45 protein-coding genes and 2 pseudogenes are annotated in these 52,721 nt (G+C 66.1%); 16 read left to right on the top strand and 31 right to left on the bottom strand.

Annotated elements, in window-relative coordinates; genetic code table 11:
* The 11 genes from DPM12_RS19455 to DPM12_RS19405 all read right to left on the bottom strand — a co-directional run.
* Positions 1-611: KS-MAT linker domain-containing protein (locus DPM12_RS19455; protein WP_211659163.1), on the bottom strand; the 611-nt coding region annotated here is incomplete at its 3' end.
* A gap of 134 nt (positions 612-745) precedes the next feature.
* Positions 746-12,646 carry an SDR family NAD(P)-dependent oxidoreductase gene (locus DPM12_RS19450; protein WP_158542960.1) on the bottom strand — a complete coding sequence of 3,967 codons (11,901 nt, stop codon included), beginning with the start codon at positions 12,644-12,646 and terminating at the stop codon, positions 746-748.
* A 96-nt stretch (positions 12,647-12,742) separates the two neighbouring features.
* Positions 12,743-13,507 carry a polyketide synthase gene (locus DPM12_RS19445; protein ID WP_112260019.1) on the bottom strand — a complete coding sequence of 255 codons (765 nt, stop codon included), beginning with the start codon at positions 13,505-13,507 and terminating at the stop codon, positions 12,743-12,745.
* Complete coding sequence (locus DPM12_RS19440) at positions 13,500-14,285, bottom strand: enoyl-CoA hydratase/isomerase (protein WP_112260018.1); 786 nt, start codon at positions 14,283-14,285, stop codon at positions 13,500-13,502. The genes DPM12_RS19445 and DPM12_RS19440 overlap by 8 nt, the downstream gene beginning before the upstream one ends.
* Positions 14,276-15,535: a hydroxymethylglutaryl-CoA synthase family protein gene (locus DPM12_RS19435; protein ID WP_112260017.1), complete on the bottom strand. Its 1,260-nt coding sequence runs from the start codon at positions 15,533-15,535 to the stop codon at positions 14,276-14,278. The genes DPM12_RS19440 and DPM12_RS19435 overlap by 10 nt, the downstream gene beginning before the upstream one ends.
* Positions 15,532-16,836, bottom strand: a complete 1,305-nt coding sequence (locus DPM12_RS19430) for a beta-ketoacyl synthase N-terminal-like domain-containing protein (protein WP_112260016.1) — start codon at positions 16,834-16,836, stop codon at positions 15,532-15,534. The genes DPM12_RS19435 and DPM12_RS19430 overlap by 4 nt, the downstream gene beginning before the upstream one ends.
* Positions 16,833-17,087, bottom strand: a complete 255-nt coding sequence (locus DPM12_RS19425) for a phosphopantetheine-binding protein (RefSeq protein WP_112260015.1) — start codon at positions 17,085-17,087, stop codon at positions 16,833-16,835. The genes DPM12_RS19430 and DPM12_RS19425 overlap by 4 nt, the downstream gene beginning before the upstream one ends.
* 98 nt (positions 17,088-17,185) lie before the next feature.
* Positions 17,186-18,049: an ACP S-malonyltransferase gene (gene fabD, locus DPM12_RS19420; protein ID WP_112260014.1), complete on the bottom strand. Its 864-nt coding sequence runs from the start codon at positions 18,047-18,049 to the stop codon at positions 17,186-17,188.
* 13 nt (positions 18,050-18,062) lie between these two features.
* Positions 18,063-19,034, bottom strand: coding sequence for an acyltransferase domain-containing protein (locus tag DPM12_RS19415; RefSeq protein WP_281269679.1), 972 nt, complete (start codon positions 19,032-19,034; stop codon positions 18,063-18,065).
* 605 nt (positions 19,035-19,639) lie between these two features.
* The gene (locus tag DPM12_RS19410) at positions 19,640-20,425 is read right to left on the bottom strand and encodes a 4'-phosphopantetheinyl transferase family protein (protein WP_158542959.1); all 786 of its coding nucleotides are present in this window, start codon (positions 20,423-20,425) and stop codon (positions 19,640-19,642) included.
* Positions 20,425-21,249 carry a metallophosphoesterase family protein gene (locus DPM12_RS19405; protein ID WP_211659162.1) on the bottom strand — a complete coding sequence of 275 codons (825 nt, stop codon included), beginning with the start codon at positions 21,247-21,249 and terminating at the stop codon, positions 20,425-20,427. The genes DPM12_RS19410 and DPM12_RS19405 overlap by 1 nt, the downstream gene beginning before the upstream one ends.
* A gap of 236 nt (positions 21,250-21,485) precedes the next feature.
* On the opposite strand from DPM12_RS19405, the gene DPM12_RS19400 reads away from it, so the two are divergent.
* The 3 genes from DPM12_RS19400 (at position 21,486) to DPM12_RS19395 (ending at position 23,236) form a co-directional block, all read left to right on the top strand.
* Entirely contained in the window at positions 21,486-22,154 is a 669-nt protein-coding gene (locus DPM12_RS19400; protein ID WP_211659161.1) for a response regulator transcription factor, read from the top strand.
* 381 nt (positions 22,155-22,535) lie between these two features.
* Positions 22,536-22,709 carry a hypothetical protein gene (locus DPM12_RS23285; RefSeq protein ID WP_158542958.1) on the top strand — a complete coding sequence of 58 codons (174 nt, stop codon included), beginning with the start codon at positions 22,536-22,538 and terminating at the stop codon, positions 22,707-22,709.
* Positions 22,710-22,711: 2 nt separating this feature from the next.
* On the top strand, positions 22,712-23,236 hold the full coding sequence (locus DPM12_RS19395) for a chorismate pyruvate-lyase family protein (RefSeq protein WP_112260010.1): 525 nt from the start codon (positions 22,712-22,714) through the stop codon (positions 23,234-23,236).
* Positions 23,237-23,245: 9 nt separating this feature from the next.
* On the opposite strand, the gene DPM12_RS19390 is transcribed toward DPM12_RS19395, so the two are convergent.
* Entirely contained in the window at positions 23,246-24,073 is an 828-nt protein-coding gene (locus tag DPM12_RS19390; RefSeq protein ID WP_112260009.1) for an exodeoxyribonuclease III, read from the bottom strand.
* 164 nt (positions 24,074-24,237) lie between these two features.
* Between DPM12_RS19390 and DPM12_RS19385 the strand changes: the two genes are divergently transcribed.
* From DPM12_RS19385 to DPM12_RS19370, 4 genes are all read left to right on the top strand, one after another.
* Positions 24,238-24,675, top strand: coding sequence for a nitroreductase family deazaflavin-dependent oxidoreductase (locus tag DPM12_RS19385; RefSeq protein WP_112260008.1), 438 nt, complete (start codon positions 24,238-24,240; stop codon positions 24,673-24,675).
* 1 nt (position 24,676) lies between these two features.
* Complete coding sequence (locus DPM12_RS19380) at positions 24,677-25,576, top strand: class I SAM-dependent methyltransferase (RefSeq protein ID WP_112260007.1); 900 nt, start codon at positions 24,677-24,679, stop codon at positions 25,574-25,576.
* Between the two features lie 133 nt (positions 25,577-25,709).
* Entirely contained in the window at positions 25,710-26,066 is a 357-nt protein-coding gene (locus DPM12_RS19375; RefSeq protein WP_112260024.1) for a YciI family protein, read from the top strand.
* The gene (locus DPM12_RS19370) at positions 26,063-27,313 is read left to right on the top strand and encodes an RNA polymerase sigma factor (protein ID WP_211659160.1); all 1,251 of its coding nucleotides are present in this window, start codon (positions 26,063-26,065) and stop codon (positions 27,311-27,313) included. Before DPM12_RS19375 ends, DPM12_RS19370 begins: the two co-directional genes overlap by 4 nt.
* Positions 27,314-27,346: 33 nt before the next feature.
* Here the strand turns inward: DPM12_RS19370 and DPM12_RS23280 are convergent, their stop codons facing one another.
* From DPM12_RS23280 to DPM12_RS19350, 5 genes are all read right to left on the bottom strand, one after another.
* Positions 27,347-27,496 carry a hypothetical protein gene (locus tag DPM12_RS23280; RefSeq protein ID WP_158542957.1) on the bottom strand — a complete coding sequence of 50 codons (150 nt, stop codon included), beginning with the start codon at positions 27,494-27,496 and terminating at the stop codon, positions 27,347-27,349.
* A complete protein-coding gene (locus DPM12_RS19365; protein WP_112260006.1) occupies positions 27,490-28,419 on the bottom strand; it encodes an NAD(P)/FAD-dependent oxidoreductase in 930 nt (309 codons plus the stop codon). The genes DPM12_RS23280 and DPM12_RS19365 overlap by 7 nt, the downstream gene beginning before the upstream one ends.
* 232 nt (positions 28,420-28,651) lie before the next feature.
* Complete coding sequence (locus DPM12_RS19360; protein ID WP_112260005.1) at positions 28,652-29,035, bottom strand: VOC family protein; 384 nt, start codon at positions 29,033-29,035, stop codon at positions 28,652-28,654.
* 13 nt (positions 29,036-29,048) lie between these two features.
* On the bottom strand, positions 29,049-29,321 hold the full coding sequence (locus DPM12_RS19355) for an ArsR/SmtB family transcription factor (protein WP_112260004.1): 273 nt from the start codon (positions 29,319-29,321) through the stop codon (positions 29,049-29,051).
* A gap of 49 nt (positions 29,322-29,370) precedes the next feature.
* Complete coding sequence (locus DPM12_RS19350) at positions 29,371-29,778, bottom strand: VOC family protein (RefSeq protein WP_112260003.1); 408 nt, start codon at positions 29,776-29,778, stop codon at positions 29,371-29,373.
* A 148-nt stretch (positions 29,779-29,926) separates the two neighbouring features.
* Between DPM12_RS19350 and DPM12_RS19345 the strand changes: the two genes are divergently transcribed.
* Positions 29,927-30,220, top strand: coding sequence for a hypothetical protein (locus DPM12_RS19345; RefSeq protein WP_112260002.1), 294 nt, complete (start codon positions 29,927-29,929; stop codon positions 30,218-30,220).
* A gap of 37 nt (positions 30,221-30,257) precedes the next feature.
* On the opposite strand, the gene DPM12_RS19340 is transcribed toward DPM12_RS19345, so the two are convergent.
* Positions 30,258-31,070 carry a cytochrome P450 family protein gene (locus DPM12_RS19340; protein ID WP_112260001.1) on the bottom strand — a complete coding sequence of 271 codons (813 nt, stop codon included), beginning with the start codon at positions 31,068-31,070 and terminating at the stop codon, positions 30,258-30,260.
* A 64-nt stretch (positions 31,071-31,134) separates the two neighbouring features.
* On the opposite strand from DPM12_RS19340, the gene DPM12_RS19335 reads away from it, so the two are divergent.
* Together DPM12_RS19335 and DPM12_RS19330 are read left to right on the top strand one after the other, a co-directional pair.
* The gene (locus DPM12_RS19335; protein ID WP_112260000.1) at positions 31,135-31,887 is read left to right on the top strand and encodes a helix-turn-helix domain-containing protein; all 753 of its coding nucleotides are present in this window, start codon (positions 31,135-31,137) and stop codon (positions 31,885-31,887) included.
* A gap of 75 nt (positions 31,888-31,962) precedes the next feature.
* A complete protein-coding gene (locus DPM12_RS19330; protein ID WP_112259999.1) occupies positions 31,963-32,754 on the top strand; it encodes an SDR family NAD(P)-dependent oxidoreductase in 792 nt (263 codons plus the stop codon).
* A gap of 26 nt (positions 32,755-32,780) precedes the next feature.
* On the opposite strand, the gene DPM12_RS19325 is transcribed toward DPM12_RS19330, so the two are convergent.
* The gene (locus DPM12_RS19325; RefSeq protein WP_112259998.1) at positions 32,781-33,941 is read right to left on the bottom strand and encodes a pyridoxal phosphate-dependent aminotransferase; all 1,161 of its coding nucleotides are present in this window, start codon (positions 33,939-33,941) and stop codon (positions 32,781-32,783) included.
* Positions 33,942-33,995: 54 nt separating this feature from the next.
* Between DPM12_RS19325 and DPM12_RS19320 the strand changes: the two genes are divergently transcribed.
* On the top strand, positions 33,996-34,586 hold the full coding sequence (locus tag DPM12_RS19320; protein WP_211659158.1) for a helix-turn-helix domain-containing protein: 591 nt from the start codon (positions 33,996-33,998) through the stop codon (positions 34,584-34,586).
* Positions 34,587-34,592: 6 nt separating this feature from the next.
* Here DPM12_RS19320 and DPM12_RS19315 read toward each other — a convergent pair whose 3' ends face one another.
* The 3 genes from DPM12_RS19315 to DPM12_RS19305 form a co-directional block, all read right to left on the bottom strand.
* Positions 34,593-35,627 carry a methyltransferase gene (locus DPM12_RS19315; protein ID WP_112259997.1) on the bottom strand — a complete coding sequence of 345 codons (1,035 nt, stop codon included), beginning with the start codon at positions 35,625-35,627 and terminating at the stop codon, positions 34,593-34,595.
* A gap of 264 nt (positions 35,628-35,891) precedes the next feature.
* Entirely contained in the window at positions 35,892-37,547 is a 1,656-nt protein-coding gene (locus tag DPM12_RS19310; RefSeq protein ID WP_112259996.1) for an ABC transporter permease, read from the bottom strand.
* Complete coding sequence (locus DPM12_RS19305) at positions 37,544-38,464, bottom strand: ABC transporter ATP-binding protein (RefSeq protein WP_112259995.1); 921 nt, start codon at positions 38,462-38,464, stop codon at positions 37,544-37,546. Before DPM12_RS19305 ends, DPM12_RS19310 begins: the two co-directional genes overlap by 4 nt.
* Before the next feature lie 186 nt (positions 38,465-38,650).
* On the opposite strand from DPM12_RS19305, the gene DPM12_RS19300 reads away from it, so the two are divergent.
* Positions 38,651-39,277 (top strand): TetR/AcrR family transcriptional regulator, encoded by a 627-nt coding sequence (locus DPM12_RS19300; protein ID WP_112259994.1) that lies wholly within the window; start codon positions 38,651-38,653, stop codon positions 39,275-39,277.
* Between the two features lie 65 nt (positions 39,278-39,342).
* On the opposite strand, the gene DPM12_RS19295 is transcribed toward DPM12_RS19300, so the two are convergent.
* The 4 genes from DPM12_RS19295 to DPM12_RS19280 all read right to left on the bottom strand — a co-directional run bounded on the left by DPM12_RS19295 (position 39,343) and on the right by DPM12_RS19280 (position 43,613).
* Positions 39,343-40,491: a mandelate racemase/muconate lactonizing enzyme family protein gene (locus DPM12_RS19295; protein WP_112259993.1), complete on the bottom strand. Its 1,149-nt coding sequence runs from the start codon at positions 40,489-40,491 to the stop codon at positions 39,343-39,345.
* 76 nt (positions 40,492-40,567) lie between these two features.
* On the bottom strand, positions 40,568-41,017 hold the full coding sequence (locus DPM12_RS19290; protein ID WP_158542956.1) for a tripartite tricarboxylate transporter TctB family protein: 450 nt from the start codon (positions 41,015-41,017) through the stop codon (positions 40,568-40,570).
* Between the two features lie 23 nt (positions 41,018-41,040).
* Positions 41,041-42,525, bottom strand: a complete 1,485-nt coding sequence (locus tag DPM12_RS19285; RefSeq protein WP_112259991.1) for a tripartite tricarboxylate transporter permease — start codon at positions 42,523-42,525, stop codon at positions 41,041-41,043.
* 110 nt (positions 42,526-42,635) lie between these two features.
* The gene (locus tag DPM12_RS19280) at positions 42,636-43,613 is read right to left on the bottom strand and encodes a Bug family tripartite tricarboxylate transporter substrate binding protein (protein WP_112259990.1); all 978 of its coding nucleotides are present in this window, start codon (positions 43,611-43,613) and stop codon (positions 42,636-42,638) included.
* 468 nt (positions 43,614-44,081) lie between these two features.
* Here DPM12_RS19280 and DPM12_RS19275 point away from each other — a divergent pair, with 468 nt between their 5' ends.
* Positions 44,082-44,747 carry a GntR family transcriptional regulator gene (locus DPM12_RS19275; RefSeq protein ID WP_112259989.1) on the top strand — a complete coding sequence of 222 codons (666 nt, stop codon included), beginning with the start codon at positions 44,082-44,084 and terminating at the stop codon, positions 44,745-44,747.
* Positions 44,748-44,792: 45 nt separating this feature from the next.
* On the opposite strand, the gene DPM12_RS19270 is transcribed toward DPM12_RS19275, so the two are convergent.
* A complete protein-coding gene (locus tag DPM12_RS19270) occupies positions 44,793-45,398 on the bottom strand; it encodes a TetR/AcrR family transcriptional regulator (protein WP_112259988.1) in 606 nt (201 codons plus the stop codon).
* A gap of 209 nt (positions 45,399-45,607) precedes the next feature.
* Between DPM12_RS19270 and DPM12_RS19265 the strand changes: the two genes are divergently transcribed.
* On the top strand, positions 45,608-47,812 hold the full coding sequence (locus DPM12_RS19265) for an MMPL family transporter (RefSeq protein ID WP_211659157.1): 2,205 nt from the start codon (positions 45,608-45,610) through the stop codon (positions 47,810-47,812).
* 291 nt (positions 47,813-48,103) lie between these two features.
* On the opposite strand, the gene DPM12_RS19260 is transcribed toward DPM12_RS19265, so the two are convergent.
* Positions 48,104-48,982 (bottom strand): LysR family transcriptional regulator, encoded by an 879-nt coding sequence (locus tag DPM12_RS19260; protein ID WP_112259987.1) that lies wholly within the window; start codon positions 48,980-48,982, stop codon positions 48,104-48,106.
* Between the two features lie 84 nt (positions 48,983-49,066).
* Between DPM12_RS19260 and DPM12_RS19255 the strand changes: the two genes are divergently transcribed.
* Entirely contained in the window at positions 49,067-49,792 is a 726-nt protein-coding gene (locus DPM12_RS19255; RefSeq protein ID WP_112259986.1) for an SDR family oxidoreductase, read from the top strand.
* Between the two features lie 473 nt (positions 49,793-50,265).
* Here the strand turns inward: DPM12_RS19255 and DPM12_RS19250 are convergent, their stop codons facing one another.
* The 3 genes and pseudogenes from DPM12_RS19250 to DPM12_RS19240 all read right to left on the bottom strand — a co-directional run bounded on the left by DPM12_RS19250 (position 50,266) and on the right by DPM12_RS19240 (position 51,873).
* The gene (locus DPM12_RS19250; RefSeq protein ID WP_112259985.1) at positions 50,266-50,730 is read right to left on the bottom strand and encodes a DUF1772 domain-containing protein; all 465 of its coding nucleotides are present in this window, start codon (positions 50,728-50,730) and stop codon (positions 50,266-50,268) included.
* A 70-nt stretch (positions 50,731-50,800) separates the two neighbouring features.
* Positions 50,801-51,451: pseudogene (locus DPM12_RS24540) on the bottom strand (TetR/AcrR family transcriptional regulator); the annotation flags it as partial.
* Positions 51,448-51,873: an ester cyclase gene (locus tag DPM12_RS19240; RefSeq protein ID WP_112259984.1), complete on the bottom strand. Its 426-nt coding sequence runs from the start codon at positions 51,871-51,873 to the stop codon at positions 51,448-51,450. The gene DPM12_RS19240 and the pseudogene DPM12_RS24540, both read right to left, overlap by 4 nt.
* Before the next feature lie 283 nt (positions 51,874-52,156).
* Between DPM12_RS19240 and DPM12_RS19235 the strand changes: the two are divergent.
* Positions 52,157-52,721: pseudogene (locus DPM12_RS19235) on the top strand (hypothetical protein); the annotation flags it as partial.

The following is a 52,721-nucleotide window of genomic DNA, read 5'->3' as shown; positions in this document are numbered from 1 at the left end:
CCAGAAACACCCACACCAGAAACCCCCTCAGAAACCCCCACACCACCAGACACCGACACACCATCCCCGCCGGAAACCAATCCGGCCTCGTCCGGTGCCCAGTACCGCTCGCCCGAGAACGGATACGCGGGCAGGCTGACGGTGCCCGGCTTCGGGCTGCTGTACAGGGCGTGCCAGTCGATCCGCATGCCCTTCGTCCACAGCTCCAGCACCCGGCCGTAGTCGCGCGACGCGACGAGCTGGGTCACCAGTCCCATCTGGTCGGACACACTCGTGCCGTCGAGCTCGGCCTCGACTCCACGGCCATGCCCCAGATACACCTCCGGTGCCCGAGCGCCGTCGTCGAAGGCGTGCGCGAGCTTGTCTTTCAGCTCGTCGACGGAGCCGGCGAGTACACCCAGCCGGTATTCCATCTCCTCCCGGCCGATTTGCAGGGTGTAGGCGATGTCGGCCAGGTGTTCGTCCGTGACGCCGCGCCTGTCAAGCGCTTCGCGCAGCTCACGTGCCTGGGCCTCGAGCCGGTCGTGATCGTGCGCGGACAAGACGATCATGACCGGACGATCGTCGGCGTGGATGCTGGCCGGGTATCCGTCGTGCTGGTGCCGTGTCATATCTGTCTATTTCCTTGCTTGACGAAACGTGCAGAGACAAACATCCGGAGCGTCCACCGGGACGATCACCCGTCCGTAAGGGCGGGCGACCCGTATGGCGTGCTGCCGGCTCGGCGCCGGCTCCGGGACCGTGTTCATGCGGGGTCGTACTCCTCGATCACGACGTGGGCGTTCGCCCCACCTGCTCCGAACGACGAAACGCCGGCGATCCTGGGAAGCGTCGACACGCTTGCATGACGTCTCATCACCGGCCGGGACCAGTCGGCCAGTTGCCGCTGGACATAGAACGGGCTGTTGTCGAAGTCGATATTCGGGTTGAGTTCCTTCGCGTGCAGGGATGGCGCCAGTTGCCCGTGCCTGAGCTGCAAGATGATCTTCACTACTCCCGCGATACCGGCCGCTCCCTCGAGATGGCCGATGTTCGACTTCGCCGAACCGATGGCGCAGAATTGCCGGTCGGTGGTGTCGTGCCGGAACGCGTGCGTGAGACCGGCGATCTCTATCGGGTCGCCCAGCTCGGTCCCGGTGCCGTGCGCCTCGATGTAGCTCACCGTCCGCGCCTCGACACCGGCCCGATCGAGGGCCTGCCGGATCACGTCACGTTGCGCCGTCGGGTTGGGGACCGTGTACCCGTTCGTCTTTCCGTCGTGGTTGATGCTGCTGCCCCGGATGGTCGCGTAGATGTGGTCGCCGTCGGCCACGGCCCTCGACAGGGGCTTCAACAGGAGGCCGACCACGCCCTCGCCGGGCACGATTCCGTTCGCGTTCGCGCCGAAACTCCGGCATTCCCCGTCGGGCGACAGCATCCGCATCTTGCAGAAATCGACGTAGGTCGCGGGATGGGTGTAGATGTTGACGCCACCCGCCAGCGCCATCTCACAGTCGCCCCTGCGCAGGTGCTCACACGCCTCGTGGACGGCAGACAGTGACGAGGAGCACATGGTGTCGATAGGCAGGCTCGGCCCGTTCAGGTCGAACACGTAGGACAGGCGGTTGGCGACCGAACTGAAGTTCGTACTGAGATGACTCGCACGTCCCTGGCGCCACAGGTCGGGGCCGTAAAGCTCGAAGCCCGTCCGCGTGATCCCGGCGAAGACGCCCACCTTGCCCTGGTGCTGACGCGCGATGCGCGTTCTGGTGTAGGCCGCGTCCTCGAACGTCTTCCAGCACTCCTCGAGGAAGAGCCGTTCCTGCGGGTCCATCTCGAGCGCCTCGCGCGGCGACATCTTGAAGAAGAACGGGTCGAAGTCGGCGAAGTCGTCCAGGAAGCCGCCCCACTTCGAATAGCTCCGGCGCGACTCGATGGCTTCCTCCACGTCTTCGGTGTAGAAATCATCCAGCGGCCAGCGATCACCGGGAATCTCGGTGACGCAGTCATTTCCTGCTCTGAGGTTGTCCCAGAACTCGTCGACGGTGCGCGCTCGCGGGAACCGTCCGCTCATGCCGATGATCGCGATGGGCTCGTCGACCTGGCGATCCCGCGCCACATCACCGGACCGGCGATCGATCGTGCGGCGCAGGGACGTGAGCGCCGGTGCCCCGCGCGCAGCCACGGGCGAATCGTCCGCAGTCTCCGGCACGGCAGGCCGTTCGGGTTCCACCCAGCGCTGACTCTCCTCGGGGAACTCCTCGGCCACATATGCCGACAACGACGCCAGGGTGCGGTGCTCGAAGAAGACCGTTTTCGGTAGCGAGCTGAACGGGCCGGACAGCATGTGATTGAGCTTGGCGATCAGGTACGAGTCGATGCCGTAGCTCTCCAGCGGTTCGTCCGGGTCGATCTGGCCCTCGCTCATCCCGGTGGCCTCGGCGAACAACCCCACCAGGCGCTGCCGCAGCGCGTCCTCCAGCCCGGGCGAATTCGCCGGCTGCCGGCGTGCACCGTCCGCGGATGCGGGCCTACCTGTCCCGGCCTCCCGCCCGGACAGGTAGGCCCGCATCCGCGCCACGTCGCCTTCCATCACCATGACCTGTGCCCGGCCCGAAGCCAGCGCCTGGCGCAGCGCGCGGATCGCTGTCGACGTCCGCATCGGGATCATGCCGGTGTCGTCCCTCATGCTCTGCTCGGACGCGGAATCGATCCGCATCCCTCCGGCTCGCCACAACGGCCAGTTGACGGACAGCGTTCGCCCGTGCCGGCGACCCGCCCGAACCAGCTCGTCGCGGTACGAGGCGTACGCGTCCAGGAATGCGTTCGCCGCCGCATAGTCGAGCTGGCCGACGTTCCCGAACGCCCCCGCGATCGACGAGCACAAGACGAACAGATCCAGCTCGAGCTCGCTGGTGGCTTCGTCGAGCAGCGTGAGGCCGGTGACCTTGGGCGCCAGCACCTCCCCGACCGACTCCGCCGACTTGCGGATCGCGAAGCCGTCCCGGATCACACCAGCGGTGTGCACGATGCCGTCCAGCGTCCCGAAGTCTCGAAGGATTCCGTCGACGAGAGCGCGGACGTCGTCAGCACGGGTGATGTCGGCCTGCCGGTATTCCACCTTCGTGTCCGGGCCGCCCACGTTCCGATACACGGCCAGGCGCTCGTCGTCGGCCGGGGAACGCCCGGCGAAGACCAGTGTCACCCGCCCGGCTCGCTCCGCGATCTCCGCGCCGACGGCCGGGGCGATCCCGACCCCGCCCGTCAAGAGGTAGATACCGCCGTCCTTCCACGGTGTGCCGGCCGGATCGTCCAGCTCGGGAACCGTCTCCCACCGGCCGGCGTAGCGCCGCCCTTCCACGTATCGGACCCGGCGCTCGTGCGCCTGCGTGGCCTCACGCTCCAGGATGTCGACGGTTCGGGAGGCGGCCTCGCGCGGATCGACCTCGATGAGCTGGGCCCGGACCTTCGGATTCTCCAACCGGACCGATTCGAGCATGGCAGCCAGTCCGGAAAGCACCCGATTCTCGCCGCCACTCGGAACGACCAGCTGTATCAGCACGTCCGTCCGCGGGCTGTCGCGAAGTATTTCCTGTACGGTGCCGAACACGCCCAGCGCCGCACGTTCGAAACGATCACCGATGGACCCGTCCCCGCCGGCGAGGACGATGCTCCGCGCCGGAAGCTCGCTCCGGACGGCTTCGGTCAGCGCCTCATCCAGCCCACCCAGCAACACCAGGCGGTCGCCGCGCTCGAAGGCTCCGTTCGTCGCCGCCGAGCCCGGCTCGTTCACCGGCTGCTCCACGAACACCGGCCGGGCCATGAGGAGGCCGGTATCGTCGGAGGCGCCATCCACGCCGGGTTCGGCCTCCCGCCAGGTGATACCCCGCAGCTGCAGGCAGGCTCGCCCCTGGGCGTCCACCAGATCCACGTCCGCGCATCCCTGCCCGGCATCACGCGCCACGGCCCACGCCGGCCGCCCGAATGGTCGAGATGGCTGCGGTGGCTCGGACGGCCCGGCCGGATCGGGGGAATGAGACGGCTCGGAGGAACCAGACGGCTCGGATGCCGGCGGGATCACCACCTCGCGTACGCCGGCCGGCACCAGCCGGGCGGCCGCGGCGGGGTCCTCCGTCACGAGCAGCGCCGCGGCGCGCAGTCCCGCCTCCGCGTGCAGCGGCGAGATCACGCATGCCGGCCCCGGCTCTGCCTCGTCCGCAAGCCGCACCTCGGCGAGCAGCTGCGCTTCGCCGACGTGCACCTCGCCGATCCCCCACGGGCCAAGCTCGCGACCGTCCGGGCGATCCGCACCGATGCTCCGCACCCCACACGCCGCCCGAACCTGCTCCAGATCGACCGTGCCGTGCCGGCTGGCGTGAGTCTCGGCAACGCCCTGGCCAAGCACGTCTCGTCCGGCCTCGGCATCCCCGGATTCGCGGTAGATCTCGAACTCGATCGCCTCGTTCGAAGCCGGGTACAGGGCGATGTTCACCGGTGTGGGTGGCTCGCCCACCCGGACCGGGCCGCTCCACACCACGTCACGCAACCGCCGGCCGGTCCGTTCATCGCCCGCGGCCGAGAGCGTCACGGCGGCCCGGGCCATTTCCAGCTGCACTGCCCAGGGCACCACGCCAGCGCCCCACGCGTCGTGATCCTGAACGAAGGCCGTCTCGGGGGAGAACGTCGAGGTGAACCGCTGCTCGGTCAGATCCGAGGTGTTCTCGTGCAGCAGCGGGTGCACGATTCCGGCACGTGCGGCCGGCTCGCCGTCCGCGCCGCCACGGCTGGCCGGACCCGATGCCCAGTGGTGTTCCCGGGCAAAGGGATAGGTTGGCAGGCTGACCGGGACGGGTGATGGCTCGCCGAACAGGGACGCCCAGGGAAGGTCGTAGCCCTGGCAGTACAGGTCGGCCAGCGCCAGCAAGACCTGCTGGGCACCGTCACCATGCCGCTCGCGAGCCCGAGACAGGAGGCCGACGGCATAGTCCTGCAACATCTCCTGCGGCTGGAACTCGCGCGGCACGGTCCCGGTGAACATCTGGTCCGGACGAGCTGCCCGTCCAGACTGGGACCACACGTCCAGCGCTTCGTCCACGTCCCGGACGACGATGGCACAGCGGTGCCGGTGATGGTGCCGGCCAGTGAGCAGGGTGTAGCTGACCCGCGTCAAGTCCACGCCAGCGCTCGCTTCGGAACGCAGATGATCACTTATCTGCGTTCTCAGCTGGTCCAGCTCTTCGGGCGTACGGGCCGACAGCACCAGCAGGTGAGATGCCGGGTGCCCGACGGGTGGCGCCGCGGGTTCTGCCGCGTACTCCTCGACGATCATGTGGGCGTTGGTGCCGCTGATGCCGAACGCGCTCACCGCACCGATCCGGCCCCGCGACGACGTCCGTGGCCAGGTGTTCCTGGAGGTGTTCACGTAGAACGGGCTGGTATCCCAGTCGACGTAGTCGCTGGGATGCTCGCAGTAGAGGCTGGCCGGAATGGTCTGGTGGCGCAGCGCCTGAACGAGGCCGATCAAACTCACGAGGCCCGAGGCGGCCAGCGCGTGTCCCACGTTCGGTTTGGTGGTGACGAGCGCGCAGCTTCCCCTCTCTGCGGTGCGCCCGTCGAAGGCCCGCCAGAGTGCGTTGATCTCGATCGGGTCGCCGAGCCGCGTGCCCGTGCCGTGGGTGAACACGCAGTCGATCGCGGCGGGATCGATACGATACCGATCGTGGATACCGCGTATCAGGTCGGTCTGTGACTGGCTGCTCGGCGCGGTGATGCCGTTGGTCTTGCCGTCGTAATTCAGGCCGCTTCCCCGGATCACCCCCAGGATCCGGTCCCGGTCCGCTTCGGCGTCGGAGAGGCGTTTGAGCGCGACGACGGCGACGGCCTCACCGGGCACCATCCCGTTGGCCCGCTGGTCGAAGGCGTAGCACCGGCCGTCCGGCGAGAGCATCCCCGCCTCGTCGGCCGCGACGAAGCTGTCCGAGGTGGTCATCAGGTTGACGCCCGCGGCGAGTGCGGTGTCGCATTCGCCGTTGCGCAAGCTCCAGCATGCCTCGTGCGCGGCTACCAGGCCCGACGAGCAGGCCGTGTTGATCGCCATGGCCGGCCCGCCGAGATTCAGGAAGTACGCCAGGCGCGCAGCCAGGACACCTTCGTGATTCGAGGTAACCTTCCCGGGCTCGTCCAGCAAGGTCGCGTAGTTCCCGGATTCGACACCGACGAACATTCCGACGGTCTGGCTTTCGATCTTGTCCGCGCCATATCCGGCGTCTTCCAGCGCGTTCCACGATTCCTGCAGGAGTAATCGCTGCCGGGGATCCATCGCGCGCGCGTCGGCCGGGGTGATCTCGAAGAAGAGCGGATCGAACTCGCTCACGCCGGGCACCAGGCCGCAGCGCCAGGCGCCGCCGTAGCCGGGGAAGCGATCCTCGGGGATGTCCCGGACGGCCTCGCGCCCGTCGCGCAGGATGGCCCACAGCTCGTCGACGGTGCGCGCGTCCGGAAACCGCCCGCTCATACCGATGATGGCGATGGGTTCTGGCACGTCATCGGACCGGCCCGCAGCACGGACGGGCGAGCGTGCCGCCACGGGAGCGGGATCTGCCGCCACGGGAGCGGGATCTCCCACCACAGGAGCGGGATCTGCCGCCTCGTGTGGAGATACGGCCACCGCACGCTGCTCGTCGTCGATGCCCGGATCCGGCCCGCCCACGTAGAAGGTGGCGAGCACGTCCGCGTGCTCCGTCGCGTAGTGCCGGCTCAGCGTCTCCAGGGTCGGGCAGTCGAAGAACAGTGCCGGGGTGATCGCAATGCCGAAGTGCGACGACAGTTCGCCCGCCAGGTCCGTAAGGCTGACGGAGTCGAACCCGAAGTCGGCCAGGTTCTCGCCGGGGTCGATGCGCTCGCGTGGGATCCGCAGCAAGGCACTGACCTTCTCCTTCAGGTCGGCGCGCACGCGCGCCTGAAGGCTCCCGGTGTCCAGCTCCGGCTCGACAGCCCGCCCCGGCTGGACGGCCCGCACCGGCTCAGCCGTGGGCCCTATCCGCTCCGGGGCCGAGCCCGGCGAGTGCACCGGGTGCCGCGTCGCGTCGCCGGCGGGACCCGTTCGCAAGAACCGGCGGATACGCTCCGGATCACCGCTCATCACCAGACACTGGCGCGGGCCACCAGGCAGGAGACGGTCGAAGACGTCGACACCTTCGGTGCTCTCCAGTGCCCGCTGACCGCTGGACTTCAGGTACAGCTTGGTGCTGTCCTCGCTGGCGAGGTTCATGCCGCCGGACGCCCACAACGGCCAGTTGATCGCGATGGAACGTCCCGGGTAGCCCCGCTCCTCCCGGTAACGCGCGTACGCGTTCTGGAAACGGTTCCCCGCAGCGTACGCGCAGGAGCCGAAGTCACCCACGACCGCCGCTACGGAGGAGAAGTAGCAGCTGAAGTCCAGCGGATCGTCCTTCAGCAGCTCATCGAGCACGAGCGTGCCCGAGATCTTGGGATGTAACAGCTCGTCGAAGGCCTGCGCGGTGCGGTCGACGACAGTTCCGCGGGCATCGACACCGGCAGCATGAACGACACCGTGGACGGGACCGAACGTCGCGCGCGCCCGTTCCAGTCCGGAGCGCATCGCTGTCTCGTCACTCACGTCGGCCTGGATGTGCAGCACGCGACTACCCAGCGCCTCCAGTTCCGACAGCTGCTCGCGTTGCCGCTCGTCCAGCGCGGAGCGCCCGGTAAGGATCAGATTGACGTTCGCCGTTGACGCGAGGTGCCGTGCGAACAGGAATCCCAGGCCACCGCATCCTCCGGTGATCAGGTAGGTCCCACCACGCCGAATGGTGTCTCCGGCGGCCGGTGCGCTCACCTCACGCAGCGCGCTCACCTGACGCCTGCCGTCCCGGTACAGGACGCTCCCGGCCCGATCGGCCCGCAGCTCGCTCGTCAGCGTGGGCAGCCAGGCCCGCAGGTCCTCGGCCGGGTTCGTGCCAACGTCCATCGGGCAGATCGCCGCAGCGCGGAGGTCGGGGATGGCCTGCCGCAACGACCGCTCGAACCCGATCCAGGACTCCACGTAGCAACGGTCAAGCTCGCTGGCTGGCTGCGCGGACAGGACGAGCCGCTGCGCACCGAGGGATGTGCGCGCCATGGCATGCAGCAAGTGGACGATGTTCGTGTAGTTGTGGAGTTCGGCGGGATCCTCGAAAGCCCACAGATAGACGACGGCATCGGGCCTGCCGTACCGATCGGCGATGGTCTGCAACGCCGTCACGAAGGACTCGACGTCATCCGGGTCGACGGCAATGACGGGACCGGTTCCGTCCTTCCCGTCATTGCGGTCCTTACCGTCGTTGCCTTCGCCCTGGTCCATGCCCCGGCCGTTCTTCGACACGAACACCGGCATCGCCCGGGGATCGGCGGCGCGCAGCTGCTCGGTGAACGCCGCCTGATGCTCGGGAGAGGAGAGCAGGCAGATCACGGTACGAACGTCTGCCGTGGCGTCTGCGAGGGGCTCGTCCTCCCAGACCTCTTCGAACAGCATCAGCTCACCCGGCTCGTGCCCGGCGTTCCGCTGACCCCCGGTGTCCGGCACGGCAGCAGGTGCCGCCGGCGCCACCGGTGCCGCGTCGGACGCGGGAGCCGGCGACAACCAGTGCCGTTCACGAGCGAACGGGTACGTGGGCAGCGGGATGCGACACGGGTTCCCCTCGCCGCCCAGCACCCTGCCATCGAGGTCCAATCCGTTGACCCACAGCTCGAGGAGGCGCTCGTATCTCCCCCTCGCGATCCATTTCTCGATGGCCTCTTGCATCTCGGCGTCCGAGAACATGGACAGCAGCTCGCTGTTCTGCCACGGCCTGGGCTGGAACGTTCCCTCGGCCGGGTCGTCGCCACGCACAAAGCGGTCGAGGCTCTCGCACAGTTCCTCGGTGCTGCCGACCAGGAACGCGACCCGTCGTGCCATCTCGTCCCGCCCGACCTGCAGCGTGTAGGCGACGTCGTCCAGCGAGACGGAGCGTTCACGCACGAACGCCGACAGCTCCCGTGCCCGGCCGGTCAGCGCGTCCGCGGTCTTCGCGGAGAGCAGGATGGGGACCGGCCGCGTGGAACGCCGAGCGGAATGCCGAACAGCGCGCCGCTCGCGCGGGTCGATGTGTTCTTCGACGACGACGTGCCCGTTCGCGCCGCCGAATCCGAACGAGCTGATCCCGGCCCGTCGGGGAGATTCGTTGCCGTTCTCGTCCACGTGGCGGTTCCACTCCCGGGTCCGCTCGACGACGTAGAACGGACTGCCCTGCAGGGAGATGTGCGGGTTCAGGTTCTGGAAATGCGCCAGCCCCGGTAGCGTCCCGTGGCGCAGCCCGAGCAGAACCTTGATGAGACCGGCAAGTCCCGCCGCGGATTCGAGGTGACCGATGTTGGCTTTGACCGAACCGAGTCCACAGAATCTCTCGGGCAGGTTCGGCTCGATCTCGGCGAATGCCTCCTGCAACGCCTGCACCTCGATCGGATCGCCCAGGGCCGTGCCGGTGCCGTGGGCCTCGATGTATCCGACCGTCTCCAGAGGCAGCCCGGAATCGAGGTAGGCGGACTTGATCAGTTCCTTTTGCGCCGTGAGGTTGGGGGCCCGCAGCGAGTTGGATCTGCCGTCGTGATTGACCGCGGACGACTTGATGACGCCGTAAATCGTGTCCCCGTCCGCCTTCGCCTGCTCGAGCGGCTTCAACAGGACGGCGGCGTAGCCTTCCGAGCGGACGAAGCCGTCGGCGGCAGCGTCGAAGGTGCGGCACCGCCCGCCGCCGGAGAGCATGCCCGCGCGCATGCTCACGCGATACGGACGTGGCGACAGCAGCACGTTCACACCAGCCACGAGCGCGGTGGAGCTGGCGCCCGCACGGATGGACTGGATGGCGTGATGTATCGCGATCAGCGAGCTGGAACAGGCCGTGTTGATGATCTCGCTGGGGCCATGGAAGTCGAACCATCGCGAGACCCGATTCGCGACCAAGCTCGTGTGCAGCCCCGAGTCGAGGTACGCACCGTAAACGTCGACGACCCCGGGCTCCAGCGACACCAGCTCGGAGTAGTCGACGTTGTGCACGCCGACGAACACGCCCACGTTCTGGCCACCGAGTTGCGACGGCCCGTAGCCGGCGTCCTCGATGGCCCGCCACGACATCTCCAGTACCTTGCGCTGCTGCGGGTCCATACTCTGCGCTTCGAGCGGCGAGATACCGAAGAAGTCGGCGTCGAAATCGGCGACGTCGTCGACGAATCCGCTGTACCGGGGAAAGGAATCCATACCGTCGCCGTAGTGGCGACGGTACGCCTCGATGATCTCCGGTCGTTCGTTCTCGATCGAGGTGATGCAGTCCTTCTCGGCGACGAGGTTCTGCCAGAAGCTTTCCACGTCCGTTGCCTCGGGAAACCGGCAGCTCACACCGACGACGGCGATCCCTTGCGGGGCTTCGGGGACTTCCGCATGGGCCGGAACGCTGCTCGACACGGTGGGAGCGCGCACCTGGCCAGCCGGGGCCGTGGACGCGAGGAATGCCGCCAGCTCCTCGATGGTCTTGTGCTTGAACAGCATGGACGGGCCGAAGGAGATACCGAAGACGTCCTCGATGCGACGCGCCAGCTGGACATAGTCGACCGAGTCCAGCCCGAGCTCTGCGAAGCGCCGGGAGGCGGCCAGCGATTCCGATGAACGCCCGAGGACCGGACCGAACACCTCGGACACGAGGGTGTCCACCACGCCTCTCGGTGCCGCGGGCACCGCTTCCAACTCATCGGGTTCCGGTTCATCGGATTCCCGCGCACCGGATTCCGGCTCATCGGAACCGTGCCTGCCCTGCGACGAGCCGGCCGCCGCAGCCGAACCCTGGCTTGCGCCACGCGAAGCGAACTCGCCGTCCCGATACGAGTAGAAGATGGGCAGCTCGCCATCCACATAGGCCGTTCTGGTCCGTTTCCGCAAGATCTTCCCGATCGGCGAGCGCGCGATGCTGCCGGGCGCCACGAGCGCGATCTCGAAGCATCGCACCCGATGTTTCTCCGAGATCGCCACGACTGCCGACTCCAGCAGCCGGCGACATTCCTCCTCGCTGGTCGAAGGGTCGGCCTCCTGGATGGCGACGACCTGCTCCTCGTCGTCGATCTCGCAGCCGAACACGGTCACCGGCCGGGATTCACCGGACATCGTCGCCGTGATGGTGGCTTCGATGTCCACGGGATAGTGGTTTTCCCCGCGGACGATGATGAGTTCCTTCTCGCGCCCGACGATGAAGACCCGGCCATCCTCGACGAATCCGAGATCGCCAGTGCGAAGGTAGCCTCCGGCACCGTGTTCCAGGGCCGCCGAGAGCACCTCACGTGTCGCCGACTCGTTCTTGTAGTACCCGCTGAAGGCTCCGGGCGTCTTGACCCAGAGCTCTCCCACCTCGCCGGGAGCGCACTCCACGTGCCGCTGCGGATCGACGATTCGCAGGTCCACACCCGGGCTCGGCTCACCTACGGAGGCCACGACCTTGCCCTCCCCGCCATCGCCCGGTGGCACGGCCCGTCCCTGCTCCAGTTCCGCCAGATCGACAGTGCGAAACACCGGCTCGGCCGTGGGCGGGTCCGTGACGAACGCACCAGCCTCGGTCATGCCGTAGTTGGGACAGAAAGCGGAAGGCGACATCCCGATCGCGCCGAACGTGGTCACGAAGCGCCGATAGGTCTCTTCGCGGATCAGCTCGCCCGCGCACAGGACCTCCGTGAGTGACGCCAGGGAGACGCCGTCCGAGGCCAGCTCGTCGACAGAGACGTGATCACACAGGTAGTCGAACGCGAAGTTCGGCGCGCCCGTATGGGTGGCGCCATACTCGTCTATCGTCCGTAGCCAGAGTTCTGGACGCTTCACGAAACTGCTGGCCGGCAAGATGACGCTATCCAGGCCGACCAACAGTGGCACCAACGCACCCACGGACAGGCCGAAGTTGTGAGAAAGCGGCAACCAGGAGACCACCACGCTGTCCTGACGTGCCTGCCAGAGATCCACCGTCAACCGCAACTGCTCCACGAAGGCGTGATGCGTCATCATCACGCCCTTGGGCTCAGCGGTCGATCCCGAGGTGAACAGGAACATCGCCGGGTCGTCTGCCGCAGGGAACCGCAACGTCGACGCGGAATTAGCCTCCTCGGCCTCGGCATCGGCCGTACCCGAGGATGACCCGTCGGCACCGGCGACACCGGCGATGTCGTGGATGTCGAGCACGGTCAGCGTCGCCAACTCGGGCTCGTCCTGGAGGCGATCAGCTACCTCGGCGGTGGTGACGACGCACCGGGCATCGGCCGATCCGGCCAGGGTGCGCAGTCGCTTCACGACGTCATCCGGGTCGTCGGTGACGTCCGCCATCATCGGTACGGCCACCTCGTTCGCGTAGAAACATCCGGCGAGCCCGCAGATGTAGTCCAGCGCATCCGGCAGGAAGAGCAGCACCTTCGCGTGCGGCTCGAGCCGGTCCTGCAGTGCCGCGCCGAGCTGGCGCGCCCGGCGACGCAGCTGGTCGCCGGACAGCGATGCCTGCGTGCCGACGTCCTCGCGGAAGACGAGATGCCGGTCTGCCGGATAGCGTTCGGGCAGATCAGCAAGAGTGCGCACCGATGGCTCCGGCGCGGGCGCGTCGTCCATGTCTCGTCCCCTCGTCCGTCGTCCTATCCGGCCTGGCCGTCGTCCACCTCGGCGCATGTCTCGCCCCGACCTCGAGTCCCTTGTTCCGATCAGCTCTCACTCGTAGAGGGAGAGAATTCGCTCACGCACTTCTGGCTGATGAAATGTCACATCGTGCATGCGAAGCTCCTCTTCGATGACGCCTGGCAACCGATTCCTCAGGTCCGCCACCAGATGATCTTTCAGGGTGACCAACGACAGGCGAGGTTTCTCCGCGATGAGTGTCGCCAGCTCCACGGCGCGGTCCAGCACGTCGCGCCGCGGCATCACCTCGTACGGACAACCCCGTTTGGCCAGCTCCGATCCCCGGAACGTGCGGGCGGTAATCAAGAACTCTTCGGCGAGGACCGTTCCGAGCTTGGCCGGCAGCACGAGCGTCGCGCCGAAACCCGGTGTGAAGCCGTACTTCATGAAACTCGCCGTGTACACGCTCTCCTCGGACATGATGACGAAATCGCAGAAGAGGCCCAGGCACAGCCCGCCGCCGATGCCGTGTCCCTGCATCGCCGCCACCACCGGAATCCTGCAGTCCAGCGGGATGCTGTACGTGCCTGCTCCGCTGCCGCCGTCGTCCGATGTGAAGGCCGCGTGACCCTCCTGGATCGCGATCAGATCCTGCTGGGTCCCGCCCGACGCGAAGTAGTTCCCGAACCCGGTCAGCACCACCGCGCGGTAGCTCTCGTCGTCGGAAACCTCCTGGAAAGCCTGGGCGAGGCCCGACACCAGCTCGGGAGTGAACGTGTTCTTGTTGTCCTTGTCCTGCATCACGATCAGCGCCACTCCGGGCGCCGGGGATTCCAGCTGCACCACCGGCTCAGTCATTCGGCAATGCCTCCCATGGATAGATGCCGTCCTCGACGAACCGGGAGACACGCGCCAGGTTGGCGCTGTCGGAAAAGATCTCGAGATTGGCCGCTATCGCTGCGTCCCTGCTGTCGTGCACGAGGGTGTCGAGTTCGGCCATGTACCGCTTGTATCGGTGAATCGCCTCGGCGGGGATCTTGGTGAGCCGCGACAGATGCCGGCGCAGCACGTTGTCGCTGTTCTTCCCGTACGCATCGACCAGTCCCCACTCCGCCGCCTGCGCGACTGGGACGGGCTTGGTCATCAAGGTCATGTAGTGCGCCTTCTGCCGCCCGATCTTGCGCGACAGGAACGGGAGCACCATGGCGGGGAACAGCCCGAACAGCAGCTCCGACAGGCTGAACACGGCGGACTCGTCCGCGACGACCACGTCGCTGGCCGCGACGAATCCCACCCCGCCCGCGTTGGCCTGTCCGCGTACGTGCGACACCACGACGTACGGACCGTTCGCCATGCGAAGCCACAGGTCGTAGAGATCGCTGACCTGATTCTGATCGTGCGCCTGGTGCGCGCGGGCTCCACTGCTGACACTCTCGAAATCGGCACCGAAGCAGAACACCTCGGGGCTTCCTTCGAGCACGACGATGCTTGCCGAGCCCTCGCACGACGCGAGAGCGTGCGTCAGCTCGGCGATGAGTTCCGGCGTGATCGTGTTCTTGGCCTCCGGACGGTCGAACCGTATCCAGCACACGCCACCCTCGAACGTGACGCGGATGGTTTCGGTGCTTACAGCCACTCGTACTCCCGGTGGAACTCGTCGATCCTGCGCAGAATCAAGACACCCGCCCCTTGGATGTCGTGGACGAAATCGGCGAACGGGTCGAGGTCCAGATCGACCTTCCGGGTACCGAAACGAACGGCCTCGTTATGCACGAGAAGGGCGTCGTACTGTTCGAGGCTCATCTTCCGGCGCCGCTTCAGATGCCCCGGGACGTCCATCTGCCGCAGCTTCTCGTGTCCGCCCGGGGTGACGACCCCGCTGTGGAACTCGGAGCAACACCCGGATCCGTAGGAGAAGCAACCGATACGCTTCGGCTTCTCGAAGACTCCGTTGTCGATCGTGCTGAGAAGCGCGAGCAGCACCGTGGCACCCATGACGTTGCCGACGTTCTGGCAATGGGCCAGGCCCGGTCCCACCCGGCGCTCGAAGTCGTCCTCGATCTCCTGTGGCGCCGCACGGTAGAGCCTGCGCATCATCTTTCGGTGCGCACCCTTCACCATTCCCCCGAAGGGAACGTGAAAGGCGAGGTAGTCGAACGACTCGCGGTAGTCCGCCGCGGGAACGCGTCGCTGGTATTCGGCGAAGGTCTCGTAGCAGCAGTCGAGGTAGGACATCAAGGACAGGTCCGCGTTGCCCGCCTCGCTGTCGGGAATGGGCCGGCAGGTGTCCATGACCTCGTAGCCGTAGTAGCCATTGGCTCCGACATCGACCTGGTAGACCTCCGGCTTGTCGCTGACCAGCAGGGCCGCCGCTCCGGCACCGCCGCTCGGCTCGGCGAACGACCAGTCCTCGGACAGCGCTTCGCCCGCATCGGCCACGTGGAACCGGGACACGTCGGTCGCCACGACGAGCGCCTTGGCGCCAGGTGAGACCTGGGCCAGGATGAAGTTCACCGCCATCTGGAACCCGGCCGTCCCCGAGTAGCACGCGTTCTTGACCTCGAAGAGCCGGCAATTCCTGTTCAGCCCGAGATAGTCGTGAACATAGGTACTGATGGATTTCCCGAAATCTATGCCTGACTCAGTGCACGTCACGAGCAGTTCGATCCGGTCCCGGTCGGCGTCGGACAGGGAATCGACGATCGGTTTTGCCGCATTGACTCCGAGCGAGATCGGGTCCTCGTAGGGCAGCGCCACGGTCTTCGCGTGCATCAACAGGTTCTCGAAGCGCTGCGTCTCCAAGTTGCGGTGCTCGGCCAGCTCCGCGACATCCAGATAGGCCGTACCACCGTAGAAGTTCATGGCTTCTATTCCGACCGCGCTCAATCTTCGTCTCCAGTTCCCAGCACGACGCACGTGTTGATCCCGCCGAACCCGAAGCCGTTGTTGATGGCACAGCTCAACGGTTCGTCCACTGCGTGCGCCGGAGCGAGCCGCAGCGTATCGACGATGGGTTCCTTGAGGTTGACATTCGGGTGCACGAATCCGTATCGGAGCTGCTGGACCGTGGCCACCGCTTCGAGCGCCGACGCGGAGCCCAGGCAGTGGCCGAGCATCGACTTCGTCGAGTTCACCCACGGCTGGTCGCCGTACTCGCCGAACACTCGTCCCAAGCCTTCGGCCTCCGCCTGATCTCCCAGCGGTGTCGACGTGGCGTGCGCATTCACGTAGTCGACCTGCGCCGCCGAAATCCCGGCGGAACGCAAGGCCCGGTTCATGACTCGCACCTCGCCGTCCACCGAGGGCGTGGTCAGATGGTTGCCATCGAGCGTGATCACCCCACCGCGCACCCGAGCCAGCGCTCGCGCACCCCGCGTGGCCGCGTGGTGATACGACTCCAGGACCAGCGCCGCCGCTCCTTCGCCGTAAATGAAGCCCTCGTGCTGCCGGTCGAACGGCCGGCTGAGTTCCTCGGCCGGTTCTTGACGGCTCTTACCGCCGAGAGCTCCGAGGTTCCACATCGCCATCATCTCGACGATCGACAGTTCGGTGATCGGCGCGATGACCAGGCAGGCATCCGCAGCACCGCTGCGGATGAGCTGGAACGCCTTCACCAGTCCGACGTTCCCGGCAGCGGACGCACCACCGACGCTTGAGCCCTCGCCGACGATGCCCAGCATCTCGCTCGCCGCGCCCAGCACGTCGGTATCCCAGAACTCGTGGGCATAGCTCGGCCTGACGAACGACGGCGACTTCTGGTACTTCTGGCTCATCTCGAACGACAGCTGGTGCCCGTGGTTACTTCCGGCGACCAGGACGCCCACCTCGGAACCGTCGTGCCCTGCCTGTATACCCGCCTGAGACCACGCCTCGACCGCCGCGAGCAGGGAGTACTGCTTCGACCGGCTGGCCCGGCGCACGAGCCGACGCAGCCGGTCAAGCACGTCCGCGTCTACCTCGGTCAGCCGCTCCAGGACCGCTGCCGGTGCCCGTCGAATCCGGCCCCGGACGCCCAATGCCGCCGGCAGCTCATCCTCCGGGGACCCCGACGGCTCGTACGAGATACCCGACGCTCCCCGTCGTAGCGCATCCGTGAACTCGTCGATGTCGTTACCGATGGCACACTGCACTCCCAGCCCGGTGATCGCGACGCCGCTTCCGTCCGGGAAATCGTCCTCACCGCTCATTGCGCTGCCGCAGCACGCTTCTTCTCGATCAGATCGACGATCTCTTGCAGAGTCCTCAGCTCACCGAACTCGACCATCGAAACTTTCAAGTCCTGCGCCTCGAGCGTCTCGGAGATGATGTTCATCCGGTCCACCGAGTTGGCACCGAGATCTCGAAGTGTGTCATCAGCGCGGATATCCGCGGGCTCGAGCTCGGGAAGCGTCTCCACGATCGCTTCCCGAAGCGTCTCGAATACCCCCAAGTTTTCCATCTCTTCAATTCCTCTGCACGGAGCCCATCAGGCGGTGGATGAGCATTTCCCCTGGTATCGACGTCGTATCGACGTCACGTCGACGGACGTCGGCTGATTCAGTCTCCGACGACCAATGGCTCGGCAAGACGCGTGATCTGATTCGCCATGTCCTTGGCGACCCTTCCGGGCCCGACTTGCGTGAAGGTCTCGACGCCCTTGCCCATCATGTACCGGACACTCTCGGACCACTTCACCGGAGAGCAGATCTGGTCGATCAGTGTCTGTGCGATCTCCTCGTCCGAGTACGGACGCGCTTTCAGGTTGGAGATCACCGGCACCTGCAGGGGCTTGAAAGAATACTGTGTGATGTATTCCCCGAATTCCTTGGCGGCATCGGACATGTAGCGTGAGTGGAAGGGTCCGCTCACGTTCAACTTCACGTACCACGCGCCTTCCTGCGTGAAGTGCTCTTCGGCGGCGTCAATGTCCTCGCGGCGACCGGAGATCACGGTCTGCTGCGGGGTGTTCAGGTTCGCGACGTCGACCGCCTCGAGACCGTTCTTCGTCAAGACGTTCCTGACCTGGTCTTCGCTCAGGCTCATCACGGCGGCCATTCCCCCGCCGCCGACGCTGCTCATCAGCTCGCCCCGGCGCTTGACCAGTTCCAGTCCGGTCGAAAAGTCGAACGCTCCGGCAGCGAAGAGCGCATCGTATTCACCCACGCTGTGCCCGGCAAGGTAATCCGCCCGGTTACCGTCAGCGTGCCACGTCAGGTACTGTAGGGCGTTGACCACGTACAACGCGACCTGCGTGTACTGGGTCTGTCCCAGCTTTCCATCCGGGTCGTTCGTGCACAGCTCTTCGATCGAGTAGCCCAGGATCTCGTTGGCCTGTTCAACCAGCTCGGGATGGCGGGCGAATTCCTCCGCTCCCATTCCCTTGAATTGCGCCCCTTGCCCGGGAAACAGTACTCCGATCACGGCTATTTACCTCCTAATTATTCATCGAAACTCGGGGCAAGCTCGACCGGATGGATTCCAGGTTCGCTAGCTCGTTCCCGAACGGTGTGATTATCGGATATGCGACATATTCTGGATGGCTGCTCTTCATCATGGTGGCCAGCGTCGACGAAGGCGTCAGATCGATGTACGTATAGCTCTCCGCCGCAGGAATGGACGAGATCGCGTCGGTGAACGCGATGGGATTCCGCAACGTTCTCCAGCAATCCACGGGCTCGAACCGCGTGATCGCCCCGCCCGTGCTCGCCGATACGACCGTCGACGCCGGCTCGTCGTATGCCATCGAATCGGCCACTTCAGACACCACATCACGCAGCGAATCCATGGCCGAGGAATGGAAGGCGAAACGCACGGGCAACATGACGGCGATCACGTCGCGATCATCGAGCGCCTGCGCGGCACGCCGCAGCCCACCGCTACCACCAGCGACGATGAAGTGGCGGTCGTGGCTTACCGACGCTATCTCGGTGTTCTCCCGCAGTTCCGGGAGCGAGTTGTAGAGCCCGGGATCGCCGAGCACGGCCAGCATGCCGCCGGGCGGCAGATACCGTTCCGCGGAGCGAGCCAGCTCGACAACAAAGTCCAGGACGCGCTCGGCCGAGATGTGACCGGCCACAGCCATGGCGACGAACTCACCCAAGCTGCATCCGATCAGCCGGCTCGGTATCACGCCATCCTTGCGCAGCACGTCACTCAGCGCGTATTCGATCATGAAGATCGCGGCATTGGACAGCGCGAGATCGTCGCACGGCTCGGACATACCCCGGCGTTCGTCGTAAATATAATCGATCACCGAAATTCCGTGGCGGCTCTGGCACACTGAATTCAACCAGTCCATGCTGCGCCGGAATTCAGCATTCTCTCGATAAAGCGAGAGGGCCATACCAAAGTATTGCGATCCCTGCCCACCGAACAAGAAAATCGATTCTTCGGATATCTGCGTCATCGAGCGCATGTTTCCACTCAAGACGTCCGTCACGCACCGCTCCTGAGGCTATCCGGCACGGTGCCCCGGCAAGTGCCCTGGAGGGCTGACGCGGACGTGGCCAACGACGTCACGAAGCGCCGGGACGCCCCTGACCGACCAGGCCAGCACGTCGTCACGACGGCTCGAAACCCCTGGTCACGCATGGGCTGAGCACCGCCAATCACATCCGGTGGTCGACATCGGTCGTGACACTATACTGACCATGACTAATGGGGCAACCCCTCACCTTCGGGGACGTAGGCGACACAGCGGCAATTCGGGGCAGTCGGGCGCCACCGCGCATCATCTGCCCGAATACATCCGCAGGTCAGCGCATTACACTCCCGGCATGACGGACGGCATGACGGGTATAGTGAACGATGACTAACATTTCGGAGATATCGCCCTGACCGGCATGCAGCCATCAGGTGTCGATACCGACGCTCACCCACGCTGATCAGGTAACTTCCGGCCCACTGTCCCGCCTAGCTGCCTTCGAACAGGGGCGCTCGGGGGGCACGCGCATCACGCGTGCTGCGTGCTTGACTATCGGAAGCATCGGCCTTTTGGGGAAAGCGTGCTGCCTACCCGGCCTGTGAGCTACCCGGCAACGCCAGGGACGGAAACGGGGCACCGGACTCCGTGCGAAGGTCAGTCATCTTCGGATACGCGATGCTCGCGACGAAATCACCCACCCGCGCGGAGGCGGCGACGTAGTGCGAGAAGCTCCGGAACGCCGACGTCATCACCTCGCTTCGGGTCGAGATGCTCTGGACTTCGAACAGATCGAAGGGGACGAGCAGACCGCTCTTGAAGACCTTGGACAACGATTCCTTCGCCGTCCAGATCACGGCAGGAAGGTAGGAACGGTCCGACGCGACGGGATGCCGGTCCATCAGCGCGGACTCGTGTTCTGTCAGGTGCTCGGTCATGGTCGAAAGTGTCCTGCCGTCCAGGACCTCCAGATCGATCCCCAGCGGGCACGCTCGCGGATGGACGAGAGCCATCGCCACACCGTTGCTGTGGGCGATGCTGACCTCGAGGTCTCTCCCGTCCGGACACACGAGTATCGGCTGGTTGAACAAGCCTTGCCGGATCTCGAACGACTCGCGCGCGAGCGCACCGTCGGCGGCGGCACGCGCCGCTTCCTTGGCGACGTATCGCCCGAACGTGAACTCGAGGGCTCGTTTGCGTACCTTGAGCCGATCGCAATACGCCCGCTCGGCGGAGCTCAAGCAGCCGTAGGCGGCATCGTAGGCGGCATCGACCTGCGGCGTGTCGTAGGCGAAGACGGTCAGCTGACACCGGTACAGGGACTCGGAGCCTTGCAGCTGCACGACCTGGGTGCGCAGCCCCTCGCCGATCGGCATCATGACAGCGTCCGGATCAGGCGAGGAGCCAAGGGACTGTTTCCCCGGTAGCGCCGCTCTCGGGGATAGCCGATCGAGACCTCGTGAAACCGGACCCCGTCGACAACGCTCGACCCCGGAATGTGCAAGTGGCCGAAGATGACGTCCGTCGCGCGGTACCGGGTGTGCCAGTCCTCGGTTGCGGTCGTTCCGCACCACTGCGCAAACGTCTGGTGAAAGAGGCGCCGGGTGTGAATTCTCTTGAGGGGATAGTGATTGACCAGGATGGTCTTGCTCTCCCGGGGAATCAGGTCGAGCCGTCGCTGGGACTCGCGAACCCGCTGCGCACACCATGCTTGTCGCGTCGGGTACGGCTCAGGATCCAGAAGGAACTCGTCCGTGCACACGATTCCCTTGTCATAAGCATCTTGCAGCGCTTCCTCGGCCGACATGCCCGCATCCCGGAAGCTGTAGTCGTAGAGCACGAACAGTGGAACGATCACCACCGGCCCGGAATCATCCGGCCACACGGGCATCTCGTCCTCGGGCGTGGTCACGTCGATTCCCCGGCACATGTCGACCAGGTGACGGTATCGCTCTTCGCCACGCAGATCGGCACGATCGTTCTTCATACACCACAATTCGTGATTCCCGGGCACCCAGATCACCCGGGACCACGACTCCCGCAGCCGGGCCAGGGTGTCCCGGATCTGCGCGATCCGCTCGGCCACGTCCCCCGCGACGATGAGCCAATCATCCGGCGAGGAGGGGAGCATGTCGTCGATGAGCGCTCGATTGTCGGTATGGCCGACGTGCAAGTCACTCACCGCATACAGACTCGTCACGACGGCCTCCACGGTCGCGGGCGCGGCGCACCCGTCATCACCATACAAACCCACCAAATCGTATCCATCCGGACCGATCTTGGCACACCGTCGGATGTTGATACCGAGGGGACGACGCTCGTGTCAACGTGGCTACCTGGACTCGGCCATCACGGGGTGCTAGCGTCACTGGTCGCGGATTCTGTCACGTGCCCGAGAATCGCGGGAATTTCCGGAGGTCGGCCAGAGTGTCACACGTGCTGATCATCGAGGACGACTACGAAGCCAACCAGCTCTTGTCCGAGATATTCGCGCGCAGTGGCTACGCGACGACCTCAGCCTATACCGGGTTCGATGGACTGGATCTCGCCGCCCGGGACGACTTCGATCTGGTGCTGCTGGATCTGATGCTCCCCTACAAGAGTGGCGACCGCATCCTCCAAGAACTGCGGCGCCGCTCGGACGTCCCCGTCATCGTCATCTCCGCGAAAGACACCGGTCAGGTCAAGGTCGATCTTCTGCGTCTCGGTGCCGACGATTACGTCACGAAACCCTTCGACGTCGACGAGGTCCTCGCCCGGGCCGAATCCACGCTTCGGCGGGCCGGAAAGGCTATCGAGCCACGGGCAACGCTGAGCTACAAGGACATCTCCTTAGACGAGAGCAGCTGGTCGGTGACGGTCTCCGGGAACTTGGTCACGCTCACGGCCACCGAATTCCGGCTCCTGGCGATCCTCATGCGCAGGCCCAACCTCGTCCACTCGAAGAAGAGCCTCTTCGAAGCATTGTGGGGCGACTATTACGCGTACGACGACAAGCTCATCAATACTCACATGAGCAATCTCCGCAAGAAACTCAAATCCGTGAACCCGGAAACGTCATACATCGAGACGGTCTGGGGAATCGGCTATAAGCTGCACCGCTGACCGGCGCACCACGGTTTTCCCTGGCATTCGACCCGAAGACGCCCGGGGCTCTCGTACCAAGACAGCCAACCACGAGATTTCTCGCCGGATACTGCCCCATCTGGCCAAGAGCGACGAAACACCCGCTCTACTCCCCAGCCTGCCCACCGGGACCTTGCTCGCACGCTGCCCGGGAACGGCGGCACACGATCTTCACATGCTGTTCACCCCGTGCGACAAACGCGAAGATCATGCGGTTATGGACCGTATCATGATCATTCAGAATGACCAAGCATGACCGATCCCGGGCCAACCACGCCCGGGGGCCGGATCATTCCTACGCACTCCTCGCATAAGCCTTTGAGCAGGATAAACACCCCATTTGGCGCGTCGATCTGCGAGGTGAACGCAGAGCGACACCGCCGTCACCTGCGCGTCACCCGCGCCACGGCGACGACAGGCGACCACCATCGCGGTCTAGGCGGCGGCCCGCCGATCGAGTACGCTGCCGTCCGCACGACGCGGCTGTCGCGTCGGGTCAAGGACGGAGTGAGCACCACGATGAAACGGTTCTGACGTTGAATTTCTCTGATCTCGCCAAGTTCTTCGTGTCTCAGGACGAAACAGATCGATCGTTATCGAGTCTGGAAGGACTCTATCCCGCTTACCGCGCTGTCATGGTCAGCGACGGAACACTCACGCAGATGCTGTCAGCCATGCACTTGGAAGACATCGACACGAAGTGCGTCGAGAACGGCCACGGTTTTCCCGAACCCGAGGACTGCAAGTGGCTGGAAATCGACGGCGAGCCGTGCATTCGGCGACGAGTTGAATTGACAGGAGCATCGTCGGGAAAGACATACGTGCGCGCACTGTCGTATCTATACCCACCCCGAATTCCAGACTATTTCTTGGCAGAATTGTCTCGCGCCGGGGCCAGCCTGGGCACCCAGCTATTGCAGTCACGCATTTCCAACAGGCGTGAGCTGATCTGGGTTCGGACTGGGTCAGAGTTCGCCTTCTCACGGCTCTATCGAATCATGTTGCACGACAAACCTGCCATCCTCGTCCGAGAGGATTTCATGGACAATGACAATACGTGACTGACAGGATCACAATTCGAGATCGACCACCACGGGGGCATGGTCCGACGGGCCTTTGCCCTTGCGGGCTTCCCGGTCCACGTACGCATCCGTCACCGCCGCCGCGGCCACCCGGTTGGCGTATACGAGATCGATGCGCATCCCCTGGTTCTTGGGAAACATTCCCGCACGGTAGTCCCAGTAGGTGAACGGGGCGTCGTATTTCAGGGGACGCGGGTACACGTCGTCCAATCCGAGATCACGAAGTTCGGCGAGCGCTGCGCGCTCGGCCTCGGTGACATGCGTCGAATCCACGAACACGGCGGGATCCCAGACGTCGTCGTCGGTGGGTGCGACATTGAAGTCTCCCGTGACGATGAACGGCCGCTTCTCCGCAATCTCCGACCGCAACGCCTCGCGCAACGCCGCCAGCCATTCCAGCTTGTAGGCATAGTGCGGGCTGTCCGGCGAGCGCCCGTTGGGCACGTAGACCGTCCAGAGCCGCAGCGGGCCGCACGTGGCACCAGCAGCGCGCGCTTCGACGACGGCCGGACGGGGAACCTCCACCAGCGCGGCCTCGCCATCGTCCGCTGCGGGTGTGAAACCCGGCTGACCGTCGAAGCCGAGCGAGACGTCGTCAAGGGTCAGGCGGGAGAGAATCGCCACCCCGTTCCAGCGCCCCTCCCCGTGCGCGACGACCTCGTACCCGCGTTTCCGGATGTCCTCTTCCGGGAACGCATCCGCAGAGCACTTCGTCTCCTGCAGGCACAGCACATCGGGTTCGTTGAGGTCGAGCCACTCGATCAGCCGGGGCAGGCGTGCCGTCACCGAGTTCACATTCCACGTCGCCACTCTCACCGCTACCGTCTCACCCCTCGAATACCGTCACCGTTCACATGTCGTCCGCCGACCAGCCGCCCGCACGCCGGCTCCGCCCGGCGCGGTTCGCCACGAGCACTCCACACGGCGAGCGGGTGGGACCCGGCGGAATAACCCTATGATGCGTCCGCGTTCTCGCGAACATGCCTCTTACCGGAGAATACGAACCGAGCACCATGGGATGGGCACGCGAGCAAGCAGAACTCTACGAACGCACCGATGGTGCCGAGGGAGCGACGCTGCGCGACCGCCCCGTCGTCGTCATGACATCGATCGGCGCCAAGAGCGGGAAACTTCGCAAGACGCCGCTGATGCGAGTAGAGCACGACGGTGAGTACGCCGTCGTCGCGTCGCTCGGCGGCGCGCCGCACCACCCGGCGTGGTACTACAATCTCGTCGCCCATCCACAGGTCGAGCTCCAGGATGGAGCGGTCAAGCGGGACTACGTGGCCCGGGAGGTCACCGGGGAGGAACGCGAGATCTGGTGGCGCCGGGCAGCCGAGGTGTGGCCGGACTATGACGAATACCAGAAGAAGACCGACCGGGTGATTCCAGTCTTCGTGCTCACTCCGATCGATTGAGATGAGCACGCCCCAGCGGGCCGTCGCCGTGGACTGGTCCACCGAGGCTAGCCGGCTCAGTGCGGCCGTCACCGAGGACGCGGACTGGTACGCGGCGATGGCGCGTGCACTCGTGCGGCCCACCGACCGGCTGGCCGCCGACATCGGCTGCGGCGGTGCCGGCATGGCCATCGCCCTGGCCGCAGCGCTCCCGCCGGACACACTCGTCATCGGTGTGGACGGCGACGACGACGTGTTCGCTGGTGCCCGGCGCAATGTCGTCCACGCCGGGCTCGACGAGGAGCGCGTCCGGCTGGTGCGTGCCGATCTGCACGAGGAGCTCCAAACCAGTGGCGGCACCGGCCTGGACGCCGCCCGGGGCGCCGACGTCATCTGGGCGGCGGCTTCGATCCACCACCTCGGCGACCAGCAGGCCGCGCTGGACACTCTGGCCGGCCTCCTCGCTCCGGGCGGCCGGCTCGCGCTGGCCGAAGGCGGGCTACCTCGCCGCCACCTCCCGTGGGATCTCGGTCTCGGGAAGCCCGGCCTCGAAGCCCGCCTGCACGCCGCCGAGGACCGGTGGTTCGCCCGGATGCGCGCGTCCCTGCCCGGCAGCGTGCGCATGCCGTACGGATGGCCCACGGCACTGCGGCGCGCCGGACTCGTCGATGTCGCCACTCGCACATGGACGTTCCACACTCCCGCTCCGCTCGACGAGTCCGCCCGGGCCAGGGTGCTCGACAGCCTCGCCCATCGGGTCAGGCGAGTCACCGATGACGGTGAGATGGCCGACGACGATGCCCGCGCCTGGTCCCGGCTACTCGACCCGGACGATCCCGAGTGGCTCGGACACCGCGACGACGTGTATTCGCTCAGCGCACGCAGCGTCTACCTCGGATACCGTGCCCCGTCGGACGGGTGAAATCGAGATCGTTTCCGGAATCGTCGCCATTCGATGCTCGCCACATGTCGAATTGGGTGTATGCCGTTCGTGTAGGAGGTGAGACGCCGGCACGGTGCCGGAGCAACGTCGAACCTTCGAGGAGGAACATCCCATGAAGCAGTACTTGCTGAGCATCTACCAGCCCGACGGCCCGCCGCCATCCGCCGAGTTCCTGGAACCGATCATGCGGGACGTCAACGCCGTGAAGGACGAGATGAAGGCCGCCGGCGTGTGGGTCTTCAGTGGCGGACTGTATCCCCCGGACACCGCCACCGTCGTGCGCGCCCACCAGAACGACGTCCTCACCACCGACGGTCCGTACATCGAGGGCAAGGAGCACATCGGCGGTTTCACCGTCATCAAGACGGATAACCTCGACTCCGCGCTCGCCTGGGGGCGCAAGCTCGCCGAAGCCCTCGTGCACCTGCCGGTCGAGGTGCGCCCGTTCTACGACGAAGACGAAGGGTGACCCGTAGCGTGCCGGTCCTGCCGACCTCGGAGATCGAGCGGGTGTTCCGTGAGGAGTACGGCCGCGCGGTGGCCGCACTTGTCCGCCGCATCGGCGACATCGATCTCGCCGAGGAAGCGATCCAGGACGCGTTCGCCACCGCCGTGCAGCGCTGGCCGTCGGACGGGCTGCCACCCAGCCCGATCGGATGGATCATCACCACCGCTCGCAACCGGGCGATCGACCGCCTTCGCCGCGAGGCGTCGCGGGAGGACCGGCACGCTCAAGCGGCCCTGCTGCATTCCCAGCTCGACCCCGACGACGAATCTGGTGAGGAGGGCGCCGTGCGCGACGACCGGCTGCGCCTGATCTTCACCTGCTGCCATCCGGCGCTTGCCACGAGTGCGCAGGTGGCCCTGACGCTTCGGCTCCTCGGCGGACTCACGACTGCGGAGATCGCGCACGCCTTCCTGGTGCAGGAGCCGACGATGGCGCAGCGGCTGGTGCGGGCCAAGGCCAAGATCCGCGATGCCGGGATTCCGTACCGGGTTCCGGACGACTCCGACCTTCCCGAACGCTGCCGGTCGGTGCTCGCCGTCGTCTACCTCATCTTCAACGAGGGTCACACGGCGAGCTCGGGCGACCAGCTGCTCCGTCCGGATCTCTGCAAGGAGGCGATCCGCCTCGGACGGCTACTGGTCGAGCTCATGCCGGACGAACCCGAAGCCGTGGGATTGCTCGCGCTCATGCTGCTCACCGAGTCGCGCCGGGAGGCCCGCACCGGCCCGGACGGTGAGCCGATCCTGCTGGCCGACCAGGACCGGAAACTCTGGAACCGCGAGCTCGTTGTCGAGGGCCAGGCTCTCGTACGCGCGTGCCTGCGGCGTGACCGGCCCGGCCCGTACCAGATCCAGGCAGCCATCAACGCCGTCCACAGCGATGCTCCCACCGCCGCCGCCACCGACTGGCGGCAGATCCTGCAGCTCTACGACCACCTCCGGGCGATCGATCCCAGTCCGGTCGTGGCCCTCAACCGGGCCGTGGCGGTCGCCGAGGTCGAGGGGGCGCAAGCGGCGCTCGCCGTCGTCGACGAACTCGGCCTCGATCACTACTACCTGTTCCACGCCATCCGGGCCGATCTGCTCCGGCGCCTGGGCCGCACCGGTGATGCAGCACGGGCCTACGAGGCGGCAATCGCCCGGACCGAGAACGCTGCCCAGGTCCGATTCCTCGACCGCGCTCGCCGAACGCTGTCACATCAGGCGTAGACAGGTCAGCCGGGGCAGCTCAGCCGAGACAGGTCACCGCTGGAAATCGTGATGGTGTCGCACGAGCTCGTCCGGCACCGTGGCGCGCCGGCGCGGCAGGTACGGCCCCGGCCATCGGAAGATCCAGATCCCGCTGTTGAGGACCATGTCCTTGTACCAGACGGCCTTTCGCCCCGTCAGCACTGCCAGGGGTCCGCTGCGCGCGCGTTCATCGACCTTGCCGACGAACTGCACCACGGCGTCGCGATGGCATCGCCCCACTCGCCGCGGGCTGCTGCCGCGTCGCCGACGACGTAGACGTCCGGGTGGGACACGGAGCGAAGATAGGGATCCACCAGGGCACGGCCGCGCTCGTCGACGGCCAGTCCGGCGTTCGCCGCCAGCGCCGGTACCCGGAATCCGCCTGCCCACAGGCACAGGTCGAACGGCACGTCTGCACCACGGGAGAGCCGGACCGCGCCGTCGTCGACCTCGGTAATCTCGCTGTGCGAACGCACCCGGATTCCGAGCCGTCCGAACGCCTTCCCCAGGTATGCGCGTGCCCTGGGTGACAGCCAGTCCCCGGGCTCACCACGCGTGATCAGCTGGACGGTCGTGTCCGGGTATCGCTCGGCTACTTCGGCGGCCGTCTCGATACCCGTCAGCCCACCCCCGCACACGGCTACGGTCCCGGTCGCCATGCCCCCCAGCCGCTCGGCGATTCGCGGCGCCTCGGCGGGGTCGAGCGTGTGCGCGTGGGCGTCGATCCCCGGAACGGCACGCGTGTCGGTCGCGCTGCCCAGCGCGTAGACCAGCGTGTCGTAGTACAGCGACGTCTCGCCGTCACGGGTGGTGATCTCCACCCGGCGGCCGGCCAGGTCGATGCCGTGGACCCAGCCCACGGTGAGATCGATCCGCGTTCCGCGGATGACCTCCGCTAGAGACGGGTGGGATACGACCTGTCCCGTCGAGACCTGATGTAACCGTGGTCGCTGGACGAAGTGGTCGCGTGCATTGACGAGATCCACGGACACCATGTCCGGGTGGACCTGCTTGGCCAGGCGGGTCGCTGCCGCCAGCCCCGCATATCCTGCGCCGAGAACGACCACCCGGTGTTTGCCACCCATACCGACCTCCCGGATCCTTCGCTCATCCCTCTAGAGGGAGACGAGGTGGCCGGTCGGTCTCGTGACATCTCAACGAGCGACATCTCGGGGAACTCTGGACGCGCCGACGGTGACAACCTCGGGCTACGGTGTGGAGCTCAGCTCGCGCAGCCCGGAAAGAACCGACATTATCGAGGTCATCACCTTGATAATGTCGGTCTTTTCACCCTTCGCGCGCCAGAGGGGCAACCATCTACGTGTTGGCGATCTGGATGAGGTTGCCACAGGTGTCGTCGAAGACGGCGGTCGTCACGTCACCCGCAGCCACGGGTTCTTGCGTGAATGCAACGCCGAGCGTTCGCAGCCGTTCGAACTCGGATTGCACGTCGTCGACGGCGAAGGACGTGAGCGGGATCCCGTCCTCCACCAGCGCCTGCTTGAACGGGCGGACGGCAGGATGACCGTCGGGCTCGAGCAACAGTTCCGTGCCGTCGGGGTCCTCCGGGGACACGACGGTTAGCCAGCGCGCGTCACCGAGCGGGACATCGGCCTTCTTCACGAAGCCGAGCGTCTCGGTGTAGAACCTCAGCGCCTTTTCTTGATCGTCCACGAACACGCTCGTCACGACAATTCTCATCGGTCATGCTCCCTTACTGGTTCCCGGGCCACCGCGTCGCGATGTTCCGGAGTGGCGATGTGTCGATGAAGTGATACTTGTAGCGGCCCTCACGTCTCGTACGCACGAGCCCGGCCGATTCGAGTACCTCGAGGTGCTGCGATATCGCCTGGCGCGACGAACCCGAGCCGTGCTTCATGGTGAGCCGGGTACAGATCTCGAACAGCGTCTGACCGTCGCGGTCGGTGAGCTCGTCGAGGATGGCACGTCTGGTCGGATCGGCGAGCGCCTTGAACACGTCACCCATCACTGACCTCTTCGGCCATGCGCCACGACCACACTGGACTTCGGCCCGCTCACGCCAGGTTCAGCTGCCACGAGACGCCGAACCGGTCGTTCAGCCATGCGAACTTGGTACTGAATCCATACGACCCCAGCGGCATCAACTGCTCGCCGCCATCGCTGAGCGCTGCGTGAAGGCGGTCGATCTCGTCCTCCGTTGTGCAGTTGACGAACAGGGAGGTCGAGGGGGTGAAGCTGAAATCGTGCTGCATGACGCTGTCAATGCACATCAACTGCTGCCCGGCCAGCGAGACCGTGGCATGTTCCACGCTTCCCTCGGCGCCGGCCCCGTCAGGGCCGTACCTGCTGATCGCGATGACCTCGGCGTCGTCGAACAGCGACATGTAGAGCGTCATCGCTTCTTCGGCCTGGCCTTCGAACATCAGCATTGTTGTGATCTTCTGTGGTGTCGTCGGCGACATCGGTCCCGTTCCTTTCGAGCATCCGTGGTGACGGCCTCAATTATGCAAGTAAATACTTGCCTGTCAATACGAGGTCCACCGCGGCGACACGCCCGCCGCCAGGGGCCAATCTGGCGATCTCGCGAACACACGTTCTATTGTGCCTCCTGTGCCAGGCGCGATAGATCATGACAAGCAAGAAGTCCTCAACAGCCATTGGCCCACCGACCCGCTCGCCTTCAAGGTGCGCGAGCCGAGCATCCCGGTCCGGGTACGGCTCGTGTGGGAACACGACGGCGAGACGTTCGTTCCCGGCTGGGCCACCAAGTGGAACGCGAGCCATGTCTACGTCGCGATCGATGATCACCGCACCGATCTCGACGGCATCTGGGTCAAGCCGGCCGATGTCTATCGCAGCTCGCCACGCCTCCGACGTCGCAGCGGCGCCGAGCCGAACTTCTGATACGCGACCGGCCGAGTTCGGCATCACCGCGGTTGACTCACGGGTCACTACTGCGGCCGCCCGCGCGGGCGGCCAGCTCGTCGATGATCCCCGCTGCGATCGCCTGCGCATACGCCGCACCAGGGCACGCATGCTCGCCAGCACCGAATGCGAACCGGTCAACGAGCACCGCCGGGTCTTGGTTTCCCGTCGCGAGATCCAGCTCCACAACGACACCGGGCGGAACATCCGCGCCGCCGATGCGAGCTGGTGCGGTCGCAAGCCGCCTGGTCACACGCACGGGTGGGTCGTGGTGCAGCGTCTCCGCCAGAGTCGCGTCGGTCGACTCGGCCGAGCACGGGCGGCCACGCAACTCTCGCATCGCATTCTCGACGAGCCCGGCAGTAGGGAGTGTGCCCTGCATGAGCAGTCCCACGCGCGCGGCAGCGGCCTCATCCGCGCGGCCACCGAAAGCATCGACGAGCCGGGCAACCGCCTGATCTACCTCCGGGCTCGCCTCGACCTGCGGGTGATACGCCCGCGCCGCCGCGACGATGTCCGCGACGTCGACAGTCAACCCGAAGGCTGCCGCAAGCGTTCCGGCTACTACCGCTTCGGTATCGTCTTCCCCCTCCCACCGCGTCGCCGTCCGGCGAGCAGCATCACGGCGCAAGGCGATACCGTCCAGGCTCGCCAGTGCTCCAGCCGCCTGGGCACGCCGACGCCGGTGGTCCTCCCCCGAGCTGAACCGCGCAACGTGTGCCCGTAGCCAGCGCATGGTAGCCGGCGGCCCATCGTCTGGCACCGGTGGCACGACGAACCGCGGGTCGGTCAATACCGCCCAGATACCCGAGTGGGTGGTGATTCGCATGACCGCCAGGCTAGGGGGCACATTGTTCGGCGCCTGCCGAACACTCGTCGGCCAGAATGGAGATATGTCGCAGCAGCTGGAGCCGACTCCGAACACGCGCGGCACGGCGCTCGCAGAACTGGCCGCCTTGCTCGCTGATCACACCCGGGCGGCGTTCTGCCTCGCGCTTCTAGACGGACGTGCGTGGACCGCTGGCGAGCTCGCACGCCATGTCGGGGTGGCGCGCTCGACAGCCAGCGAACATCTGGACCGGCTGGTCGCACGCGGGCTGCTCGCCGAGCGACGGCAGGGGCGCCACCGCTACATCCAGCTGACCGATCATCGGGTGGCCGAGCTGATCGAGGATCTCGCCGCAGCGGCGCGACCAGTACGTGAGCGTGGACGCACCTTGCGAGCCGCCACCACGTCGACCGCGCTGGCACGCGCGCGCACCTGCTATGACCACCTCGCCGGCCGGCTCGGAGTAGCGGTCACGGACGCCATGGCGCAGCGGGGATTCCTCGATCTGAGCAGTGGCATTGCACTGACCGATGCCGGGCATTCGTGGCTGGCGGACACGATCGGCATCGATATGGAACGGTTGCATGCCGGCCGTCGGCCGTTGGTGCGCTCCTGCCTCGACTGGACCGAACGGCGCACTCACCTGGCCGGCGCCGCTGGTGCTCACCTGTGCCAGCAGTTCCAGGAGCGCGAGTGGATTCGGCGCATCGGTACCGACCGGGCTGTACGGCTCACGTCCGCCGGACAGGCCGCGCTGTCTGGCCTGCTCGGGATCGATCCGGCAGCCCTCGACCTCGAGCCCGCGTCTCTCGCCTGATCGGCGTGAAACCGAATGGGCGAGCGGGACTACTGACTCGGAGTAGAATTTCCTGGCTGTAGACTTTCGACCCTCATGTTTTCGTATGTTGTGACCGGTGGAGGACGCGGCGTCGGCCGGGCGGTCATCGAACGGCTTCTGGACGCCGGACACGTCGCCGTCGCGATCGAACTCGACCAAGGGTCCCTCGAATGGGCCGACGAGCACCCGGCCAGTGATCGAATCGAAAAGGTGATCGGCGACGCCGCCGACGAGACCGTGTTGCATCACGCTGTCGAGCGCGAGCAGTCTCGTGGGCAGCTGTCCGGCTGGGTCAACAACGCGGCCATCTTCCGGGATGCCACGCTGCACACGGATGGCGCCGCCACCGTACTCCAGCTGGTGAACGCGAACCTCGAAGCCACGCTCGCGGGATGCGGAGCAGCCGTGCGAGCCTTCCTGTCGAGCGGGACCGCCGGCGCGATCGTGAACGTTTCATCTCATCAAGCACAGCGACCAGTACCCGGGTGCCTGCCGTACGCCACCGCCAAGGCCGCCATCGAGGGATTGACGCGGTCCGTCGCTGTCGACTATGGCCAGCACGGCATCCGGGCCAACGCGGTCGCCCTGGGAACCATTGCCGTCGAACGATATGTGCACGACGTCGAGCGCTTCGGTCCCGCAGAAGGCCAGAGCTGGGCACGTGACACCGAGCTCCTGCACGCGCTCGAACGGGTCGGCCGCCCCGACGAGGCCGCCGCGGCCATCGTGCACCTGCTGTCCGAACAGGCGAGTTTCATCAGCGGCGCGGTGCTGCCGGTCGACGGAGGCCGGTCTGCGTTGGCGCGCGAACCACACCCTCCGGAGGAGCAGGACCCCGGAGACTGATCGTTTCGTACGGCACCACGAGATGCTCACCCGAAGGCAGAGCGGAACCGTTCACGCAGGTCACCGAGGCGCTCGACCGGTTCGTTGGTGAAGACCAGCCGCAGGTACGCGTCGCCGCTCGGACCCCAGCCGTACATGGGTGTGGCGGCGACCTTCGCGCGCTCGAACAGCCGCGTCGATGTTTCGGCCGGGGTGAGATCCAGCGCCGTGGTATCGACGAGCAGCGACCAGCCACCGTGCGGACGCACGCACGGGTAATCGGCGAGCTGGTCGAGAATCGTCTCGCAGCGCTGCTGCCAGATGCGGCTCGCCGCGGCCACGTCGTCATCCGCGCTTGTGGCGTCGAGCGCATCCGCGACCGCCTGCTGCGCGATGCCGACCTGGCAGATCACATTGGTGAGACCGACCAGCCCGATGTCGGAGATGATCGAAGCCGGGCCGACCACCCAACCGACCCGCCAGCCGATCATCCGCAGCTCCTTGGATGCCGAGCCGACCGTGATGGTGCGCTCGGCCAGCCCTGGATGGCTTGCAGGATGGCTCGGCCCCCGCCCGTCGAATCGGATACGTTCCATCGCTGCGTCGTAGATGAGCCACGCCCCGTATCGTTCCAGCGGCTCGCGCAACGCGCGCCAATGCTCGTCGTCGAGCACCGCGCCTGTCGGCATCGCCGGCCCCATCATCAGCACCGCGGCCGTGTTCGGGCCGACGGCCTCGGCGAGCGCTTCCGCGTCGGTACGCCACCCCTGCGGGGTGGCCGTTGCGCGCACGAACCGGGGAACCCCACCGACAAGCAGGATCCGGTTGATCAGGCCGGCGTAGATGGGATCGCACACCACGACGTCCTGGCCGGGTTCGACGGTCGCCAGCAGCGTGTTGAGGATGCCGTTGAGACCACCGGCGACGGAGACGCACTGCGTATCGGCGTCGTAGGCGTGCCCGGCGATCCGCCCGACGTGTGCCGCGGCGGCCCTCCGCAGGGCGGTGTGACCCTGAAACGGCAGGTAGCTGTTGGCATCGTCGTCATCGAGGGCGTTCCGGGTCGCCGCCATCGCCACCTCGGGCGGACGGAGATCGGTGTCGAGATTTTCCAGACGCAGGAACTCCGGATCGCCCAGGGCGTCGGCGGCGTCGCCCACCGCGTCGACGCCGATGCCGGGGATCTCACGCAGCCGGGTCACCGTCATCGCACTCACTCCCATACCACTGGAGTATAAAGATGTACCAGTATACTGATACACATGACCATGTCCAGCAACAGCGCCAGCAGCATCGCGAGCGATGTCGGACGCAACATCCGGTGTATCCGCCGCGCCGCTGGAAGCTCGCTGGCCGAGCTGGCCAGCGCCGCCGACATCAGCAAGACGACCCTGCACGGCATCGAACAAGGCGAAGCCAACCCCACCCTCGGCACGCTGTGGGCACTCGCCACCGCGCTACGGGTATCGCTCGGCGAGTTGCTGGAGCAGCGGCAATCCACGGTGAACGTGGTCAGGGCCAACGAGGGACCCTACGTGAGCGGCGACGCCGTACACGCCCGGTTGCTGCACCGCATCCCGGTACGCGGCAGCGTCGACGTCTTCGACCTACGCATCGACCCGCGCCGGCAGGTCTCACAATCACACGCCCCGGGTGTACAGGAATGCCTCGTCGTCACGCGGGGACGCATCGCAACCGGCCCGGCGGAGGATCCCGCCGATCTCCAGGCCGGCGACTCGATCCGCTTCGTCGCATCATCCGAGCACAGCTACGAGGGCGTCGAGGACGACAACCATGCCCTGCTGTTGATGATCCACCCCGACGACGCGCCCGACACGCCATCGGCCGGGTAGGAGCCATCACGACTTGCGGGCGATGACGGCACCGTTCGCCACCGGTGCGGTGAAGCGAACGACGTCGACCGTGGCGAACCCGGCCTCCAGCAGCCATGTCCGCAGTTCCCCCTCGGTGAAGCTGCGCCCCCACATCTCCACCTGCATGGCCAAGCCCATGAGGGCCGCGTTCAACGGGCCGTCCTCGGTGTCATCGATCAAGAGCTCGCCAATGATCAGCCGACCACCCGGCGGCAAGGCGGCGAAACACTTGTCCAGCAGCACCCGATCATCACCGTCGTTCCAGTTGTGCAGGATCGACGAGAGCACCATCAGGTCGTAGCCATCCGGAAGCTTGTCGTCAGCGAAGAAATCGCCGGGGATCGTCGAGATGCGATCCTCAAGCCCGGCGGCATCGATCTTCGCCTGGGTGAGTTCGCAGACATGAGGCAGGTCGTAGACCGCCGCTCGCAGCTGTGGATACATCCGGCACAGCTCGATGTCCCAGGCCGCGCCACCGCCTCCGACGTCCAGCAGGCTGCGCGCCTCCGTCAGGTCCACGTGCTTGCCGACTTCGCGCGCGGTCACCGACGAAACCGCCGCCATCGCCTCCCAGAAGGTTTCGAGGAGGACGGGATCCGCATCCTCGAAGAGCGTCTGCTGCTGGTCCGGCTCCCATGTCGTGGGGCGGTTGGCGCGCAGCGACTCGGCAAGCCGCATCCACCCGGGGTAGTTGTGCCGGTCGATGAACTCTACCCAGCCACCGAAGTAGTCGGGCCTGCCGCGCACCAGATACCGATCGGCCAACGCGGAGTTGCTGTACCCGTCGCCGCTCCGGATGAGGAGTCCCAGCGCAGCGCAGGCCAACACGAGCGAACGCGTCGGCCGTCGTCGCAGGTTCAGTTGTGACGCGAGCTCCTCCACAGTGCTGCCCGGTCGCTCGGCGAGCGCTCCGAAGACGTCCACCTCGAGTGCCGCCGCAAGTGTCTTGGACACCCACAGCCCGGACGTCATCTCCATGATCGTGCTTGGACCTGCTGCATGAGCGGGTTCGTGAGTCATCACTGCGCACCTCCTCAGCGGCAGAGCGCCGTCGCGGACCCGAAACTAGGGAACGGGCGATCGGGGAAACGGGTCGGCAGCGAACGGGCGATCTGGGCCGAACATCGAACGAAGAAGATCGTTGATTGAGATCAACGATAACTGTGTGCTATATCGGCGTGACAGAGCATCAGCCAGGGGCTTGTTTCGGCCAGTGCCGCTTCACATTGGCCGGCAGCTCGGCCATGGACCCGGGCAGGACCGAAGCACGCTCGGATCACGGGTTCAGGAGCTCTGCACATCCCGGCGGCGGAATCCAGCCACGCCGACACCGATCAACCCGCCAGCCACCGCGACGAGGACCACGATCGGAAGCGCGTCGAAATCCACTCCGGGCAGCTGCGGCACGTGACCGAACGGCGAGAGGTTACGGGCCGGGGAATCGTCCAGCCCCAAGGGTGCCCCGAGCAGGCCGACGAGCACGTCGTAGACGAGCACGAGCCAGGCCGCCTTCACGACACCCGGTAGCACGCCGAACAGGGCAACCACGACTCCCGCCGCCACCCAGATGGCCGGAAGGTACGCCACACCACCAGCGAGCAACTCGAACAGCAACGACGCGTCTTGCTGGCCGGCGGCAGCCGTGACACCGAGCAGCATCGAGCCGGCCAGCATGACGAGTGCACTGCCGCCCGTCGCCACCGCCAGATAGCCGGAGACCCACCGCTGCCGGGACAGCGCCGTGGCAAGCATCGGCTCAACCCGCCCGCTGATTTCTTCGCCGCGCATCCGCAGCGCGGACTGGATCGCAAAGCCAGTGGTGATCAAGGCCAGCATCCGGGTCACGGTGCCGAGAAATGACTCGGTCACCGTAGCTCCTTCCGCGGCGGCGATGATGTCCTGAAGCTGCTCGTTCTCGGCGGCGAACTCCCCCACATCGCCGACGAGTGGCCCGAAGCTGGCGCCCAGGAGGGCCAGTCCGATGGCCCAGGCGATCAGCCCACCACGCTGTAACCGCAACGCCAGCCCGACCGGTCGAACGAGCTGGCTCGTGGCACGCGAACGACCCGGACGCGGAGGCACGAGCGCTCCCCCGACGTCACGGCGGGCGCTCACTACCATGGCGCCGTACGTCACGACGACGGCCAGCGACAGCGACAGCAGCAACGGCCACCACCGCTCGTCGACGAACGCGCGAGTTTCCAGCGACCAGGCGAACGGAGACACCCACGACAGGCCCGTCTCGCTGATGTCGCCGATGGCCCGGAGTACGTAGGTGACGCCCAGCGCCGCCACGCCGACGCCGATGGCGCCCCGGGCGTACTCAGCGACCTGGGCCGCGATCGCCGCTGCCGCGGTGAAGACCAACCCGGCCGCGGTCATCGAGAGACCGAACGTCAACGATCCGGTCCCATCGAGCTCCTCCAAGCTGGACAGGCCGGCCGCAGCGAGCAGGCCGACGACGACGTTCGCGGCGGCGACCACGACGATGCTCGACACCGTGCCAGCGTGCCGCCCGACCGCTGCCGATCTGATCAGTTCGGCCCGCCCACTCTCTTCTTCGGCTCGGGTGTGCCGGATCACGAGGAACACGCTCATGAGCGCGACCAGGATGACTCCGAGGTAGAGCCCTTCGTTCGCAACCATCGCGCCGAGGGTGTAGTTGTCGAGTCCGTAGCCGGGGCCGTTGAACGCGACGAAGATCGGGCTGTCGACCAGCTTCGCACGGCTGTCGAGGTCGGACTGCGTCGGAAAGGTGTCGGCATAGCTCTGGGCCACGCCCACCAGGGATACGACGATCGCGACGATCCAGACCGGAATCCGTATCCGGTCGCGGCGCAGGATGAACCGGATCAGCGTCCCGGTACCTGCCAATGCGCCGTTGCCACTCCGGGCGATGTCGGCATCGCGAGCCGCCGTGGTGGAGATCCCGGCGTTCATCGCGACACCCCGTCCTGGGTGGTGGCGCCAGGAAGTTCAGCGCCGTAATGCCGCATGAACAGCTGCTCGAGCGTGGGAGGCTGGCTGACCAGGGCGCGTATGCCCAGCTCGTGAAGATGTCCGACAACGGCGTCGAGATGTTCGGTGTCCACGTCGAACCGTGCCCGCCCGTCCTCCAGCCGCAGGTCGTGCACGCCGGTGAACTGGCTCACCGAGTCGGCTGGACGGCTGGTCATGACGTCGATCGTGGTTCGGGTCAGATGCCGGAGTTCCGCGAGCGTTCCGGCCTCGACGACCCGGCCGAGGCGGATGATCGAGACATGATCGGCCAGCGCCTCGACCTGGGCGAGGATGTGGCTGGACAGCAACACCGTCCGCCCGGACGCCTTGGCCTCGCGGATGCACTCCTGGAATACCGCTTCCATCAGGGGGTCGAGACCGGCTGTGGGCTCGTCAAGAATCAGCAATTCCGCGTCACTGGCCAGCGCCGCGACGATGGCGACTTTCTGCCGGTTGCCCTTGGAGTAGGTGCGGCCCTTCTTGCTCGGATCCAGATCGAATCGTTCGCACAACTCGTCCCGGTGGCGGGGATCGAATCCATCGCGCAACCGAGCCTGCAGATCGATAGCCTCGCCACCGGTCAGGTTCGGCCACAACTCGACGTCGCCGGGCACGTACGCGAGCCGTCGATGCAACTCCACCGCGTCGTCCCAGGCGTCGCCGCCGAGCACGGTCGCCGTACCGTGGTCGGCTCGCAACAGGCCAAGCAGGATCCGAATGGTCGTGGATTTCCCGGCCCCGTTCGGTCCGAGGAAGCCGTGCACCTCGCCACCCTCGACGACGAGGTTGACTCCATCCAGCGCCCGTGTCGTGCCGAAATTCTTGACTAGGCCTTCCACCGAGATGACGGGTCTCATGCCGCTGTCACTCCGATCTGATTCATGCGGCGGCCGTGCGCGCCTCCAGATTCTGCTGACCATAAAGTAACTTACCGTCTAGTCAGTTGTCTACCATCGGGATGGTAAGTTACCAACCATATAGGCTGGTACCGCGACAATCGGGAACACGAACGAGCACGCGAGAGAGCGCCAGCAGGAGGGTCCATGGAGGCAGAACAGCCTCAGCGCCGGGACGGGCGGACCAGAGACACGAGGGAGCGCATCCACGGCATTGCGCTGGAGTTGTTCGTCACCCAGGGGTTCGCGAACACGACGATGCAGGACATCGCCGACCGGCTCGGCCTGACGAAGGCGGCGCTGTACTATCACTTCCCTACCAAGCGGGACCTGATCCGCAGCATCCTCCAGCCGGGCATCGACGACGTCGAGGCCTTTCTCAGCGACACCGAGCGCGAGACCTTGTCCCGGCGCGAGATCCTCGAACGCTTCTTCGACCTCAACTACGCCCACCGCACCGCGTTCCTCGCGCTCAGTCTCGATCCATCGGGCATGGCCGAACTGGAAGTCGAGAACTGGATACCTCGCTTGGCCGCCACGTTCCAGCGACTGCTGTTCGGACCCGACGCAACGAACGAGGACCGTATCCGCGCCGTCATCGTTGCGAACGGCCTCAGCCGGTGTGCCACCTTGTTCACGGACATCCCGCACGACGAGTTGCGAGCCAAAGCGGTGAACGTCGCGATGCAGACGCTCACCGCGCCCCAGACCGACACGGGCTCGCACCCAGGGGCCGCAGCTGGCGCTGCGGAGACTACTGGCACTCCGAGTTGACGACGCGCCGCTCCGTCCGTGCCGTCACGTGCCGACGGCAAGTACGGCGGCGCTGCCAGTTCCGCTCACAGATCGCGCCGCGTGCGCTCCTCCACGTACTGTTCATAATGCTGGATCACCGTGTCCGCCAGCTCGATCCCCAGCCCCGGGCCGTTCGGCACCGCCAACTCCCCGTCGTCGAGCCGCAACGGCGTCGTCAGCACATCGGTGCGCAACGGATTGTCCCGCACATCCAGCTCGATCCAGCGAACGGACGGAAAGGCGGCACCCACGTGGAGGCTGGCAACGATTCCGATCGCACCTCCGTAACAGTGCGGCGCCACGCCCGTACCGCATCGCCCGGCATGCTCGGCAACCGCGGCACCCATCGTGATTCCGCCACATTTCGCCAGGTCCGGTTGGATCAGATGGATCGCCGGCGATTCGACGTACCGCTCGAACTCGGTAATGCCGTAGACGTTCTCCCCCGTCGCCAGCGGGATGGTCGTGTCGGCGCCCAGCTCCTCCAGTTCGTCGAGGTCGTCGTGAGTCAACGGCTCCTCGAGCCATTCCACGTCATGGCGCTCCAGGAGCTCGCACATCGCTTTGGCTTCTGCCAGGTTCCACGCTTGATTCGCGTCCGCGAACAGCCGCCGCTTCTCGCCCAGGGTGCTCCGCGCCTCGCCGAGGATGGCGGCGTCACGCTCGGCGCCGAACCCGACCTTGGTCTTTACCGCCGGCAGTCCCGCCTGCATGGCGCGCTCGCACAGCTCCGCCACCCGCGTCGGCCCCACACCGCTTCCGTATGCGGGCACGTGCCCCCGGCCGCCGTCGCCACCCAGAAGCGCCGCCACCGACTGCCCGTGTAACTTGCCATGCAAATCCCACAGGGCCATGTCGACTCCGCTCAACGATTGCCAGATCGGGCCCAACGCGCCCCATTGCCGGCCAAGAGGCAGCAACTGCCGCGTCAATTCACCGTGGATCTCTCGCGGATCGGATACCTCCATTCCCACCAGCAGCGACGCCACTCCATCACACAGCGTGCCCAACCGCTCGCGGGGTGCCCATGCCGGATAGTTGATCCAGCTCTCCCCGATACCGACCGCGCCGTCGGCTTCGACCTCCACCACGCACATCCGACGATCTGTCAGCTTCCCGAACGACATCGCCACCGTGTCGGTCGCCCCGAGCGGAGCGGACAACACCGTGACGCCAAGCCTCTCTACGCGCATACCCTCCGACCTGTTTCACACCCGCTTGTTGTCTACTGACCGCACCGCCGCACCGAGCCGCAGAGCCGGCCCGAGGTCAGGGAAGTTGAACCAGTAGCACCTCCGAGAACAGCAGGTAGATCGCGCCGACGAACACGATCGACACCGCGACGTCGACGACCAGACCCTTCAAAGACCAGCTCTTGCCCCGCATCAGCGTTGCCGTCACGGCGAAGAACACGATGCTGGTGATCACGTAGCCCAGAACCGGCAACGCGGCAAAGCACAGCAACAACAAGACCACGGCTCGCAGGAGTCCGGATAGCGGATCACCGTGCTCGTCCGCGCGGACCGTACGCCCGAACCAGGCGCTGATCCCGAGTCCGACACCGAGCACGGCCATCGCGATCAACAGGAAGTCCGGGAAGTACCCGCTGTACTCACTCGTGTAATCACGCTGCACCCACATCGCAGCCGCAAACGCGGCAAAGAGCAGGCCGCCCACCAGATCGAGATAACTACCGATGCGCCGCCTGTTCGCTTCCATCGTGCTCTCCCACGCAGTGCCCATCACGTTCCGTCCTCGCCTGAGGTCACCTCGTCGCGCTTCGGCCCCCGGCGCGCCCGACGCAACGACCAGCCCACGGACAACACACATGCCAGAATCAAGACGATGCTGATCGGACGGCTGAAGAACGACGTCCACGGCATGTCCATGCCGACCGAAGACTGCAGCCCCTGGACCAACCCCTCTTCCGCGATCGGGCCGAGGATGAGACCGAGGACCACCGTGGCCGGCCCGATACCGATCGTGCGCAGCAGGTAACCGACAACGCCCAACAGCCCCATCAACAGCACGTCGATGATCGAGTTCCGGATCGCGTACGCGCCCACCATGCTGAGCACCACGATTCCGGGTGCGAGATAGCGCGTCGGCATGACCACCACCGCGCGCTGCAAGCCCCGGCCTGCGATCAACCCGACCGGCACCATGACGACAGCGCAGATGGCAAGGGCCGTGACGAACGTGTACACGAGGTCGCCGGAGCTCTCGAACAGGCCAGGACCCGGGCGGAGACCGTGTAACAGCAGGGCGCCGAGAATGATGGCGTGCGGCGGCGAACCCGGCACGCCCAGGCTCAATGTGGGAACGAGTCCACCGCCGATCGTGGCGTTGTTCGCCGTCTCCGAGGCAACCACGCCATCCACCTCACCTTTGCCGAAACGCTCCGGTGTCCGCGACGCCCGCCTCGCCTCGTTGTAGGCCACCAGGTTCGACACGCTGCTGCCCGCGCCAGGTAGTGCGCCCACAACGGCACCGATCGCGGACGAGCGCACCAGGTTGAGAGGACGGGAGAAGACGGCGATCACGGTGGCCTTCACCTGCGACTGTTTCTCAGCACGTTGTTCATAAACCTCGACGTCCCGGTGACGATTGGCGATCAACCGGATCACCTCGGGGATCGTGAAGAAGCCGATCATCGCCGGAATCAGTTCGACGCCACCCTGCAACTCCGACATGCCGAAGGTGAACCGCACGTCACCCCCGACGGGAGCCAATCCGATGGTGCCGAGCACCAAGCCGAACACGACGCCGAGGATTCCTTTCAGTAGCGAATCCTCCGCCAGGGTCACGATGATGGTGAGGCCGAAGACGGCTACCCAGAAGTACTCCTGTGGCCCGAAGTTCAGCGCGAACCCGGCCAGCAGCGGCCCGACGACGACCATCGCCACGACGCCGAGCACACCACCGACGAACGATCCGATGGTGGCGCCGACGATCGCCTCCTCGCTCCGGCCCTGTTTCGTCATCGGATAGCCCTCGAGAGCCGTCGCTATCGAGGACGGCGTGCCCGGGGCGTTCACCAGTATCGCCGTGAAGGCACCCCCGTATATGGCTCCCACGTAGAAGCCGCCCAGCAGGACGAGGCCCGCGGTGGGGTCCATCGCAAAAGAGAACGGAACGAGTAGCGCGAGACCCATGGTGGCGCTCAGTCCCGGCATCGCCCCCACTGCCACTCCGCTGACCGTCCCGATCACGATCAGCAGCAGCATGGAGGGACTCAGGGCCTGCGTTATGCCCGCAAGAATCGACTCAAACACGGTCCTGTACCGCTTCCTATCCGAATGACGAGCAGATCAACCGCGAGACCGCAGCGGCACGGTCACTCGAGAACTCCGATCTCGTTGAACAGTTCTTCGAGTTCCCCTTCGCGTTGGTCGATGAATTCGGCCGCTTCCTCCGGGCCGTAATCTTCCATCTTCAAGCTGTTCTCCTCGAAGTCTTCCTGGACCTCGGGCATGGAATGTATTTCGTCGAAGGCGGCAGCCAACTGTTCGACTACCTCGTCTGGAGTGTCCTTCGGAACCATCGTGCCGCGATACGCTCCACCAACCACGTCGTAGCCCTCCTCTTGGAAGGTGGGAACGTCCTCCAAGCCCGGCAGCCGTTCCTCGGTAGCAATGGCGAGTGGCCGCATCTCACCCTCTTGCGTTTCCAGCTGCGTGGGGAACGTGAAAAGGGAATCGACGTGGCCACCGAGCAGTGCCGGCACAGTAGCGCCGGTGCCGGAAAATTCGGTGTATCCCAGCTCGATGCCGGCTTCCCGCTCCAACAACAGGGTGCCGAGGTGGTTCGGCGTGTACGTGCCGGTCCCGCCAATACTCATCGCATCGGCGCCCTCTTTCGCGGCACTGATGTACTCGTCGAGCGTCTCGATGGGGCTGTCTTCGCGAACCACGAGCAGGTTTGGCGTGCTCTGGAATATGTTGACGATCTTAAAATCGTCCGTCTCGTACCCCACGTCTCCAGAGGCCATCGGCTGCGCAATGATGTGCGGCAAGTTGAATCCGGCAATCGTGTGGCCGTCGGGAGTGGCGCGCGTCAGCTCCGACCACGCGAGGGCACCGCCCGCACCAGGCTGATACGTGATGTTGACGTTCGTGTCGAGAACATCTTCGAGAGGTTCTTGCTGAAGCCGTGCCGTGATGTCGGATTCACCGCCGGGATCGAAAGGAATGACATACTCGACTGCCTGCGTCGGGTATTCCTCGCTGCTCTCGTCTCCCGTGGCGCCGCACGCGGCAAGCGAGGCGGACAGCAAGAAACCCGAAATGACCATGACCGGACGTGCCTGATCCACCTGACCTCCTCATCGTCGAGCACATGCCCTCACCTGAGTGGGCGCGGCATGTCGTTGATCCACTGGACTCGTTCCGCCCGAGCTGACGTGTGCTCCATCGACGACCGGACGTGTGGCCCTCGGCACACAAGCAGCATGCACGAAGCGTGTTACATGTTGCATGTAACTGTCAACCAATCTTCACTCATCCGACGCTGACGCGCCGTCCTCGACGAGCGCGACATGCCCCAACGGACCGACGCATGCCACGGTCCCGCATCGACCGTGGCATGTCCCCTTCGAAGCCGTCCTGCATGTACGTTGTATTGGTGGCCGTGTCCAGCACGAGACCTCAAACTCGCACGCTTGCGTACGGGAGAGCCGATGCCGCACAGCCGACGCCGCACAGGCGCTGTGCGCAGGACACCGTGCGCGAGGGGACACTCAGAGCGCATCGATGCAGCGCGCTGCACAGGAAGGTAACGTAACGTGGCCCTGCGACTACCGACACGCGGCGAAGCCCTGGCGGACCAGGCCTATATCGCCTTGCGCGACGCGATCGTGACGCACGAGCTCCCGCCCGGCACACGTCTCTCCGTTCCCGAGATGGCGCGCCAGCTCGGCATCAGCCGGAGCCCCGTCCGCGAGGCCATAGCCCGCATCACCTACGAAGGTCTCGCTCACATCGAGTCCAATCGCAGCGCCGTGGTCTCCGAGATCCGCATCGAAGATCTCATCGAGATCTACTCGCTGCGCGAGGTCCTCGAGGGCCTGGCGTGTCGCCTGGCGGCCGAACGCCTCCAGCAGGAGGACGTCACGCAACTCAGGACGATCCTCGACGAGCACGAACAGGCAATCTCCGCGGGGAATCTGGAACGCCACTACGAGCTCGATCAGGAGTTCCACGCGACGATACGGCGGATCGCCCAGCATCATCGTCTGATCGAGTCGCTTGATCGATTGCAGGAACAGATCCGGGTCGCGATGTACACGACTCGCCGCTCTCCCGGCGGCATGCCTCAGGCGCTGGCCGAGCATCACGCCATCGTCGACGCGCTCGTGTCCGGAGACCCCTCGCAGGCGGAACAGGCGGGGCGTGCGCACGTCTCCCGCCTGCTGCAAGACCTGCGACGACGCCTCGACGGCGAGGACTAACCGGCCGCGCCAGGACGGCCACCACCGCGTGCGGCGGCACGGAGATCAGCGCTGCGCGCCCGCCACCTCTGCTGCGAGGTCAGCCACCCGCTCCATGAACTCGCTGTCCATCCGTTCCCGGCTGACCAGCATGCGGAAGTAGATCGGCGCGATCACCATCTCCGCGATCAGCGCGGCATCCGGCGGCGGTGGAATCTCGCCCCGTTCGGTCGCTCGTTCGATCATCCGAGATGCCAATGCGAATCGCGTTCTCCAGAACGTCCGTGCAGCCTCGGCTACCCGCGGATCGCTGTCACCGATCGCCGCGACCGCTCTCACCACGGCTTCGACCTCGGGTTCCATGCTGCTTGCCAGGACTGCTCTGCCGTACTCCAACAGGTCCTGTCGGAGCGAGCCGGTGTCCGGGATCGGAACTTCGCGGCTGCCCCGTTCGAGCATCGCCTCCAGTACAAGGGTTTCCCGGTCCCCCCAGCGCCGATAGATGGTGGTCTTGTGCACGCCGGCGCGCTCGGCCACGCCTTCGATGGTGAGCAACCCGTAGCCGACAGCCACCAACTCCTCGAGAGTCGCCTTCAGGACGGCTGCACGCACCCGAGCGCTTCGTCCGCCCGGTCTCTTCTGGGTCAGAGCCCGCTCGCTCGTCGATGCCATGACCGAATTCTAACGCAACAGAGTATAGCGATAACTATTGCAACGCTACGACGCTTTTGCTAGCGTTCAGAACTAACGCAACTCAGCGGTGCGTTAGCGCGGTGGCCAGGTGTCCCGCGCCCGTACTGGCCGGGGCGACCCGTCGCCGGCCTTGTGCTCACTGTGATCGCCGCCGGTCGATCACGCACGTGTATGGAGGAGAGGTAGAAGTGATCGGACGTACGGTGGCACGGTTCCCGCGATCGGTGCTGGCTGCAGCGATAGGCGGGTTCGTGCTCTTTGTCGCGGTGGCTGCCGGTGCGATGGATGCGCTGTCGCTGAGCCGGTTCGAGGCGCCGGACTCGGAGGCGGTCGACGCCCGGGAGATGCTGGGTGACACGTTCGGCACGGGCAGTCCCAACGTCGTGATCCTGATCTCTCCACGCGAAGGCACTGTCGACGACGAACCGGCGACGTCGGTCGGCCGCGAGTTGACAGACGAGCTGGCCGACTACCCGGGGGTGGGCGATGCCTGGTCATACTGGTCGCCGAACGCGCCCGAGACGCTGGCCAGCGAGGACGGCCGTCACGCGCTTGTCGTGGCCTGGGTGCCAGGCGATGTCAATCAGGTGCGCGAAGAGGTGCTGCCCGAAATAGAGGCCGACCTGATCGAACCCATCGACGTGTCGGGTGTCGACGTGCAACTCGGCGGATCCGACGAGGTGTTCCGGGTCGTGGGCGAGCAGGCGGCATCCGACTTCCTCCGCGCCGAGATGATCATTATTCCACTGGTCACGCTGCTGCTCTGGGTGGTCTACCGGCGCTTCCGGCTCGCGCTCGTGACATTGGGCGTCGGGCTGTTCGCGGTAGCCGGAACCCTTGCGATCCTGCGCACTCTCACCGCCGTCGTGGAGATCTCGACGTTCGCCGCGAACATCGCGCTGGTCATGGGCATCGCGCTCGGCGTCGACTACGGGCTGTTCGTCAGTTACCGCTTCCGTGAGGAACTGGCCGCGGGCCGTACCGTGCCTGAGGCCGTTCAGCGCGCCGTCGCCGGCGCGGGACGGACGGTCGTGTTCAGCGCCTTGACGGTGGCCGCATCTCTGGCCGTGTTGCTCGCGATCCCGTTCCCGTTCCTGGCGTCGTTCGCCTATGCGGGCGTCGCGGTGGTGACGACGGCGACGATCGGCGCGGTCATCGTGCTGCCCGCCGCGCTACGGCTGCTAGGCCAGCGCGCTGTGCGGCGTGGGCCGGCGCCACAACGGCAGCGTTGGTTCGCCATCGCAACCGTGGTAATGCGTCGCCCGGTGTTTACCGGCGGCGCCGGCCTGGTTGTGCTTGTCGCCCTCGGCGCGCCAGCGCTCGGCATCAACTTCGGCGCACCGGACGACCGGGTGCTGCCACCCGATCACCCGGTCGTCGGCATGTATGACACCATCCGCGACGAGTTCACCACCGAGGACGTGGATGCGCTCAACATCGTCGCCGACGACGCCGACGTTCAGGAGGTGGAGGCCTACGCGACGACGCTGTCGCTGATTGACGGTGTCCTTCGCGTCGATTCCGCGGCCGGAAGCTACGTGGACGGCACCCGCGTCGGTGAGCCCGGTCTCGGCGGTACGGAGCGGTTCGTCGAGGGGAATGCGACCTGGCTCGCCGTGGTGCCCACCGGCGAGCGCCTTGCCGACGATCCGACCGGCCTGGTCGACGACGTTCGTGCGGTCGGGGCACCATTCGAGACCGTCGTCGGCGGGTACCCGGCCGAGCTTGCCGACTACCGCGACGCCGTCGTGGACCGATTTCCCCTCGTTGCCGTATTGATCCTGCTGGTCACCGCCGTCGTGCTGTTCTTGATGACCGGCAGCGTCGTCGCGCCGCTGAAGGCATCGGTGCTCAACATGCTCTCGTTGTCGGTCATGTTCGGCGTCCTGGTGTGGGGATTCCAGGAAGGCGGCCTGGCCGATCTGCTCGGGTTCACGCCCACCGGAAGCATCGAGCCGAGCATCCCCATCCTGATGTTTTGCGTCGCGTACGGGCTGTCCATGGACTACGAGGTGTTCCTGCTCGCTCGGATCAAGGAGGATTACGAACGCACCGGCGACGTGGTCGGCTCGGTGCCGCGCGGCATCGCCCGCTCGGCACCACTCGTCACGGCGGCTGCGCTGATCCTCGCCGCCTCCTTCGCCGTCTACGCCACGAGCGGCGTGTCCTTCCTGCAGCAGCTCGGTATCGGCATGGCGCTCGTCGTCGCGGTGGACGCCACCCTCATTCGCGGCGTGCTGGCTCCGGCATTCATGCGCCTGGCCGGATCGGCCAACTGGTGGGCGCCCCGGCCGCTGCGGCGACTGCACGACCGCATCGGGCTGTCCGAGACCAGCGCCGGGGATATCGCGGATGCCGGCCTGCCGCTGGATGCGACGCTGGAGCGCCGGTAGCCAGCCTCCCGTCCGCGGGTGCACGCCGTCGTACATGGACGGCGTGCACCCGCGACTGGACGTCTGGGACCCAGACCCGCGTACTCGCTAGCACGGGTGACACCGACCAGCAGCGCTATGACCTCGGCCACGCCGATGCCCGTTCGACCGTTCGAGATGCTGCTCGACCGTTCGAGACCAACGCCAACGCACTAGCTTGGGCACAGAACGCAAACAACACAGAATCCCTGCCCGGCACACACGCGGGGCGGTTCAGGCTCCCGCGAGGGGCGTTGAGAGGCCGCGACGGTGTTAGGGAACGGTGGGGTGTTGATCGGCGCCACTCAGCCGCGCTGCTGTACGGATGAGTGCGGCGATCTCGCGCGAGCGGCTGTTTGGTGGCCAGGCGATCACGGTGGTGACTGGTGGTGCGTCGAGGACTGGAACGGCGACGTGCTCGGGCCACTGCCAGGCGCGGCTGGACGCGGGGATGACGAGCAGGGTCTTGCCGAGCGCGACGAGCTGTGCGAGCTGTGACTGGGTGCGGACCTCCGGCCCTGGACCGTCGGGATACGTGCCGTCCAGTCGGGGCCAGCGGGCGATCGGCAGGTCCGGAACGTTCTCGACCTCGGCAAGCGTGAGTTGCTCGCGCGAGGCCAGAGGATGCTCTGCCGGAAGGATGGCGACCTGTCCCTCTGTGAGCAGGTCCTCGGTGTCGAACCCGGCAAGGTCGTCGAACGGGCGATGCATCAGCGCCACGTCCGCCTCTCCGCTGCGGAGCAGCCTTGCCTGTTCACCGACCTCGCACAGCAGCACCTCGACCGGAGCCGTACCGCGTTCGTCGGCGTGTGCGTCGATCAGAGTTCTCAGGAGTTCGTGGGACGCTCCGGCCTTCGTCGCGAGCACAAGCGACCGCTTCGGGTCCCCGGCACGCCGGACGCGACGCGCGGCGGCCGTCACGGCGTCCAGAGCCGCTCCGGCCTCCCGGAACAGGACCTCGCCCGCATCGGTGAGCGCCACGCCACGACGGTTCCGGACGAACAGCTGAACCCCGAGCCGACGTTCCAACTGGCGGATCGCCCGCGACAGCGGCGGTTGCGCGATCGCGAGCCGCTCTGCAGCACGTCCGAAGTGCAGTTCCTGCGCGACCGCGAGGAAATAGCGCAGCTCGCGAGTCTCCAACTGATCCACAGGTCAAGCCTACCCGGGAGATACCTGGCAGGTATCACAGCGGACCGGATCGGTGTTGGCCCCGCAAACCCTCTGCGGTTGAACATGGATTGCGTGAGTGAGACGAAGACGGCGCTGGTGACCGGCGCGAACAAGGGAATCGGTTTCGCTATCGCCCAGGGACTCGGAGCAGCCGGCTTCCGTGTGGCCGTGGGAGCTCGCGATGACGCGCGGCGCGACGCAGCGGTCCAGCATCTGCAGGATGCCGGTGTCGACGCGTTCGGGGTCGCCCTCGACGTCACATTCGAGGAGAGTGCGGCTGCCGCGGCGAGGTCCATCGAGACCGAGGCGGGCCGGCTGGACGTGCTCGTCAACAACGCCGGCATCTCAGGGCCCACCGATAACGGCGCGCAGGACCCAACCACGCTCGACCTCGAGGTCGTCCGCACCGTTGTGGAGACCAACGTCCTCGGCGTCGTCCGCGTCACCAATGCGATGCTCCCGCTGCTGCAACGGGCCGAGTCACCACGGATCGTCAACATGTCCAGCGACATGGGCTCCCTGACACTGCGGACCGGTCCGATCCTGGCTGCCTATGCACCATCGAAGACCATGCTCAACGCCATCACCGTCCAGTACGCACGCCGCTTCGTCGAGACGAAGATCATAGTCAACGCCGCCTGTCCCGGCTACGTCGCTACCGACTTCACCGGCCACAACGCCCCCCGCACACCCGAACAGGGAGCTGCGATCGCGGTCCGACTCGCCACCCTGCCCGACGACGGACCACGAGGAAGCTTCTTCAACGACGACGGCACCGTCCCCTGGTGACCCGCGCCGCCCTCCTGTCACAGGGGCCGTGCGGACAGCACGAGGTCCAACGCTCCGGCCGCTGCAGGTGCTACGTCGAGCGAGTCCCCCGCGGCCGCCAACGCGCTTGCTCGACAGGGCGGGCCCGTCGAGCAAGCGCGGTCCACGACGGGCCCCGCCGGATGAGGCGATACTGCCTGGCCATACGGTCCGTTTCGCCTCCGACGCGGTTTCGCTTCTCCGGAACTCAGGCCGCGTGTCAGAGGACGGCGTGCTCGGGGACCAGATCACAGTTGGCCGTACTCGCCGTCGTACGCTGCCTCGGTGGCGGCATCGGCGGGCGTGCCCGCGTGGGTGAAATGGATTTCAACGCCGAAGAGCTCGGAACGGCCACCCGCTTCGCGGGGGCCGTGTCTTGTTTCAGGGCTGCTCCAGTGTGGCGAGCTCTGCCGGAGGTCCACCGGTGGGGTCGTTGGCTCATCCTGGGCGGGGTTTCAGTGGGCGACGATGACCGCGAGGAGACCACCCAACGCGATGGTCTGCAGCGCGGCTCGGAGCCAGATGACCCGGTCCCAGCGTTGTTGAAGTTCCCTGGTGTCAACCGGGACCGTGTGGCCGGCCGCGGCCGCGCGGAGCCTCGTGTTGATGGGCGCGCTGATGCGAAGGTAGACGGCGAGCCAGGCCAGTAGTGCGAGCAGAGCGGTGGCTGCGCCGATGCGTGCCGGGGCGCTGTCGCCAAGCGCGACGGCAACTACGGCGGCGATCACGGAGGCCACGCCCGGCACGGGGAGTCGGCGGTCGCCGTACTCGTGGATCCTGCCGATCAGGTCGGCGACGGAGGCGTCGGCGGCGTCGCTCGCTGCCGGGCGCACGACGAGCGCGCAAAACAGGTCGGTGCCGTAGATGATGGCTGCGCCGAGGATGCCCACGACGGCGATCGTGATGACGACGGTGTTCACGGCGTTGTTCCCGCCGTCGGGCCGGAGGGGGCCCGGGCAGGGCCCGTGTGAGGCAGTCGGTCATTGTGTCCTCGAACAGGACGTGCAGTCCGTCGGCGTCGACGTCGACGCGACCGACGATCAGTAGCGCGATCAGCCCGTGGGCGGTTCCCCACAGCTGCAGGACGTGCTGCTCGGGATGGGGGTCTCCGGCGGCGGCGAGCAGGTCGGTCATGACGTCGCCGATGGCCTGCCCTTCGGTCCAGGCGTCGGTAGCGGGCACCCGTACACCGCCCAGGCCATACATGAGTTGATAGAGGTCGGGATTGGCCAGGGCGAAATCGAGATAGGCGTGGCCCGCACGTCGTACTGCCGCAGCTGTGCGCGACGCGTCCGTCCTCGAGTTACCGGTGTCGCAGCCACCGTCGCCGTCGGACCCCGGACGCCGGGCAGCGGTGATCATGGCGTCCCGGAGTCGGGCGAACGCCTCGCGTACCAGGGTGCGGAGGATGTCGTCACGGCCGGTGAAGTAGCGGTAGGCGAAGTTCGCGGAGTACTCGATCTCCTCGGCGAGCCGGCGCATGGTCACCGCGTCCCACCCGTCGCGGCGGGCCACGTCCAGGGCCGCCGACAGAATCGTCTCCCGCGCGGCGGCCCGCTCCCGGTCCCTCCGTCGCTGCGACGGTGTCGGCCCGGACGGGTCCGGTGGCGACGTTTCGAACGTTGGGGGATCGTGAGTCACTGGTCACCGCTCTCGCCGGCCAGTTGTGCGAAGAACGCCTGCCCGTCGATCTGGTCCCAGTGCTCGACCGCCATCCCGTCGACGACCCGCCAGATGTCGATGGAGTGCATCCGCACCGGTCGGCCGGTGGGCTCTAGGCCCAGGAACGGGCCCTGGAATGTTGCCCGGTAGGTGAAGCGGCCCGCGACACGATCGCCATCGACCAGGACGTCCTCCAGGGTCACCTCGGTGTCGGGGAACGCCGCGAACCACGCCTTCCAGAACGCCCTGTTCGCTTCGCGGCCGTTCCCGACGTGGAAGTTGTGGTTGATGTAGTCCTCGGCGATGAAACCGTCGACCGCGTCGGGATCGTGATCGTTCATCAGGTCCGCGAACGCATGGGCGACGGTCTTCGCGCGGTGCTGTGTGGTGCTGGTACTCATGACTCCACCTCTGTTGGTTACAGTGTCACCAATGTGTACTTTGTAACCAAAGAGTCAAGTGGGCTGGGCTGGTTCCGGCGACCATGTCCAACACGTGTTCGGCGTGGCCCAGAGGCCCGAAGGCCATGCACGGCCCTTCGCCCGCCCTCTCGGGCCTTGGCCTACCAGCGGCGCCGGGTCCGCTCGAGCATGCCGATCACCACCGGCCAAGCCATCGGAGGCGTCGCACCCCAACGACCTCACCGTCGATGAAGCCGAGACCGTTCGTGCAGTGCTCCATCGGGTGTTCGACCAGCTCGAAGCCTCCAGCGACGACGAACGTGCCATGCTCACCAGTCAGCGCGACAAGCTCGAGGCCGAACGCCTCAAGCTCGTCCAAGCACACTACGCCGACGCGATCCCCCTCGACCTGTTAAAAACCGAGCAAGACCGCATCCGGACCAACCTCGACGCCATCACCAGCAGGCCCGACAACCTCGCCACTGCCTACAGCGACGCCCGGTCCGGCCTCGACCAGATCGTCGACATCCTCACCGACCTCGGCGAGCTCTACAGCAAGTGCGGACCCACCGAACGCCGCATCCTCAACCGCGCCCCGTTCAAGCAGATCATCGTCGACGAGGACGAACAGGTCACACTCGACCCGGCCGAACCCGCAACTACCATCATCACTCATGCCCACAACAGCGAGATGATCGGACCGGGTCCGTACACGAAACAGCCCCGTCATCAGACGGGGCAGGTTTCGACTTTCTCAACTTATGTGGAGCTGAGGGTGTTCTGGCTCAGGACATCGGCGACACATCTCTCAAGTCATCGGCGACACGGCGTGTCAAGGCCTCAGTGGC

Source organism: Phytoactinopolyspora halophila, from assembly GCF_003287285.1.
GTDB lineage: Bacteria > Actinomycetota > Actinomycetes > Jiangellales > Jiangellaceae > Phytoactinopolyspora_A > Phytoactinopolyspora_A halophila.
The sequence above is the reverse complement of the archived record's forward strand: the minus strand, read 5'-3'. Positions and strand labels throughout refer to the sequence as shown.

What these genes read in the sequence shown, in the direction of transcription:
- DPM12_RS19340 (WP_112260001.1), bottom strand. Translation starts at nt 31,070, where the DNA reads ATGCGAATCACCACCCACTCGGGTATCTGGGCGGTATTGACCGACCCG.
- DPM12_RS19290 (WP_158542956.1), bottom strand. Translation starts at nt 41,017, where the DNA reads ATGGAAGCGAACAGGCGGCGCATCGGTAGTTATCTCGATCTGGTGGGC.
- DPM12_RS19365 (WP_112260006.1), bottom strand. Translation starts at nt 28,419, where the DNA reads ATGGGTGGCAAACACCGGGTGGTCGTTCTCGGCGCAGGATATGCGGGG.
- DPM12_RS19270 (WP_112259988.1), bottom strand. Translation starts at nt 45,398, where the DNA reads ATGGCATCGACGAGCGAGCGGGCTCTGACCCAGAAGAGACCGGGCGGA.
- DPM12_RS19295 (WP_112259993.1), bottom strand. Translation starts at nt 40,491, where the DNA reads ATGCGCGTAGAGAGGCTTGGCGTCACGGTGTTGTCCGCTCCGCTCGGG.
- DPM12_RS19350 (WP_112260003.1), bottom strand. Translation starts at nt 29,778, where the DNA reads ATGTCGCCGACGACACCACAGAAGATCACAACAATGCTGATGTTCGAA.
- DPM12_RS19355 (WP_112260004.1), bottom strand. Translation starts at nt 29,321, where the DNA reads ATGGGTGACGTGTTCAAGGCGCTCGCCGATCCGACCAGACGTGCCATC.
- DPM12_RS19320 (WP_211659158.1), top strand. Translation starts at nt 33,996, where the DNA reads ATGACCATGTCCAGCAACAGCGCCAGCAGCATCGCGAGCGATGTCGGA.
- DPM12_RS19430 (WP_112260016.1), bottom strand. Translation starts at nt 16,836, where the DNA reads ATGAGCGGTGAGGACGATTTCCCGGACGGAAGCGGCGTCGCGATCACC.
- DPM12_RS19305 (WP_112259995.1), bottom strand. Translation starts at nt 38,464, where the DNA reads ATGAGACCCGTCATCTCGGTGGAAGGCCTAGTCAAGAATTTCGGCACG.
- DPM12_RS19415 (WP_281269679.1), bottom strand. Translation starts at nt 19,034, where the DNA reads ATGACGCAGATATCCGAAGAATCGATTTTCTTGTTCGGTGGGCAGGGA.
- DPM12_RS19325 (WP_112259998.1), bottom strand. Translation starts at nt 33,941, where the DNA reads ATGACGGTGACCCGGCTGCGTGAGATCCCCGGCATCGGCGTCGACGCG.
- DPM12_RS19240 (WP_112259984.1), bottom strand. Translation starts at nt 51,873, where the DNA reads ATGAGTACCAGCACCACACAGCACCGCGCGAAGACCGTCGCCCATGCG.
- DPM12_RS19285 (WP_112259991.1), bottom strand. Translation starts at nt 42,525, where the DNA reads ATGCTGCTGCTGATCGTGATCGGGACGGTCAGCGGAGTGGCAGTGGGG.
- DPM12_RS19380 (WP_112260007.1), top strand. Translation starts at nt 24,677, where the DNA reads ATGAGCACGCCCCAGCGGGCCGTCGCCGTGGACTGGTCCACCGAGGCT.
- DPM12_RS19330 (WP_112259999.1), top strand. Translation starts at nt 31,963, where the DNA reads ATGTTTTCGTATGTTGTGACCGGTGGAGGACGCGGCGTCGGCCGGGCG.
- DPM12_RS19335 (WP_112260000.1), top strand. Translation starts at nt 31,135, where the DNA reads ATGTCGCAGCAGCTGGAGCCGACTCCGAACACGCGCGGCACGGCGCTC.
- DPM12_RS19450 (WP_158542960.1), bottom strand. Translation starts at nt 12,646, where the DNA reads ATGGACGACGCGCCCGCGCCGGAGCCATCGGTGCGCACTCTTGCTGAT.
- DPM12_RS19300 (WP_112259994.1), top strand. Translation starts at nt 38,651, where the DNA reads ATGGAGGCAGAACAGCCTCAGCGCCGGGACGGGCGGACCAGAGACACG.
- DPM12_RS19425 (WP_112260015.1), bottom strand. Translation starts at nt 17,087, where the DNA reads ATGGAAAACTTGGGGGTATTCGAGACGCTTCGGGAAGCGATCGTGGAG.
- DPM12_RS19310 (WP_112259996.1), bottom strand. Translation starts at nt 37,547, where the DNA reads ATGAACGCCGGGATCTCCACCACGGCGGCTCGCGATGCCGACATCGCC.
- DPM12_RS19445 (WP_112260019.1), bottom strand. Translation starts at nt 13,507, where the DNA reads ATGACTGAGCCGGTGGTGCAGCTGGAATCCCCGGCGCCCGGAGTGGCG.
- DPM12_RS19410 (WP_158542959.1), bottom strand. Translation starts at nt 20,425, where the DNA reads ATGCCGATCGGCGAGGGGCTGCGCACCCAGGTCGTGCAGCTGCAAGGC.
- DPM12_RS19375 (WP_112260024.1), top strand. Translation starts at nt 25,710, where the DNA reads ATGAAGCAGTACTTGCTGAGCATCTACCAGCCCGACGGCCCGCCGCCA.
- DPM12_RS19385 (WP_112260008.1), top strand. Translation starts at nt 24,238, where the DNA reads ATGCCTCTTACCGGAGAATACGAACCGAGCACCATGGGATGGGCACGC.
- DPM12_RS19315 (WP_112259997.1), bottom strand. Translation starts at nt 35,627, where the DNA reads ATGACTCACGAACCCGCTCATGCAGCAGGTCCAAGCACGATCATGGAG.
- DPM12_RS19255 (WP_112259986.1), top strand. Translation starts at nt 49,067, where the DNA reads ATGGATTGCGTGAGTGAGACGAAGACGGCGCTGGTGACCGGCGCGAAC.
- DPM12_RS19360 (WP_112260005.1), bottom strand. Translation starts at nt 29,035, where the DNA reads ATGAGAATTGTCGTGACGAGCGTGTTCGTGGACGATCAAGAAAAGGCG.